The organism is Stackebrandtia soli (assembly GCF_965137155.1).
Lineage (GTDB): Bacteria > Actinomycetota > Actinomycetes > Mycobacteriales > Micromonosporaceae > Stackebrandtia > Stackebrandtia soli.
In genome coordinates, this window is record NZ_CBCRZX010000005.1 from 9,403 (window position 1) to 67,073 (window position 57,671).

49 protein-coding genes and 3 pseudogenes (1 of these 52 running past the window's edge) are annotated in these 57,671 nt (G+C 67.7%); 24 read left to right on the plus strand and 28 right to left on the minus strand.

Annotated elements, in window-relative coordinates:
* Positions 1-331: 331 nt before the first annotated feature.
* Together ACM9NP_RS04635 and ACM9NP_RS04640 are read left to right on the plus strand one after the other, a co-directional pair.
* Positions 332-2,583 (plus strand): annotated as a pseudogene (locus ACM9NP_RS04635) (RelA/SpoT family protein); the annotation flags it as partial.
* A 107-nt stretch (positions 2,584-2,690) separates the two neighbouring features.
* Positions 2,691-2,975, plus strand: coding sequence for an antitoxin (locus tag ACM9NP_RS04640; protein WP_415645322.1), 285 nt, complete (start codon positions 2,691-2,693; stop codon positions 2,973-2,975).
* A gap of 67 nt (positions 2,976-3,042) precedes the next feature.
* On the opposite strand, the gene secF is transcribed toward ACM9NP_RS04640, so the two are convergent.
* From secF to ruvC, 6 genes are all read right to left on the minus strand, one after another.
* The gene (secF, locus tag ACM9NP_RS04645; RefSeq protein WP_415645323.1) at positions 3,043-4,218 is read right to left on the minus strand and encodes a protein translocase subunit SecF; all 1,176 of its coding nucleotides are present in this window, start codon (positions 4,216-4,218) and stop codon (positions 3,043-3,045) included.
* A 4-nt stretch (positions 4,219-4,222) separates the two neighbouring features.
* Positions 4,223-6,394, minus strand: coding sequence for a protein translocase subunit SecD (gene secD, locus ACM9NP_RS04650; protein ID WP_415645324.1), 2,172 nt, complete (start codon positions 6,392-6,394; stop codon positions 4,223-4,225).
* A gap of 88 nt (positions 6,395-6,482) precedes the next feature.
* Entirely contained in the window at positions 6,483-6,896 is a 414-nt protein-coding gene (yajC, locus tag ACM9NP_RS04655) for a preprotein translocase subunit YajC (RefSeq protein ID WP_415645325.1), read from the minus strand.
* A gap of 112 nt (positions 6,897-7,008) precedes the next feature.
* On the minus strand, positions 7,009-8,115 hold the full coding sequence (ruvB, locus tag ACM9NP_RS04660) for a Holliday junction branch migration DNA helicase RuvB (RefSeq protein WP_415645326.1): 1,107 nt from the start codon (positions 8,113-8,115) through the stop codon (positions 7,009-7,011).
* Positions 8,112-8,723 carry a Holliday junction branch migration protein RuvA gene (gene ruvA, locus ACM9NP_RS04665; protein WP_415645327.1) on the minus strand — a complete coding sequence of 204 codons (612 nt, stop codon included), beginning with the start codon at positions 8,721-8,723 and terminating at the stop codon, positions 8,112-8,114. Before ruvA ends, ruvB begins: the two co-directional genes overlap by 4 nt.
* Entirely contained in the window at positions 8,720-9,250 is a 531-nt protein-coding gene (ruvC, locus tag ACM9NP_RS04670) for a crossover junction endodeoxyribonuclease RuvC (RefSeq protein ID WP_415645328.1), read from the minus strand. The genes ruvA and ruvC overlap by 4 nt, the downstream gene beginning before the upstream one ends.
* Before the next feature lie 185 nt (positions 9,251-9,435).
* Between ruvC and ACM9NP_RS04675 the strand changes: the two genes are divergently transcribed.
* From ACM9NP_RS04675 to ACM9NP_RS04695, 5 genes are all read left to right on the plus strand, one after another.
* A complete protein-coding gene (locus ACM9NP_RS04675) occupies positions 9,436-10,188 on the plus strand; it encodes a GNAT family N-acetyltransferase (protein WP_415645329.1) in 753 nt (250 codons plus the stop codon).
* Positions 10,189-10,406: 218 nt separating this feature from the next.
* Positions 10,407-11,267, plus strand: a complete 861-nt coding sequence (locus ACM9NP_RS04680; RefSeq protein WP_415645330.1) for an endonuclease/exonuclease/phosphatase family protein — start codon at positions 10,407-10,409, stop codon at positions 11,265-11,267.
* 514 nt (positions 11,268-11,781) lie between these two features.
* Positions 11,782-13,014 (plus strand): multidrug effflux MFS transporter, encoded by a 1,233-nt coding sequence (locus ACM9NP_RS04685; RefSeq protein ID WP_415645331.1) that lies wholly within the window; start codon positions 11,782-11,784, stop codon positions 13,012-13,014.
* Positions 13,015-13,138: 124 nt separating this feature from the next.
* Positions 13,139-13,708 (plus strand): HdeD family acid-resistance protein, encoded by a 570-nt coding sequence (locus ACM9NP_RS04690; protein ID WP_415645332.1) that lies wholly within the window; start codon positions 13,139-13,141, stop codon positions 13,706-13,708.
* Positions 13,709-13,923: 215 nt separating this feature from the next.
* Positions 13,924-16,407 carry an ATP-dependent Clp protease ATP-binding subunit gene (locus ACM9NP_RS04695; RefSeq protein WP_415645333.1) on the plus strand — a complete coding sequence of 828 codons (2,484 nt, stop codon included), beginning with the start codon at positions 13,924-13,926 and terminating at the stop codon, positions 16,405-16,407.
* Positions 16,408-16,722: 315 nt separating this feature from the next.
* Here the strand turns inward: ACM9NP_RS04695 and ACM9NP_RS04700 are convergent, their stop codons facing one another.
* The 6 genes from ACM9NP_RS04700 to ACM9NP_RS04725 all read right to left on the minus strand — a co-directional run bounded on the left by ACM9NP_RS04700 (position 16,723) and on the right by ACM9NP_RS04725 (position 22,202).
* A complete protein-coding gene (locus ACM9NP_RS04700) occupies positions 16,723-17,130 on the minus strand; it encodes a DUF6292 family protein (RefSeq protein WP_415645334.1) in 408 nt (135 codons plus the stop codon).
* Between the two features lie 381 nt (positions 17,131-17,511).
* Entirely contained in the window at positions 17,512-18,489 is a 978-nt protein-coding gene (locus tag ACM9NP_RS04705) for a magnesium and cobalt transport protein CorA (protein WP_415645335.1), read from the minus strand.
* Positions 18,490-18,575: 86 nt separating this feature from the next.
* Positions 18,576-19,802, minus strand: coding sequence for a DUF1173 family protein (locus tag ACM9NP_RS04710; RefSeq protein ID WP_415645336.1), 1,227 nt, complete (start codon positions 19,800-19,802; stop codon positions 18,576-18,578).
* 104 nt (positions 19,803-19,906) lie between these two features.
* Complete coding sequence (locus tag ACM9NP_RS04715) at positions 19,907-20,476, minus strand: hypothetical protein (protein WP_415645337.1); 570 nt, start codon at positions 20,474-20,476, stop codon at positions 19,907-19,909.
* Positions 20,477-20,531: 55 nt separating this feature from the next.
* Positions 20,532-21,746, minus strand: a complete 1,215-nt coding sequence (locus tag ACM9NP_RS04720; RefSeq protein ID WP_415645338.1) for a hypothetical protein — start codon at positions 21,744-21,746, stop codon at positions 20,532-20,534.
* Positions 21,747-21,818: 72 nt separating this feature from the next.
* Positions 21,819-22,202: a DnaJ family domain-containing protein gene (locus tag ACM9NP_RS04725; protein WP_415645339.1), complete on the minus strand. Its 384-nt coding sequence runs from the start codon at positions 22,200-22,202 to the stop codon at positions 21,819-21,821.
* A gap of 401 nt (positions 22,203-22,603) precedes the next feature.
* On the opposite strand from ACM9NP_RS04725, the gene ACM9NP_RS04730 reads away from it, so the two are divergent.
* Entirely contained in the window at positions 22,604-23,188 is a 585-nt protein-coding gene (locus ACM9NP_RS04730; RefSeq protein ID WP_415645340.1) for a dihydrofolate reductase family protein, read from the plus strand.
* A 25-nt stretch (positions 23,189-23,213) separates the two neighbouring features.
* Here the strand turns inward: ACM9NP_RS04730 and ACM9NP_RS04735 are convergent, their stop codons facing one another.
* Positions 23,214-23,672 carry a MarR family winged helix-turn-helix transcriptional regulator gene (locus ACM9NP_RS04735; protein ID WP_415645341.1) on the minus strand — a complete coding sequence of 153 codons (459 nt, stop codon included), beginning with the start codon at positions 23,670-23,672 and terminating at the stop codon, positions 23,214-23,216.
* Positions 23,673-23,747: 75 nt separating this feature from the next.
* Between ACM9NP_RS04735 and ACM9NP_RS04740 the strand changes: the two genes are divergently transcribed.
* On the plus strand, positions 23,748-24,350 hold the full coding sequence (locus ACM9NP_RS04740; protein WP_415645342.1) for an NADPH-dependent FMN reductase: 603 nt from the start codon (positions 23,748-23,750) through the stop codon (positions 24,348-24,350).
* A gap of 329 nt (positions 24,351-24,679) precedes the next feature.
* Here the strand turns inward: ACM9NP_RS04740 and ACM9NP_RS04745 are convergent, their stop codons facing one another.
* The gene (locus tag ACM9NP_RS04745; protein WP_415645343.1) at positions 24,680-25,585 is read right to left on the minus strand and encodes a hypothetical protein; all 906 of its coding nucleotides are present in this window, start codon (positions 25,583-25,585) and stop codon (positions 24,680-24,682) included.
* Between the two features lie 333 nt (positions 25,586-25,918).
* On the opposite strand from ACM9NP_RS04745, the gene ACM9NP_RS04750 reads away from it, so the two are divergent.
* Complete coding sequence (locus ACM9NP_RS04750) at positions 25,919-28,900, plus strand: hypothetical protein (protein ID WP_415645344.1); 2,982 nt, start codon at positions 25,919-25,921, stop codon at positions 28,898-28,900.
* Positions 28,901-29,044: 144 nt separating this feature from the next.
* On the opposite strand, the gene ACM9NP_RS04755 is transcribed toward ACM9NP_RS04750, so the two are convergent.
* The 8 genes from ACM9NP_RS04755 to ACM9NP_RS04790 all read right to left on the minus strand — a co-directional run bounded on the left by ACM9NP_RS04755 (position 29,045) and on the right by ACM9NP_RS04790 (position 38,629).
* Positions 29,045-29,533, minus strand: a complete 489-nt coding sequence (locus ACM9NP_RS04755; RefSeq protein ID WP_415645345.1) for a MarR family transcriptional regulator — start codon at positions 29,531-29,533, stop codon at positions 29,045-29,047.
* Positions 29,534-29,616: 83 nt separating this feature from the next.
* The gene (gene dgt / locus ACM9NP_RS04760; RefSeq protein WP_415645346.1) at positions 29,617-30,936 is read right to left on the minus strand and encodes a dGTP triphosphohydrolase; all 1,320 of its coding nucleotides are present in this window, start codon (positions 30,934-30,936) and stop codon (positions 29,617-29,619) included.
* A 153-nt stretch (positions 30,937-31,089) separates the two neighbouring features.
* Positions 31,090-31,737 (minus strand): response regulator, encoded by a 648-nt coding sequence (locus ACM9NP_RS04765; protein WP_415645347.1) that lies wholly within the window; start codon positions 31,735-31,737, stop codon positions 31,090-31,092.
* Positions 31,734-32,708, minus strand: coding sequence for a sensor histidine kinase (locus tag ACM9NP_RS04770; RefSeq protein WP_415645348.1), 975 nt, complete (start codon positions 32,706-32,708; stop codon positions 31,734-31,736). The genes ACM9NP_RS04765 and ACM9NP_RS04770 overlap by 4 nt, the downstream gene beginning before the upstream one ends.
* On the minus strand, positions 32,705-34,153 hold the full coding sequence (locus ACM9NP_RS04775) for a serine hydrolase domain-containing protein (protein ID WP_415645349.1): 1,449 nt from the start codon (positions 34,151-34,153) through the stop codon (positions 32,705-32,707). The genes ACM9NP_RS04770 and ACM9NP_RS04775 overlap by 4 nt, the downstream gene beginning before the upstream one ends.
* 70 nt (positions 34,154-34,223) lie before the next feature.
* Complete coding sequence (locus tag ACM9NP_RS04780) at positions 34,224-35,090, minus strand: phosphotransferase family protein (protein ID WP_415645350.1); 867 nt, start codon at positions 35,088-35,090, stop codon at positions 34,224-34,226.
* A gap of 51 nt (positions 35,091-35,141) precedes the next feature.
* Positions 35,142-36,830: a SulP family inorganic anion transporter gene (locus tag ACM9NP_RS04785; RefSeq protein ID WP_415645351.1), complete on the minus strand. Its 1,689-nt coding sequence runs from the start codon at positions 36,828-36,830 to the stop codon at positions 35,142-35,144.
* Positions 36,827-38,629, minus strand: a complete 1,803-nt coding sequence (locus ACM9NP_RS04790) for an alkyl/aryl-sulfatase (protein ID WP_415645352.1) — start codon at positions 38,627-38,629, stop codon at positions 36,827-36,829. Before ACM9NP_RS04790 ends, ACM9NP_RS04785 begins: the two co-directional genes overlap by 4 nt.
* Before the next feature lie 174 nt (positions 38,630-38,803).
* On the opposite strand from ACM9NP_RS04790, the pseudogene ACM9NP_RS04795 reads away from it, so the two are divergent.
* The 4 genes and pseudogenes from ACM9NP_RS04795 to ACM9NP_RS04810 form a co-directional block, all read left to right on the plus strand.
* Positions 38,804-39,199 (plus strand): annotated as a pseudogene (locus ACM9NP_RS04795) (TOBE domain-containing protein); the annotation flags it as partial.
* A gap of 2 nt (positions 39,200-39,201) precedes the next feature.
* Complete coding sequence (gene modA / locus ACM9NP_RS04800) at positions 39,202-39,960, plus strand: molybdate ABC transporter substrate-binding protein (protein ID WP_415645353.1); 759 nt, start codon at positions 39,202-39,204, stop codon at positions 39,958-39,960.
* A complete protein-coding gene (gene modB / locus ACM9NP_RS04805) occupies positions 39,957-40,787 on the plus strand; it encodes a molybdate ABC transporter permease subunit (protein ID WP_415645354.1) in 831 nt (276 codons plus the stop codon). The genes modA and modB overlap by 4 nt, the downstream gene beginning before the upstream one ends.
* Positions 40,784-41,836 carry an ABC transporter ATP-binding protein gene (locus ACM9NP_RS04810; RefSeq protein WP_415645355.1) on the plus strand — a complete coding sequence of 351 codons (1,053 nt, stop codon included), beginning with the start codon at positions 40,784-40,786 and terminating at the stop codon, positions 41,834-41,836. Before modB ends, ACM9NP_RS04810 begins: the two co-directional genes overlap by 4 nt.
* Here ACM9NP_RS04810 and ACM9NP_RS04815 read toward each other — a convergent pair.
* Positions 41,833-42,270: an ASCH domain-containing protein gene (locus ACM9NP_RS04815; RefSeq protein WP_415645356.1), complete on the minus strand. Its 438-nt coding sequence runs from the start codon at positions 42,268-42,270 to the stop codon at positions 41,833-41,835. The two genes, ACM9NP_RS04810 and ACM9NP_RS04815, sit on opposite strands and share 4 nt — an antisense overlap.
* Positions 42,271-42,387: 117 nt before the next feature.
* Between ACM9NP_RS04815 and ACM9NP_RS04820 the strand changes: the two genes are divergently transcribed.
* The 3 genes from ACM9NP_RS04820 to ACM9NP_RS04830 all read left to right on the plus strand — a co-directional run bounded on the left by ACM9NP_RS04820 (position 42,388) and on the right by ACM9NP_RS04830 (position 43,967).
* A complete protein-coding gene (locus tag ACM9NP_RS04820) occupies positions 42,388-42,735 on the plus strand; it encodes an ArsR/SmtB family transcription factor (protein WP_415645357.1) in 348 nt (115 codons plus the stop codon).
* Entirely contained in the window at positions 42,728-43,201 is a 474-nt protein-coding gene (locus tag ACM9NP_RS04825; RefSeq protein ID WP_415645358.1) for an SRPBCC family protein, read from the plus strand. The genes ACM9NP_RS04820 and ACM9NP_RS04825 overlap by 8 nt, the downstream gene beginning before the upstream one ends.
* 247 nt (positions 43,202-43,448) lie before the next feature.
* A complete protein-coding gene (locus tag ACM9NP_RS04830) occupies positions 43,449-43,967 on the plus strand; it encodes an SMI1/KNR4 family protein (protein WP_415645359.1) in 519 nt (172 codons plus the stop codon).
* A 104-nt stretch (positions 43,968-44,071) separates the two neighbouring features.
* Here the strand turns inward: ACM9NP_RS04830 and ACM9NP_RS04835 are convergent, their stop codons facing one another.
* Positions 44,072-44,959 (minus strand): bile acid:sodium symporter family protein, encoded by an 888-nt coding sequence (locus ACM9NP_RS04835; RefSeq protein WP_415645360.1) that lies wholly within the window; start codon positions 44,957-44,959, stop codon positions 44,072-44,074.
* 628 nt (positions 44,960-45,587) lie between these two features.
* On the opposite strand from ACM9NP_RS04835, the gene ACM9NP_RS04840 reads away from it, so the two are divergent.
* Both ACM9NP_RS04840 and ACM9NP_RS04845 read left to right on the plus strand, forming a co-directional pair.
* Complete coding sequence (locus ACM9NP_RS04840) at positions 45,588-46,832, plus strand: L,D-transpeptidase (protein ID WP_415645361.1); 1,245 nt, start codon at positions 45,588-45,590, stop codon at positions 46,830-46,832.
* Positions 46,833-46,936: 104 nt separating this feature from the next.
* Positions 46,937-47,377, plus strand: a pseudogene (locus tag ACM9NP_RS04845) (GNAT family N-acetyltransferase); the annotation flags it as partial.
* A 483-nt stretch (positions 47,378-47,860) separates the two neighbouring features.
* Here the strand turns inward: ACM9NP_RS04845 and ACM9NP_RS04850 are convergent.
* Both ACM9NP_RS04850 and ACM9NP_RS04855 read right to left on the minus strand, forming a co-directional pair.
* On the minus strand, positions 47,861-49,951 hold the full coding sequence (locus tag ACM9NP_RS04850; protein ID WP_415645362.1) for an MMPL family transporter: 2,091 nt from the start codon (positions 49,949-49,951) through the stop codon (positions 47,861-47,863).
* A gap of 156 nt (positions 49,952-50,107) precedes the next feature.
* Entirely contained in the window at positions 50,108-50,440 is a 333-nt protein-coding gene (locus ACM9NP_RS04855) for a hypothetical protein (RefSeq protein WP_415645363.1), read from the minus strand.
* A gap of 324 nt (positions 50,441-50,764) precedes the next feature.
* Between ACM9NP_RS04855 and ACM9NP_RS04860 the strand changes: the two genes are divergently transcribed.
* Positions 50,765-51,619 (plus strand): SGNH/GDSL hydrolase family protein, encoded by an 855-nt coding sequence (locus ACM9NP_RS04860; RefSeq protein ID WP_415645364.1) that lies wholly within the window; start codon positions 50,765-50,767, stop codon positions 51,617-51,619.
* A gap of 401 nt (positions 51,620-52,020) precedes the next feature.
* On the opposite strand, the gene ACM9NP_RS04865 is transcribed toward ACM9NP_RS04860, so the two are convergent.
* Positions 52,021-53,193: an erythromycin esterase family protein gene (locus tag ACM9NP_RS04865; RefSeq protein WP_415645365.1), complete on the minus strand. Its 1,173-nt coding sequence runs from the start codon at positions 53,191-53,193 to the stop codon at positions 52,021-52,023.
* A gap of 80 nt (positions 53,194-53,273) precedes the next feature.
* Here ACM9NP_RS04865 and ACM9NP_RS04870 point away from each other — a divergent pair, with 80 nt between their 5' ends.
* Positions 53,274-53,990: a MerR family DNA-binding transcriptional regulator gene (locus ACM9NP_RS04870; protein ID WP_415645366.1), complete on the plus strand. Its 717-nt coding sequence runs from the start codon at positions 53,274-53,276 to the stop codon at positions 53,988-53,990.
* Between the two features lie 62 nt (positions 53,991-54,052).
* Here ACM9NP_RS04870 and ACM9NP_RS04875 read toward each other — a convergent pair whose 3' ends face one another.
* Positions 54,053-54,709, minus strand: coding sequence for a hypothetical protein (locus tag ACM9NP_RS04875; protein ID WP_415645367.1), 657 nt, complete (start codon positions 54,707-54,709; stop codon positions 54,053-54,055).
* Between the two features lie 838 nt (positions 54,710-55,547).
* Between ACM9NP_RS04875 and ACM9NP_RS04880 the strand changes: the two genes are divergently transcribed.
* The 3 genes from ACM9NP_RS04880 to ACM9NP_RS04890 form a co-directional block, all read left to right on the plus strand.
* Positions 55,548-56,705: an adenosylhomocysteinase gene (locus tag ACM9NP_RS04880; protein WP_415645368.1), complete on the plus strand. Its 1,158-nt coding sequence runs from the start codon at positions 55,548-55,550 to the stop codon at positions 56,703-56,705.
* 538 nt (positions 56,706-57,243) lie between these two features.
* Positions 57,244-57,654, plus strand: coding sequence for a YciI family protein (locus ACM9NP_RS04885; protein WP_415645369.1), 411 nt, complete (start codon positions 57,244-57,246; stop codon positions 57,652-57,654).
* Between the two features lie 12 nt (positions 57,655-57,666).
* Positions 57,667-57,671: the start of an RNA polymerase sigma factor gene (locus ACM9NP_RS04890; protein ID WP_415645487.1), read on the plus strand. 1,180 nt of this gene lie beyond the right edge of the window; the window shows 5 of its 1,185 coding nt (coding positions 1-5); its start codon is at positions 57,667-57,669; its stop codon lies off the right edge, out of view.

Genomic DNA, 57,671 nt, shown 5'->3' on the forward strand with positions numbered 1-57,671 from the left:
CCCACCGCGTTCGTCCAGGCATCGACGCCACGCCCGATCACGACGCGACGAGACTCTCACCACAACCCGTCCACACGGCACACGCCCCGCGAGCGAGCACACACCACAACGGCCCCACGCTGTCGTCGTCGGCTTCGCCGCCGCACTACGATGGCAATGCGACATCCCAACCACGCCACGAACAGGAGCCCGCAGGTGGCAGGACAGAATCAGGCGCCGAGCGGTGACGGTGACGGCGACGGGGCCAAAACCCCCGCACCGCCCCGGAACCTGCCCGCCCCCGCGGCGAACGGCACTGGAGGCCGCGGGCTCGCGTCCGCGCCGACCGGTNGCCGGGTCCGCGCGCGGCTCGCCCGGTTCAACACGCCCTGGCAGGCACCGCAGTTGCGCGAGGAGTTGGAACCACTCGTCGCCACGCACCGCGCCGCCCACCCCCGCGCGGACATCCGGCTACTGCAGCGCGCCTACGACACCGCCGAAAAGCTGCACCGGGGGCAGTTTCGGAAGTCGGGCGACCCGTACATCACCCACCCGCTCGCGGTCGCGTCGATCCTCGCCGAACTCGGCATGGACACCACGACGCTCGTCGCCGCGCTGCTCCACGACACCGTCGAGGACACCGACACCACCGTCGAGGACATCTCCAAGGCCTTCGGCGGTGAGGTCGCGCTCCTGGTCGACGGTGTGACCAAATTGGACAAGGTGAAGCTCGGCGACGCCGCCAAGGCCGAGACGATCCGCAAGATGGTCGTCGCGATGGCGAAGGACCCGCGCGTCCTCGTCATCAAACTCGCCGACCGCCTGCACAACATGCGGACGCTGGCGTTCCTGCCGCCCGCCAAGCAGGAGCAGAAGGCCCGCGAGACGCTCGAGATCCTCGCGCCGCTGGCGCACCGGCTCGGCATGAACACGATCAAGTGGGAGCTGGAGGACCTGTCCTTCGCGACGCTGTATCCCAAGCGCTTCGCCGAGATCAGCCGCCTCGTCGCCGACCACTCCCCGCAGCGGGAGATGCTGCTGGCGGAGGTGACCGACCGGGTGAACTCCGAGCTGCGCGAGTCCCGGATCAAGGCGACCGTCTCCGGCCGACCGAAGCACATGTACTCGATCTACCAGAAGATGATCGTGCGCGGTCGGGACTTCTCCGACATCTACGACCTCGTCGGCATCCGCATCCTCGTCCAAAGTGAACGCGACTGCTACGCCGCTCTCGGCGTCATCCACGCGCACTGGCAACCGGTCCCCGGCCGGTTCAAGGACTTCATCGCGATGCCGAAGTTCAACATGTACCAGTCGCTGCACACGACCGTCATCGGCCCGAACGGGAAGCCGGTCGAGATGCAGATCCGGACGTGGGCGATGCACCGTACCGCCGAATACGGCATCGCCGCGCACTGGAAGTACAAGGAGACGAAGGGCGCCATCACCGGCCCACCCGCGCACATCGACGAGATGGCGTGGCTGCGACAACTCCTCGACTGGCAGCGCGAAGCCGCCGACCCGAGCGAGTTCCTCGACGCCCTCCGGTTCGACCTCGCCAGCTCCGAGGCCTACGTCTTCACACCGAAGGGCGACGTCATCGCGCTGCCGGCCGGGGCGACCCCCGTCGACTTCGCGTACGCCGTCCACACCGACATCGGGCACCGCACCATCGGAGCGAAGGTCAACGACCGCCTCGTCGCCCTCGACCAAGCACTGTCCAATGGTGACGTCGTCGAGATCTTCACCTCCAACAGCGACACCCCGAACCCCAGCCAGGACTGGCTCGGTTACGTCAAGAGCCCCCGGGCCCGCACCAAGATCCGGCAGCACTTCAACAAGGAACGCCGCGACGAGTCCATCGAGAACGGCAAGAACCTCATCACGAAGGCCATGCGTAAACAAGGCCTTCCGTTGCAGCGCATGCTCACCACGGACGCCCTCACCGCGATCGCGCGCGAGCAGCACCTCACCGACGTCTCAGCGCTGTACGCTGCCGTCGGCGAGAACCAGGTGTCGGCACAGCACGTCATCCAGCAACTCATCACCGGCTACGGCGGCGCCGAGGGCGCCATCGAGGACATCGCCGAAACGCGTGTCCCCGAACAGGAGAAGCCGAAGCCGAAGCGCATGCAGGACGCCGACGTCATCGTCGCCGGGCTCGAGGCCGGGGACGCGAACGTCAAACTCGCCGGCTGCTGCAACCCCGTCCCGCACCAGGACATCATCGGCTTCGTCACCCGCTACAACGTCATCAGCATCCACCGCAGCGACTGCCCCAACCTCATCCGTGCCGAGGACGAACCCGAGCGGCTCGTCGACGTCTCATGGCGGCCAACGTCGGAATCGGCCTTCCTCATGGTGATGCAGGTCGAGGCACTCGACCGGCACCGGCTCCTCGCCGACGTGACCAAGGCGCTGTCCGAGGAACGCGTCAGCATCCTGTCAGCGACCGTGACGACGACCCGCGACCGGGTCGCCCTGTCGCGGTTCACCTTCGAGATGGCCGACCCGAAGCACCTCGACCATGTGCTGCGTGTCGTCCGCCGTGTCGAGGGCGTTTACGACGCCTACAGGATCACGTCCGGCGAGGACGGCGAATAGGCGGCCAGTTTCCTGCACGGACTTGTCGATTGCGAATGACAGCACCACCATTCGGTTCTACGGTGGGGGACAGTGTTTCACTCGCAACACGAAGGAGGCATCATCAGATGGGCATCTCCGACAAGTTCGACGAGATGAAGAACAAGGCCAAGGGCAAGGCTGAAGAGCTCGCCGGGCATGTCAAGGGGAAGAGCGCCGAGGCCAAGGGCGAAGCCAAGGGCAAGGCCGCCGAGGCCAAGGGCAAGGCCAAGGGCGGCTCATCCTCCGGTGGCATGAGCGAGAAGATCGACAAGGCGGCGGACTTCGTCAACGAGAAGACCGGCGGCAAGTACGCCGATAAGGTCGACAAGGCCGCCGACAAGGCGAAGGGCGCCACCGACCGCAACCGGTGACGCCACTGTGAACAAGACTCGGCCCCCGAACCGCTTGGTTNNGGGGCNCCGAGTCTTGTTCAGCTTGTCAGCGTTTCTTCTTGCGCACCGGTCGCGCGCCCGGACGGGGCGCTCCGGAGCCGACCGAGACGGTGACCCGCTCCTCGGAGGCGTCGGCGGCGACGGTCTCCTTCTTCGCGGACTTCCGCTCGGCGGTCTTGCGCTCGCCCACCTTCCGGGCCTGAGCCCGGACTCCGGGCTCGCGGTACTTCAGGTCGACGACCGCGGGCACCGCCAGGAACAGCGACGAGTAGGTGCCGGCGAGCATACCGACGAACAGGACCAACGCCAGGTCGTTCAGGGTGCCGACACCAAGGACTCCGGCACCGACGAACAACAGACCCGCCACCGGCAACAGACCGATGATCGAGGTGTTGATCGACCGCATCAGGGTCTGGTTGATCGCGGAGTTCGCGGCCGACGAGAACGTCGTCCGGACACCGGCCATCGCCTCGCGGGTGTTCTCGTGGACCTTGTCGTACACGACGACCGTGTCGTACAGGGAGTAACCCAGAATGGTCAGAATTCCGACGACCGTGCCCGGCGTGACCTCGAAACCGACCAGCGAGTAGACGCCCGCGGTCAGGATGAGGTCGTGCACGAGGGCGACGAGGGCGCCGGCGGCGTACTTGCGGTCGTAGCGCCACCACAGGTACGCGGTGACCAGGACCAGGAACACGCCAAGCGCGGACAGGGCCTTCTCACTGACGGCGGAGCCCCACGAGGAGCTCACCTCCGAGACGGCGATCTCGTCCACATTGACCAGTTCCGGGTCGACGTCGCCCGGCTCCAGCCCGTTCTCCTGGGCGTAGAACATGATCGCGATGGCTTCGCGGATCTCGTTCGACTGCTGGGTCGGAAGGCCTTCGGTGCGGACGATGTAACGGGCGCTGTCGCCCGAGCCGGCGGTCTGCGAAGACGCGACCTCGACTCCGTACTCCTCGACGGTCTCTCGGACCTCGACGAGGTCGACACCGTCCACGACGGAGGCCTCGAACTGGTTACCGCCGGCGAACTCGATGCCGAAGTTGAAGCCTTTGGCGACGCCGAGGCCGATCGAGGCGATCACGACCAGAACGGAGACGCCGTACCAGATCTTGCGTCGGCCGACGAAGTCGATGTCGGTGTCGCCGTTGTAGAGACGCCGGAGTAGACCCGGTCCCTTCGGCGGCTTGGCCACGGCCTTGGGTTCGGTAGAAGCCATCGGGTCAGGACTCCTTCGGACGCGCCACAGCCGACGAGCTGGGCGAGGGGGACGTGGTGGCGGCGACCTTACGGGTGTGCAGGCCCGACAACGCACGCGAGTCGAGGATGCGACCGCGAGACAACCACGCCACCAGTGGATGGGTGAACAGGAAGACGATCAGCACGTCGACCAGGGTGGAAAGGCCGAGCGTGAACGCGAACCCGCGAACGGCACCGATGGCGAGGAAGTACAGCACGACGGCGGCGAGGAAGGACACCGTGTTGGCCGACAGGATCGTGTGTCGGGCACGCGCCCACGCTCGAGGCACCGCGCTGCCGGACGATCGACCACTCTTCATCTCGTCCTTCAATCGTTCGAAGAAGACGACGAAGGAGTCGGCCGTGATACCGATCGCGACGATGAAACCGGCGATACCCGCCAGAGTCAGGGTGAACCCGATCTGCGAGCCGAGCATCGCGACCAGCGGGTACAGGATCGCGCCGGAGGCCACGAGGCTGACGATGACGACGAAACCGAGCATTCGGTAGTACGCCATGCAGTACAGGATGACGAGGAGGACGCCGATGGCACCGGCGAGGAGGCCGGCCTTCATCTGGTCAATACCGAGAGTCGGCGACACCTCGTCGATCGTCTCGACCTTGAACGCGACCGGCAGCGAACCGTAGTTCAGCTGCTCGGCGAGAACGCGAGCCTGTTCGGATGTGAACTGGCCGGTGATCTCGACGGAGCTGCCACTGGCGGCGCCGTCCTGAATGGTCGGAGCGGAGACGACGAGGTTGTCGAGGACGATCGCGACGGAGCGACCGACGGTCGCCTTCGCCAACTCGGCCCATTTGTCGGCGCCCGCGTTCGTGAAGGTGATGCCGACGGCCCAGTAGCCCGGGTTCGCCTGGTCGACCTGGACGACCGCGCTGGAAACGTCGTCACCGAGGACTTCAGCCGGAGCGAGCAGGTACTTCGCGTAGGCGGAGGTCTTCTGCTCCGCGGCGGCCTGTTCTTCGGCGGCGGTCGGCTTGTTGCACGCGACGACCGGGGCCGCCTCGTCGGAGATCGAACCCGGGGTGCGGGCGTTCAGCTGTCCGCAGCCGATGTTCGGGATGAGGAACTGCATCATCGGCGGGAGTACGGCGACCTCTTCCGCGGTGAGTTCACCGAACGGCGTGAAGAACTGCATCGCGGCCTGGATGCTCTCGGCCGGGATCGGCTGGCCACCGGCGACGAGCGCCTCGGCCTGCTGCATCATCTCGTCGCCGAGTTTGGCGTAGACCTCGTCCTGGAGCTTCTTGGTGGCCTCGTCGAGTTCCGGCTCCTCGGTCTCCGGCGATTCCTCGTCCGAAGGGGACTCGGAGGCGTCGGGGTCGGGGGACTCGGAGGCGTCGGGGTCCGGCGACTCGGAAGCGTCCGGGTCGGGCGATTCGCTGCCGTCGACCTCTTCGTCGCCATCGGCCTTCTCGTCGTCCTCGGCGTCTTCCGACGGCGTGGTCTCGAAGTCCTCCGGGTCCTGCATCGTGTAGTCCGGGATCGGACTCTGCTGGACCTCGCGGAACCGCATGACGGCGGGCGCGCCGATCTCGCGGAGCGCCTCCGTGTCGGTTTCCTTGCCCGCGACGTTGACGACGATGTTGTTGCTGCCTTCGACGTAAACCTCGGGCTCGGCGACACCGGTGCCGTTGACGCGGTTCTCGATGATCTGGCGTGCCTGTTCCATGCTCTCGGCGTTGGGCGTGGCACCACCGGGCAGAGACGCGGTGAGCGTCATGCTCAGTCCGCCCTGGAGGTCGAGGCCGAGCTTCGGAAGCGGGAAGCCGGAGAAGCCGGTGCCCGCGAAAGCCGAGAGCCACACGAGGGCGGTCACGACGAGCAGCGACACGAAGTACGGAAGCACCCGCAGTTGCTTGCGGGCGATCTTCTTACGGCGGCGGGGACCGCTGGAACCGCGGTTGGGCTTGCCGCGGGCGGTTCGAGCCTTCTTCGACGTGGCGGACGTGGACTTCTCGTCCTCGTCGTCATCCTCGTCATCGGCCGGTGGATCGGCCTCACCGTCGTCGTCGACATCGATCGGGGAGGCGAGGGCGTCATCGCGATCGTCGCGTTCGGCCTCGCTTAGCTCCTGGTCGTTGTTCGACTCGTCGGGCTGATCAGCTGACGCCGACTCATTGCGCTTCTGAGCCACAGCCGTCTACTCTCCTCACTTGGGTGCCGGGGGAATCGGGGGTGGCCCGACAACCGTCAATGGAACGCGGAAAAATCGCGCCTTCGGATCAGTTCTGCGTGCCGTCTTTGAGGTCCTTGCTGGCCTTCGACGAGTCGGTGGAGGTCTCTTCGATCTCGGGCTTGTCCTCAGTGGTGGCCGCGCTCGGTTCGTCCTCAACGGTGGCGGTCTCGATCTCGTCATCGATGACGCGGGCGATGGCTCCGCGCTCGTACACGCACATCACGCCGGGGCTGACCTCGATCGTGACGGTCGTGTCGTCGGTGTCGATGATCGTGCCGTGCAATCCGCCGATGGTCACAATGGACATACCCGGTCCGGCCTGGCGCTGCTTCTCCATCATTTCGCGGCGACGCTTGTTCTGCGGCCGGATCATGAGGAAGTACATCGCGGCGAGCATCAAGATGATGATGAGGGGCATGAGAAGCCCGCCGGCGGCGGTCTCTTCCTGGGCGAACAGCACGATGACGCGCCTTTCCTATGTTGAGAACTACGAACGTCTGCGGAGTTTAGCCTGCCGACTGTGCTGGGTGAACGCCACCACATGTGCGGTGTGATCAACCGGTACGATTTCGTTACGATCCGTTGCCCAGGACATCGTCACCCGTTTCGACCAGCGGATCGCCCATCGCGGCGGCGAAACTGCCGGGAGTGGGCACCCGGCCGATGTGCCGCCAACCGTGCGCGGTCGCGATGCGGCCGCGCGGCGTCCGGGCGAGGAGCCCGGCGCGGACCAGGAACGGCTCGCAGACCTCCTCGACGGTGTCGGGCTGCTCCCCCACGGCGACCGCGAGCGTCGACAGGCCGACCGGGCCACCACCGAATGACTCCACGAGCGCCCGCAGGACAGCCCGGTCGAGGCGGTCCAGACCGATCGCGTCGACGTCGTACAGGGACAGGGCGTGCGCGGCGACCTCGCGATGGACGACGCCGTCGGCTCGCACTTGGGCGAAGTCGCGGACCCGCCTGAGCAGGCGGTTGGCGATACGGGGTGTGCCTCGGGAGCGCCCGGCGATCTCGGCGGCGCCGTCGTCGGTCATCTCGACGCCGAGGATGCGGGCGCTGCGGTGCACGATCGCCTCCAGGTCGGTCTTCGAATAGAAGTCGAGTTGACCGACGAAGCCGAAGCGGTCCCGCAGTGGGCCGGTGAGCAGGCCGGAGCGTGTCGTCGCGCCGACGAGGGTGAACGGTTCCAGGTCGAGGGGAATCGCGGTCGCGCCGGGGCCCTTGCCGACCATGACGTCAACGCGGAAGTCCTCCATCGCGGTGTACAGGAGTTCCTCGGCGGGTCTGGCCATCCGGTGGATCTCGTCGATGAACAGGACCTCGCCCGGTCCGAGGGAGGTGAGGACGGCCGCGAGGTCCCCCGAGCGTTCGATGGCGGGGCCGGAGGTCTGGCGCAGCGCGACGCCGAGTTCTGTCGCGACGATCATCGCCAGGGTCGTCTTGCCGAGACCGGGAGGGCCCGACAGCAGTATGTGGTCGGGCGGGCTCGAACGGTGTCGGGACCCGGCCAGGAGCAACTCGAGTTGTTCGCGAACCCTGGACTGGCCGATGAGTTCGTCCAGTTTGGCTGGACGGACTCCGGCCTCGGCGGTGGCCTCCGCTTCGTCGGCGTGGGCCGAGACGAGGGTGGCCTCGTACAGCTCGTCCGCCTCGTACAGCTCATCGTCGTCGATCATTTCGTCCGCCCCAGCAGCCGGATCGCCTGTTTGAGCAGGCTCGGCACGTCGACGGGAGTGGTGTCGTCGGTGTCGGCGTCGATAGCCGTCAGCGCGCGGGACGCGTCCTTGGCCGACCAACCGAGCGCCATCAGACCCTGCTGTACCTGGTCGCGCCAGGCGGGCGGGCGGGCGAGGGCGCCCTTGGTGTCCTGGTGCGGCAGGACCACCGAACCGACCCGGTCCTTCAGTTCGAGGACGAGGCGGTCCGCACCTTTCTTACCCACGCCGGGAATCCGGGTGAGTGTCGCGGTGTCGCCCGTGGCGATGGCGTGCTGGATCACGGCGGGCGGGTGGACGGCGAGCGCGGCCTGGGCGAGTCGGGGTCCGACGCCGCTGGCGGTCTGCAGCAGCTCGAAGAGGTCCCGCTGGTCGGCACCGTCGAAACCATAGAGCGTCAACGATTCCTCGCGCACGATGAGCGTCGTGTGCAGGCTGACCTGTGAGCCGACGCGCAGGTTCGCGAGCGTCCCGGGCGTGGCCTTGACGGACAACCCGACGCCGCCGACCTCGATGACGGCGCGTTCGGCGCTGATGGTGAGGACGGTCCCGTTGATGCTGGCGATCACGTTCGTGTTCCCTTCTCTTCGACGCGGGTGCGAGCGGCCGCGATGCGCGCTTGGGTGCCACCACGCCAGACGTGGCAGATCGCCAGGGCGAGCGCGTCGGCCGCGTCCGCCGGTTTGGGGGCGACCTCCAGCCGCAACAGCCGGGTGACCATTGAGGTCATCTGCTTTTTGTCGGCTGTGCCCGAACCGGTGATGGCCGCCTTCACTTCCGACGGAGTGTAGGTGTGGACTGCGACATCCGCCCTCGCTCCGGCGAGGATCGCGACGCCCGAGGCCTGGGCGGTTCCGATGACGCTCGCGACGTTGTGCTGGCTGAAGACGCGCTCGACGGCGACGGCGTCGGGTGCGAACCGCGCGATGTACTCCGTGAGTTTGGTGTCGAGGCGCAGCAGTCGATCCGGCAGCGGGGCGTCAGGGTCCGTTCGGATGACTCCGACGGCGACGAGTGTGCACGGACGGCCGGGCGTGCCTTCGACGACTCCGACGCCGCACCTGGTCAATCCGGGGTCGACTCCGAGCACCCGCACTGTTTCGGACCGCCTTCCCAAGCGCGTCGGCCCGACCGGACCGCGAACGTTCGTTCGACCACTGTAGTGCCCGCGCGGATCGGGACCGACGGCGACACGCGTCGGCACCGTGACCTGGGGCTGCGTGCCGAGGTGCTGCGGATTACATTGCGTGGGGATGACGCGCGGTGTCAGCATTGCGCTTTGTGAACGCCCCTTACCTTCGCCTCTCCGGACGGGATGAGATCGTCGCCGCCGCCGACGGGCACCCCTTCGTCTCATGTTTCGTCGCCCCGGAAGCGGTCGGCTTCCAGCGCGACGAGACGCTCGTGTGGAACTGGATCTGGGGCGACGATTCGTCCCTGATGGCGTTCGGGGAGCCCGAGCGGGCCGCGCGGCTGTTGCAGGACGTGATGGCGGAGACGCACCCGAGTCGCCTCACGATCCCCGTCGAGGTGTACGACCTGTTGCCGGAGGACGCCCGCCCACCGACGCCGAATCGCTGGCGGTGGTTCTACACCCGCGCGGTGCCCGAGCTGCCCGGCGTGAAACCGCGCGGTGAATGGTTGGACGGCTCCGCGGAGGACGAGATCACGGAGCTGCTCACCGCCGGTTTCCCCGGCGCGTCCAACTGGCCCGGCCCGGCGCGGGGTTCGGGACGACGTCGATGGTTCGGTGTTCGCGATGACGACGGATCGCTCGCCGCGTGCGGCCTCGCGTCCACCAACGGCGGCGAAGTTCCGAATCTGGCGTCGATCTGCGTCCACCCCGACGCGCGCGGCAGGGGCCTCGCGTCCGACATGACGACCTGGGTGACCGCGCGGCTGCTCGACGAGGGGGCACCGCTCGTCGCGCTCGGGTCCTATGTGAGCGAGGAGGCGACGCATCGGCTGTATCGCAGGCTCGGTTACCGGGACGTCTACGTGCTCGCTTCGGGGCGGCTCCGGCCCGAGGAATGATCCACTGCGGATGCCGGCGGGGCGACGGCTCGCGTGATTCGTCGCCTTCTGCTGGGTCAACGGGCTTTCAGCGATCGGGATCACTCGCTCGGGTAATAGATCCATTATGGCTTAACTCTTGACGATGGTCGTGCGAGGCGTCTCCCGATGCGGCAGGATGTGGCTCCTGAGCCACCCGCTCACCCGCCATCGAACGCTTATCCCGTTTGGAGAGTCACGTGCCTGCTCCCTCGTCCCGCACGTTCACCCGGCGATCCCTTCTCGGCGTCATCGGCGTCGGCGCCACCTTGGCCACGGTCGGCCTGCCCGGCACCGCTTCCGCCGAAGACCACACCACGACGGACCAGGACGTCCGTCCCCGCTGCGCGACCTTCAACATCCACCACGGCGCCGGGGTCGACGGCGTCCTTGACCTGGAGCGCGTCGCCCGCGTCATCGAGGCACAGAACCTCGACGTGGTCGGGCTTCAGGAGGTCGATCGGTTCTGGGCCCGATCGGGCTTCGTCGACCAACCACAGTGGCTCGCCCAGCGCCTCGGCATGTACTGCGTCTTCGGAGCGAATCTCGACCTCGATCCCGACGGGGACGGTCAACCACGCCGCCAGTACGGAACGGTCATCCTGTCCAGGACCCGCATCCTGACCTGGTCGAACACTCCCCTTCCGCGTTCCGAGGGGCGCGAACAACGCGGCCTGCTGAGCGCCCTCGTCCACAGCGGACGCGCCCCGTTCGAGTTCCTCAACACGCACCTCGACCACACTGGGCCAGCCGAGCGGCTCCCGCAATGCGAGGCCATTCTGGACATTCTGGGTCCTCGGCCACGGCGGACGATCATCGTCGGAGACCTCAACTGCAAACCGGGCACGGAGGAATACGGGCTGCTGACGAGCGAGCTCGACGACGCGTGGACTGAGGCCGGTCACGGCGACGGCTTCACCTATCCCGCACCGATTCCCGACGGACGCCTCGACTACGTCTTGTCGTCGCGCGACGCCAGACCGTCTGATGTGGAAGTGCTGTACGCCGAACCGATGGCGTCCGACCACCTGCCGGTGAGAGCCACCTACCGCTTCCGCTGACGACACCGCCGTGCCGTCGCTCCGACCGGCCCGGCAACCACGATCCTCTCTCGCGTCGGCCCGGCCGTTCGGTCGGGCCGACGTCGTGTCCGACGGCGTTCGGGCGGGGTGATCCGGACGGCGACACCGGGTCGACAGAACCGAACTCCTTCACTATGGACGATTCGGGCTCGACGTCGACTCGCCACTGTTGCCTCGCTCTCAAAGCGTCGCCGAAGGCCCCTCACGAGACGTATCGTCGATGAGTCGGTCCCACTCGTCTGTCGCCCCGCGTCACCACACGCGCCGCGACGGCCCCTCTCTCCCCGGACAGCCCGAACGGCTCCGCGAGACGTGGTTCCGGCCCGGCGGACACCCGTCCCTCCCTGTTCGCGGCACGCACGACGTGCGCCACCACACGCGCGAACGGATCGGCGGCGTCCACCACGCGACCGGTACCACTGGTGCTGCCGTTATCGCGCGCCCCGATCGACCCACCGCTTGCGAGGACACCATGCCGCCACAGAGCTCAACAATGGACAGACCTGCCGTCGGTACCGCGCGCCCACAACGTTCGATGGTCATGCTCGTACTGGTGCTCGGCACCCTCACCGCCGTCGGGCCGCTCGCGACCGACCTCTATCTTCCGGCGTTCCCCGCGATCGCCGGCGACCTCGGTGCCACCGAGTCCCAGATCTCCCTCACCCTGACCGCCGCGATGGTCGGGCTCGCCGTCGGCCAGCTCGTCATCGGTCCGATGAGTGACGCCTGGGGACGTCGCACACCCCTGCTCATCGGCGTCATCGCCTTCACCGTGTCGTCGGTGCTGTGCATGTTCGTACCGGACGCGACCAGCTTCATCGCGCTGCGATTCGTCCAAGGCATCGCCGGAGCCGCCGGAGCCGTCATCTCGCGCGCGATCGCGCGCGACCACTTCGACGGCGACAGCATCGCCCGGTTCTTCTCCCGACTCGTGCTGGTCAGCATGCTCGCCCCGCTGCTCGGTCCCGTCATCGGCGCGCAGCTGCTGCTCGTCGGCCCGTGGCAGCTCGGCTTCGCGGTCCTGGCGGCCGTCTCCGCGCTCAGCCTCGTGCTGATCTACTTCTTCCTCCCCGAGAGCCTCCCCGCACACGAACGTCGACCGATGAACGGCCGCCAACTGTTCACCACCATCGGAGGTCTCCTGCGCGACGCCCGATTCATCGGACCGACGCTGACGCTCGGGCTCGGCTTCGGAATGATGTTCACCTACATCGCGAACTTCTCGTTCGTCTCACAGAACCAGTTCGGCGCCTCCGCCCAGGAGTTCAGCGCGATGTTCGCGATCAACACGGTCGGGCTGCTCCTCGGCACCCAGATCAACGCGTTCCTCATCGGCAAGGTGTCGACCAGCCGCCGACTCGCGGGCGGACTGATCGGGGCAATCGCCGCCGTCGCCGCGCTCGCGGTCCTCGACGTCACCGGCACGGCCAGTCTCGTGTCGATGACGGCCGCGTTCTTCATCATGATGCTTTCGAACGGCTTCATCTTCCCGAACGCGTCGACGATGTCGCTGGCCAGCCAGCCACCGGCCGTCGCGGGCACCGCCTCCGCGCTCATGGGAACGCTCCAGTTCGCGCTCGGCGGAGGCCTGTCTGCCGCCGCGACCTTGACGAAGAGCGGCCAGGTCAGTCTCGACAGCATGGTCGTCGTCATGCTGGCCGTGGCCGTCGCGGCGGGCGCCGTGTTCGTCTACTCGCAGCGCCGCGCCGCCCGCTACGCCATCTAGCGAACCCTCGAATCGATGACGGTCGGCGCGTGAAGCGCCGGCCGTCATACCGCCAAACCCCACCTTCGGGCCCCATCGCGGCCATACATTGAGTGCTCAGTCGTCACATCGCCAGGGGGGCGCCGTGAGGGAGCTACTCGCACGCAATTGGGGACTCATCGTCTTTCGGGGGGTCCTGGGAGTCATCTTCGGCATCATCGCCGTGTTCTGGCCGGGCATCACCGTGATCGCGCTGGCCATCCTATGGGGCGCGTACGTCCTGGTCGACGGTCTGACCGCGCTCGCGTTCGGCATCGGGGGCGGGGGCGGCGTCTCCGGATCGGGACGCTGGATCATGGTCCTCACCGGCATCGCGGGAGTCGCCGCCGGCATCATCGCCTTCGTGTGGCCGGGGCTCACCGCGCTCGTGCTCCTCTTCGTCATCGCGATCTGGGCGGTGGTCGTCGGAATCTTCCAGCTCATCGCCGCTTGGCGCCTGCGCAAGGAGATCCAAGGCGAGTGGTTGCTGGCGTTCACGGGTCTCGTCTCGATCCTGTTGGGGGTGCTGCTGTTCCTCCAACCCGGCTCCGGCGCGGTCGCCCTGGTGTTCACCATCGGCATCTTCGCGATCGTCTGGGGCATCACCGCGATCGTCCTCGGCGTCCGACTGCGCGGTATCACCAAGTCCGATCCCGGTCCGATCGGAACCACCTAAGAGGTTGTGTCGTCGTCTCAGACCGTGCGAGGCGAGGAATCGGCTCGCTCGGCGACGGACGGGTTCCACGAACCGTGCTCGACGCCTCCGGCGTGTCGGGCACAGTGCCGGAGTTCGCCAACGCCGCCGCAGCCGAACCGTCCGAGTAACGGGACAACCGCCAAAACCGACGACGCCGGGCGTCAGCCGGACGTCGTCCTCGACGAGGAGAGGGCATGTCACTCGATTCCTTCGGCGCATCGACGTCATTCAATGATTTGATCGAACGGTTCTTCGGCGGCGATCCGTTCGCCGCCAGGTCGGTGCAACGCGTCGACCTCAACCGGCTCCTGTCCGATCAGGCGCGCCAACTCCTGACCGACGCGGTCGAGCACGCGACCGAACGCGGCGAGACCGACGTCGACGTGACGCACCTGCTGTGGGCCGCCGCCCAATCCGACCCGACCCGGGCCCTGCTCACCCAGAGCGGCGCCGACCCCGACGAACTCGCCGAGCGGATGGACGCCGCGCACGCCGACAGTCACGGCGACGGCTCCGCACGGCTCACGCCCGCCGCGAAACGAGCGCTCCGCGACGCTCACAACCAGTCCCGTCTGGCCGGGTCCAGCTACATCGGTCCCGAGCACGTCCTGCTCGGAATCGCCGCGAACCCGCAGACCGAGGCCGGGCGCGCGCTCCGCGCGCTGGTGACGACCACCGAGGGAACTCCGAGCACGGCGATGCCCGCGAAGAAACCGCCCTCCTCGACGCCGACGATCGACGAGTACGGCCGAGACCTGACCGAGGAGGCGCGCTCCGACCTCCTCGACCCGGTGGTCGGCCGGGAGGCGGAAATCCAGGACACCGTCGAGATCCTCGCGCGCCGCACGAAGAACAATCCGGTGCTCATCGGTGAACCCGGCGTCGGGAAGACCGCCATCGTCGAAGGACTCGCGCAGCGGATCGTGAACCAGGACGTCCCGGAGATCCTGCGCGGCCGACGCGTCGTCGTCCTCGACCTCGCGGGCATGGTCGCCGGGAGCAAGTACCGCGGTGAGTTCGAGGAGCGCATGAAGAAGGTCATCGCGGAGGCGCAGGAATCGGAGGACGGCCTGATCCTGTTCCTCGACGAACTGCACACCGTCGTGGGCGCGGGCAGTTCGGAGGGCGCGATGGACGCGTCCAACATGCTCAAACCGGCGCTGGCGCGCGGCGAGCTCCACGTCGTAGGTGCGACCACACTGGACGAATACCGAAAGCACATCGAGAAGGACTCGGCTCTCGAACGCCGATTCCAGCCGGTCCTCATACCGGAGCCCACCGTCGACGAGACCATCGAGATCCTGCGCGGGCTACGCGACCGATACGAGGCGCACCACCAGGTCAGGTTCACTGACGAGGCGTTGGACGCGGCGGCGAGCCTCTCCGCGCGGTACATCACCAACCGCTTCCTGCCGGACAAGGCGATCGACCTCATCGACCAGGCGGGCGCGCGAGTGCGGATGCGGGCGTTGACGCCCGCCCCCGACGCTCGCCAGCTCGAGGACGAGATCGCACGGCTCACCGCGGACAAGGACGCGGCCGTCGACGCCGAGGACTACGAGCGCGCCTCCGAGATCAAAGAGGACATCACGGCGGCCCAGGCGCGACTGGCGGAGTCCTCCTCTGAACCGACGAGCGTTCCGACCGTCGACGTCGCCGACATTGCCGAGGTGATCAGCCGCCGCACCGGGGTGCCCGTGTCGCGTCTCACCGAGGCGGAGAAGGACCGGTACACGCGTCTCGAACAGAGCCTGCACGACCGGGTCGTCGGACAGGACGAAGCCGTCACCGCCATCGCGGACGCGGTGCGACGTGCCCGCGCCGGGCTGTCCGACCCGCAGCGCCCCGACGGGTCGTTCATGTTCCTCGGGCCGACGGGCGTCGGGAAGACCGAGCTCGCGCGCACGCTCGCGGACACCCTCTTCGGCGATGAGGCGAGCCTCGTCCGCTTCGACATGAGCGAGTTCCAGGAGAAGCACACCGTGTCGCGGCTCGTCGGGGCGCCGCCCGGTTACGTCGGATACGACGAGGCGGGGCAGCTGACCGAAGCGGTGCGGCGGCGTCCGTACCGGGTGCTCCTGTTCGACGAGGTCGAGAAGGCCCACCCGGACGTCTTCTCGACGCTGTTGCAGGTCCTCGACGACGGTCGCCTCACCGACGCGCAGGGGCGCACCGTCGACTTCAGCAACACCATCGTGATCATGACGAGCAACCTCGGCGCGGACAAGATCCTCGCCGCTCAGTCGGCCGGGCGTCCCGTCGAAGAACTGCGTGACGAGCTCATGGACGCGCTCGCGGCTCGGTTCCGGCCGGAGTTCGTCAACCGGATCGACGAGATCATCCTGTTCAGCGGGCTCGACCCCACGCAGCTTCGGCAGATCACGGCGTTGTTCGTGGACAAGACCCGGCGACGGTTGGCCGCTCAGAAGGTCGGGTTGATCGTGCGGGACGCGGCCATCGACTGGCTGGCCGAGCGGGGGTATCAGCCCGAGTTCGGCGCGCGGCCGTTGCGGCGCACGATCCAGCGTCAACTGGAGAATCGCGTGTCGGCGCTGCTGTTGTCCGATGAGGTCGGCGAGGGGGACGCGATCACGGTGGACGTGGACGGCGGCGAGCTGTCGTTCGAGATCGAACACGGCGGAGGCGGCGAAGCCGCCGCCTCCGACATCGCCGACTGAACGCACCAGGGGTGGACGCACGAGCTGGGCGTCCACCTCCGTTCACCCGTCATCGGACGAACGCGGTGCCGGTGCGACGCAACGGATCACCGGACGTACGCTCCGGTCAAAGCAGACGTCGATGGCGGACGCGCGTCGCCGAGCACCGATCACCTCGGACCGGTCGCGACGTACATCCCGGTCTGAATGGTCGCTTCCTTGAAGAGCCACCGCTCCGACCGTCCCAATGTCGACAGGATCGACGACGGTAACCACTGACCAAGAACAGTTGTTCCCCACCTTCCAGGTTGGGCACAGCCGTTTCCCTTGTGTGGTCTACCGCGTGGCTTCGTGGCTCGCCAGCAACGCTTCGACGTCTTCGCCGGTGTTCTCACCATGAAGCTCGCGACTGATGACCACGGCGGGCGTCGTCAACGCCACGTCGACCCACAACGCGACCCGTTCGGGCTCAGGGACACGCCCCAGACCCATGTGGATGGGTGACTCGCCCAGTTTGGTGTGCGGGGCGTAGTGGGGACGGCAGGTCCACCCGTCGGTGGGGTTCCAATGGACATCCACCGACGCCGTTTCGGGGAACGCCTTCTCGGTGTGCTCGGAGATGAGGGCGAAGGTGCCGGTCCGGGTCGGTGAATCCGTGGTCGTGGCCGGTCCGGCGTTGATGCCTCGGCCGATGACGGCGTCACGGACCGCGCGAATGTATCCATAGTGCTGTTGCGTTGACATGGGTGACGGTTGCCCTTCATCAAGTCGGTCATCATTACGCGGGGACCGCTGCGGCCGTTCGGCTGGCGCGGTGGTACGAAATGGGCCCCGCTATGTTGACGCGTGAGGTACCGAGGGAGGACTGCCTCGGAAACGCGAAAAAACAGCCTGATCGAGAACAATCCACCATCGTCTTCGACGATGTTGGTCGACGGTCTCGATCGCGCGGCTGGTGGGGTGACCGGGGGTCAGGCTCGGACTAGTTCGCGGAGCTGGTTCCCCAAGGCCGCCGCGTTGTTCGTGGCCCGTCTGGGCATCGCGCCATTGACGAACGCGGGTCGGGAGCCGGAGCCGATGGGCGCCAAAGGACTCGGTTGGAACATGGGCTCGACGGTTCGTCGTTCACAACCAGCCGTTGCGGCGGAAACCGCGGTACAACAGGAAGCACACGAGGGCCATGAGCGCCAATGCGAGTGGATATCCGATGGCCCACTTCAGTTCCGGCATGTGGCGGAAGTTCATACCGTAGATCCCGCCGATCATCGTGGGTGCCGCGATGATCGCGGCCCACGCCGAGATCTTGCGCATGTCCTCGTTCTGCCACATGCCGATCTGCCCCAAGTGAGCATCCAATATGGACTGTAGGAGCTGGAGGGTGCCGTCGATCCCGGACGCGACGCGCTTCGCGTCATGCGTGACCGAACGGAAGTACGGCCCGACCTTGGTATTGCCGTCGAGTCGCCCGTCGAGGACATCCTCGGTGACCGGCATGAGGGGCAAGACCGCCTCCCTGAATTCGAGGGCCTCCCGGTACAGCGAGTAGATGCGGCCGACCATGTCGACCCGATCCTCACTGAGGACGAAACGCTCCACTTCGGAGATCGCCTCCTCGAGCTCGGCGGCGACACGGTTGTATTGACGCACGACCGTGTCCACGATCGCGTAGACGATTCCGACCAGGCCGTACGACAGGACGTGCCGATCATCGGCGTCGCGCAGCGCCGCGATCGCCTCCTCGGCGGGGTCTCGATCGCCGTGCCGGATGATGATCAGGGCCCCGTCCGTGATGATCAGCACGACGTCTCCCGTCTCCACGTCGGACGTCTCCGCCAAGAACCACAGGGTCTTGATGACGATCACCGTCGCGCGCTCGTAACGATCGAATTTGGACCTGTGATGGGCGGAGAGTGCGTCGCCCCGCGCGAAGTGGTTGAGCCGCAGCGCGTCCGCGACCGGCGCGAATGCCTCGGCGCTCGGGTCGGAGATGAGAAGCAGATGGAACGAGCCCTTCGGCACGTCGACGGCGAAACGTTCCGGATCCGCGTCGGGGGCCTCCTCGATGTCCTCAGCGAGCTTCCAACAGGTCCAGTCGTGAGCCATCCGGTCACTCCTTGTCCGCCGTCCGCCAGCCGCAGCTTGCCACGAGCCTCCCCGCCGGGGTGCGAACGACACACCGGCGAGAGACGTCATTCCCCGCGTCGGGGAACGCGTAGCTCGGGCGAGACGGTCGGGTCCCACTCGAACAGCGCCTGACCGGTCGCGGCGTAGTGGGCGCGCTTGGCGCGAGTCCGGGCGTCGTACGCCGCGTTGCCCGTCATGCCGTAGACCTCGACGACGCGGGGCGGATCCTCGTCGGTGAGCACGAAATCGGGAAGAACGAGGTCGCGGGACGCGTCGAAGCGCAGGGGCTTCAGGAAGCGACGACCCGCCGCCGTCAAGGCTGCGGCCATCGTGAGCTCGTGCCGGGAGTCGATCGGGACGTAGTCGCCGGTGCACGCCATCAGCGCCGCGTCGTGCAGGGTCAGGTGGTCACCTCGGGCCTTCGGATTGCGGGTGACGGCGTAGACCCCGACGGCCCGGACGCGCTCGCCCGGCGGGGCGTCGAGACGGGGGACGGCGACTGGATAGGACCGTCCGATTCGGTCGGACAGCTCGCCGGTCGCGTAGACGACGAGATCACGCAGCTGCCGGATCCGCCACTGGGTGCTGTAACGGCGTGGAACCAGGCCGTCGAGTTCGCCGATGATCAGGCCGAGGCGATGCCGCGGGCCACCGAGCCGAGTCGCGAACTCCCGATACTGTCCGAGGTGGACGTCGTGTCGGGTTCGATCGAACGGCGGCACGACGAAAGTGTGCTTCGCCAGCGGATCGCCGTCGACTACGACGTCGCCGATCTCGTCGACGAGCCGTCCCGCGCAGGCGGACCACGTGCGGGGCCGCCCCGGACGCCAGGTGTTCAGCCCCGCCGATTCCCACAGGTAGTGCAGAAGACCGAGGAGCGTCATCGTTCCGCGAGCGCGCGAACCCGCCGTCCTGGGCACCGCCGCACGCGCCGGTGACGCCGACACCGAGACGGCCGTCAGCGCCAGTGACAGGCGAACGAGCACGCCGCGTTCGGTGTCCGCCAAGGCATCGGCGGAGTACTGGCCACGCCCGGACAACGCCGAGACGGGGCGAGAGAAAACGCAGTCGGGATGATGACGGTCGGCGTCGCCCGGCCATCGGGCGACGTGGAAACGCTCGTTGCGGGCGCGGAGGACGAGTCGCGGCCACGGATCGACGCACTGGCAGTACCCGTGGCCGACCTCCGCGCGGGCTCGGCGACACAACGCCACGTACCGTCCGGGATCGCCGCGCAGCGCGCCGAGCTCCACAACGGAACCCGCGAGTTCGATCCGACCCAGACCCGTCACCGTCTTCTCCCTCCGCTGCGCCGATGCTATATCGGTGCCCCGCCCCACGAGCCGACGCGCGACGACGTCCGCGGATCTCCTATGGATACTCGACGACGGACGGGCTATTGGCCGCTCTTGGTCCAGTAGATGATCTGGTCGCCGCCGTTCGCGGTCGCGGACAGGCGAACTCGACCGTCCTCGACGGAGTCGGCGGGAACGTCGAAGACGACGGCGCCGGTGATCGTCTCCCCCATCTCGACGACGCCCTCGAGCTGTTCGCCGACGTCGCTGGGGATCTGGTGATACTCGGTCCCATCCGCACCGACCAGGCAGAACAGATACTCCGTGTTGTCGTGCCCCACGGGGTGGGAGCCCATGAACACCTCGACGGTGACCTCGGCGATGACGAGGGTGCCGTTCTCGCTGTCCGCGTCCTCCTGCGAGCGCACGGCTGTGACCGCGTAGGTCGCTTCGAACGGGTCACCATCGATCGTGCCCGACAGCGAGACGGGCCCTCCGAATCCGACCGTGAACTCACCTCCGGCGGGACCGTCGTCCGAGGGGTCGCCGTGATCGTGGTGGTGATCGTCGGCCGTTGGGCTCCGCGCCGCGTCGGGCGACTCGGAGGAGCAACCGGAGAGCGCCCCGACCAGGGCGATGAGGGTGGCCACGACAGCGATCGGCGATCTCATACCGCCACGGTACGCAATCTGTAAAGTATCTGTCAAGTTTTACATACGTCGATGTCTAGATCGCCTGGACGCCCGCCGACAGTCCACCCACGACGATCCCGACCGAGGCGATCAGCGCCAACGTCGGCCAGATCCCACCGGATACGACGGCGGTCTCCCCCGCCACCAGAACGGCACGGCCGCCGGCGGTGACCGCCCGCAGGGAACGCCACGCCGCGAGGACGACGACCGGCGCCCCGACCAGCGCGACGGCGACTCCGCCCACTACGGCGCCGACGATGATCCACAGTAGCCACATGACGTTCAACGCGGTCCCGACGATCAACACGGCGGCAAGACGAGGGGCCCGAGAACGCAACGGCGGCATGGTGTCGAAACGGGTCGATCCGACGATCGACTCCGCCCGCGCGGCGACCCAGGACAGCGCGAAGGCGGCGGCGACGACGGCCATCGGAACGACGAGCGCGCCCAACTCGTGGAACGCCGCCCGCTCCCCCAGCCCGGACAGGCCGACCGCCAGCGTCGGCCATCCGGCGGCGGTCGTCGCCGCACCGGGTGCGAGCAGCAACTGGGCGGTTCCGACGGCGACCACCAGGACGGCGATCCACATCGGCATCATCGGCGTCGTGGAGAGGCCCGACCACGCGAGAACGGTCAGCGGCGGAACGGCGACCAGCAGCAGCGCCATGATCGGCGCGGCGTAGCGGTGCACGGCGTCGACGCCGAACGGGGCGATGAGACACGACGTGCACAGCAGACCCATCCAGGTGAGCGCCCCGAGAACGGAGCCGTCGTCGCCGAACAGCGTCGCGCACGACCACACCAGGCCGCCGGTCAAGCCCGACGCCACGAGCGTCAACGCGGTGCGACGGGCGGCGCGGGTGCGTCCCGCCGCGACCAGGACGGCGGCCAGGAGCGGCTGCGCGAGGACGACCACCCAACCGGCGCGCCCGAATTTCTCCGGCGCACCGACGGCCGTGACGGCGACGCCGATCCACAGCGACGCGGCGGCGACGATGACCCGGGCGGTCTTGTCACCGAATCGGTGTCGGCGAACGGCCTCCGGAACGTCGGCGATCGCGCCCGCGAGCGCCAGCGAGCCGAGGCCGCACAGGACGATCAGCGGTGCGGCGCCGTAGACGCCCGACGTCGAGGCGACGAACCCGGCCGCGATGAGGGAGGCAAGTGCCGCCAGTCCGCCGGTGATCCGGTTCCATCCGAAGGCGGCCACCAGCACCGCGACAGTCGCGAACGGCGCCATGAACAACATTGACAATCCCTCGAATCCACACCGACGCCCGGAGACCGGCCGACCGTCGTCCGAGCCGGGGATCGGTGGACGTCAGCCGGAACGACGGCCGCGCCACGCGGCGACGGCCTGGTCCTCGTCCACTGTATGCAACGGGACGGGCGGCCCGTCCACGGGACCGATCAGGGCGGCGCGCAGGCGCTTGTTCAGTCCTTCGAGATGCCGACGAACGGCCTCCTCCTCACGGAGCGCGTCGAGCGTCGTCTCGAGATCCTCGAGTTCTTTGCGCAGTGCGAGCGTCGTGGGCAGAACGCCGGTGATCTTCTCTCGCGCGAGCCACTCCTTCAACCACCAGTCCTCGGCGAGCGGCTGACCGGCGTCGCGAAGCGGTTTACCGGCGCCCGGCAGATTGTCGAAGGCTCCGCGTTCGGCGGCCTCGCGGATCTGTCGATCGATGGCCGACTCCCAGTGATGCATCTGATTCACCATCCGTTCGGTGGCGGGGCTTACGAGCCTAGTTGACGTATTCACGATTCCGGTGGTGCGCCCAGCAGCGGCCAAAAGACACCATGCCCGCTCATCGGGCTCATCGGCACCGCTCCGCCTGACGCAAGAGCGCTTCGTTGGACGCGCGGCGACGCGGACACCGAACACACACTTGGCACGTCCCATCTCCCGGTCGTCCTGCATCGGGCCACCTCGAGCGAGGGGCGACTGGCGCCCTTGGCTCCCTTATGGATGCTCCTCTCGATCTGGACGCGATGCACGGGAGTGGGTCACGCGACGATCAAGGGCCGCCCGTACGCCTGCCGTCCCGGCATGTCGTAGCGTCGCCGCGACGCCTGAGCACCAGCTCACGCGCGTATGGAAGGGACGTTATGCGCAAGCTCACATACTTCGTCGCGTCGACGATCGACGGTTTCATCGCCACTCCCGAACGTGATGACCCGACCGGCCACTCGGCGGGGTTCTTTCTCATGGAGGGCGACCACTTCCCGGGAATGTTCGCCGACTATCCCGATCTGTTGCCGACCGTCGCGCAGGAGATGTTCGGAGTCGCGGGTCCCAACCGCGCCTTCGACACGGTGGTCGAGGGTCGCGTGTCCTATGAGGGCGGGCTGAAGGCCGGCATCACGAACGCGTACACGCATCTACGTCACATCGTGTTCTCCACGACCTTGACCTCGCCGGACGCGACCGTTGAGGTCGTCGGCACGGACCCGGCCGCGAAGATCCGCGAGCTCAAGGCGGAGGACGGCCTGGGCATCTGGCTCGTCGGCGGCGGGACCCTCGCGTACTCGCTGCGGGACGAGATCGACGAGTTGATCGTGAAGTTGCACCCCTCGGCGCTCGGTAGCGGGGCTCCCATGTTCGACGGTCCATTCTCGCCGCAGGCGTTCACCCTTGTGGATCTTGTTCGTTACGAGTCCGGTGTCGTCATTCTGAAGTACGCCAAGCGCTGAACGGGTCGCGGCGGCTTCCGCCGACTCACCGGGTGAGCGGCGGAAGCACCACCTCGGCGATGTCGCCGAGCACACGGACCTGCTCGGGCGTCAACAGATCGATCAGGTGACGCCGCACCGAGGCCACGTGCCCGGGCGCGGCGGCCACGAGCGACGCCCGTCCCGCGTCGGTGAGTGCGATCCAGGCTCCCCGGCCGTCCTCCGGATCGTCTTCCCTACGAACGAGACCACGAGTCTCCATTCTGGTCAGATGGTGCGAAAGTCGGCTGCGGGACCAGCGCAACGCGGCGCTGAGATCGCCGACGCGCACCCGACTGTCAGGATCGTCGCCGAGCTGCGACATGACGTCGTAATCGCGGCCCGAGAGCCTCGCCTCATCGGCGAGATCCTTGTCAATGCGCGCGTCGAGGAGCTGGCGCATTCGCCGGTACCCGAGCCAGGCCCGCATTTCGTCGTCGTCCAGCCAGCGCGGTGCGTCATTCATGAGGTGACGTTAGCAGCTTGTTGACACGTCATGTACCCTGCAGATAGTTGACACATCAACCACGTGAGGCTTCCCATGACATCACCCCTTGAACTGCGCTTCCTCGTCCTGTCCGCGTCGACGCGCTCCGGCTCCCTCAACACTCGACTCGCCCAGGTCGTCGCCGACCGACTCGCCGGTCACAACGTCGGGACCGTGACGGCGAATCTGCGAGACTTCCCGCTGCCACTATACGAAGTGGACGTTCAGGAACGTGAGGGGATCCCCGAGGCGGCGCACCGTCTCGGCGACCTACTGCGAGAGACCGACGGTTTCGTCATCGCGTCACCCGAGTACAACTTCTCGATGCCCGCGATCCTGAAGAACGCCATCGACTGGGTGTCCCGCATCAAACCCTGGCCGTTCACCGGCCGCAATGGACTCCTGGTCTCCGCTTCGCCCGGGGCGCTGGGCGGATATCGCTGCCTGGCGGCGCTCCGAACACCGTTGGAGGGCCTGGGGGCACGGCTCAGCTCCGGCATGTACACCCTCCCCAAAGCGGACTCGGCCTTCGCCCCCGACGGGTCGCTCGCCGACGAGTCCAACCGCGATCGCCTGGCCGCGTTGGTGTCGACCTTCGTCCAGGAGACCGAGGCGAACGCCCACTACCACAAGCTTCGCCAGAAGGTGACGACGTGAACCTGGGCTCGCGCGACCCATCGACGAGCCACAGCGCGCGGCGGATCGTCGATCACTCCAACGTCGAGGATCACCGGGGCGTCGGTTCCAATGCCGGGTCGCCGCCGACCGCCCCCACCAGGAACCGTTGCGGCGCAATGGCCATCGAGGCTCAGAGTGGCCGAGGCGGGCCCCCGCCGCGATCGATCACCCTCAATCGGGAACGCTCCCGACGATTGGACGGTGCGAAGCGACACGTGAATCGGCCCATGACCGAACGCGCTCGATCGGCCTTCGACGGGGCCGTGCGAATCGTCCGATCGCTCCACAACGAGGTGGCAACGCGTCGCTCAGCGACCGTTGCGCCGCAGCACGCTAATGGCGTTGACGGTCACGACCCCCCGCCATTCCGCTGTGGCGGCGCCCGCGGGTGGTTCCCAGGTCAGTCGCCAACCTCCGTCATCGGACTGACCGGCGGCGAGCGCGTCGAGATGCGCGGCTATCGCGTCGGAGGGGAAGAGCTCCCGCGTCGGGTCGTCCGGATCGGGCGCGATGTCGAGTGGGGACACTCCGTAGTCGGCGGACGGGTACAGGTTGAAGAACCGCAGATCCTGAATCCGGGCCGCGATCGTGGCACGGTGGGCGTCCGCCCACTTTCGGTCGCGGGCGGCGCCGAGGAACCTCAGCAGATTCTCCAGCGCATGCCCATCGAAGTCTCCAGTGGATACCAGTCGGTCGATCTCTTTGACGCAGAACGCCTCCGCGCGATCGAGCCAGTCACCGTGTACACCGAGGGCACGTAGCCGAACGACGATGTTGGCGGTCGGGTTGAGCCCGGCCGGGAAACGGCAGTCACCCCAATGCGCGGCGCGCGGGTGGTCCGCTGCCGCGGGCGTGACGATCGGAACGCCGCCTTCCTCGCTGGTGACGGAGGCCAGGAAGGGAACGAAGCCGGCGGTGAACCGAGCAATCCGGCCGGAGACGGCGGCGTCGTCCGCGTGTCGTTGAAGGCGCTCGGCAACCGCCAGACCGAAGTCGATGGCCAGTGGTTGGCTCTCGGGCGCGCGAACATCGGGTTCGAGTGCCTGCCCCAGAGCGCCGTCCGCGTTGCGATACGCCTCGAGAGCTTCCAGGGCGGCCAGGGCGGCCCTGGCTCCCGATTTACGTCCAAATTCGAGCTCGGCGACACGGCGTTCGAGCAGCCGCGCGTGGGTGTACACGAAGGTCGTCGCACGTTCGAGCATGTTGGCGGTCATGATGTCGACCCTATCGCCGCCTTCTGCCGGGCCGTGTTGGACGGCCGAACGCCTCACCGATCGAGCGGAAGCGAACCGGAACGTGGGCACCTCCGTGGTCCGGTGGAAATGCTGATGGCGGCATGGCACCGGCAGTCCGGTGGCTGACACGTGACCGCCGCCTCGTCGAGCGCCGAGTCCACGAGCGAACGTACCGACCACCCCGGCTCTCGGCAGCCCCGATCAGTGTCGCCCGATCGGGTCGGCTTCGACGAGAGCACTTGCGCCACAACGATAATCTGGCGATAGTGACGCGTAAAAGTTCGCACCCCCATCGATCCGGAATGTCCACAGATGCCGCGCACACCGCAACGTTCGCCTCTGTCCGCGCAGACCACGCTCGCCCGAGTCATCGTCCCCGCGCTCGTCGAACGGTCGCCCCGGGACCGCCCCTTTCTCATCATCGACGGGCCGCCCGGTTGCGGACGCAGCCGCGCCCTCTCCGAGGTCCGGGAAACCTTCGCGGCGATACCGACGGCCATGTTGACGACGACGCACCCCGTGCCCGACGACGAGTCGCTGCCACAACCGTCGGGCACCACGTTCCATCTGGCCCGGATCGCCGGCTGGTTGGCGCTGCATCCCGACGCCAGGCGCTACGGGCTCACTCAACTCGACACATTCCTGTTCTTTCTGTCCGTGTCGATCGACCATCATGGCGCCGTCCTGACCTCCGCCGACCTCGACCAGATCATTCGCGGCGCGAACCGGAATCGCGCGACCTCGTCACATGATCGTTTCGCCACACCGGTCGATCTACTGGCATTGGTGGCGCAGGCTGCGGGTGTGGACGTCGATCCGGCGATCATGCACGGGATCATCGATCGTTACCGCGCGAGCGCACGCGTCCGATCGCGTGTCGCCCAACGATTGTCCGCGATGACGACGATTCCGGGAGGCACTCCCAAGGAGAAGCTGCGCGCGTTCCTCGACGCCGACGGGCGAACCCGGGAGAAGGCCTTCTGCGAGGCTTTCCTCCTCGATGTCGCGGAGTTCGGCGCGAGGCGTCGTCGACGACTCGACCGGCGGCGGATTCCGGCACCCCTGATCCTCATCGACGACGTCCGATTGGACGACCCGGTGCCCGCCGCGACCGCGACGGAGCTCGCGGCCCACGCCCGAGGTCGTCTGCTTCGGCATCTCGCGGAGCTCCTCGCCGCTCACCATGATCCCGGAGAACCGGCGTGGGCACCGATCGCCGTCGTCGCGAATCTCCATCGCGGCGGACCTGCCGAAACGGCCGCCGGGGACGCCCCCGATTTCGGCACCGACCCGGTGGACGTCGTGCCGAAGGCCGTGACGTCCCTGGCCGCCAACGGTTCCGCCACGCGATCGTGGTTCCACGTACTGCGCTACCCGGAACCGTCCAGAAACGACATCGAGCGGTTGCAGCCGGTGAACGACGGCATCGATCGGTATCCGGCGACGTTGATCCACTGGATTCGCCTCGTGAGCGGCGGTGGCATCGCCGAGATCGTCGCCCTGCACGAACGGCTGCTGGAGACCGGCGTCGCCTACGGTGCCCCCGCCGAGTCCTTCGTGGCGGACTCCACCGCCCGGGTCGACTGGCTTGAGTCCGGCTTCGCCTCCGAGGACGGCGACGAGGCGCCCTCGTCCCGCTTCATAGACCCGGGCGACGCCGCGCTGATGTCACGACCGCAAGAGAAGCGTCCGACCCCGGAGGACCCGACGATCGGCGCCGACGGGAGACGGCTGGCCCCGTCGAGCACGCCGGCGCGGCGCCTGTGGTCGTCATATCGTCGGCAATCCGCACCCCGTCGATGGACCATCGCCACAGCGCTTGCTCTGCTGATCGCGTCCATTCCGGTCTACGCGATCGTCAACGACGACAGCTGCGCCGGGGAGCCGGACGTGTTCAAAGCGGGCGAGTACGACGAGTGTGTCGGCGTCACCGACGGGGCCTACGTCTACGATCCTCGATTCAGGACGATCTTCGCGCTCATCAAAAAGGAGAACGACCGCGTCGCCGCGGCTGGGGATCACGTCACGATCGCGTTCGCGGCGCCGATGACCCGGTTCGACGCCAATCCGAACACCGACAACGCGAACTGGACGATCCACCAGCTGGAGGGGGCCTACCTGGCGCAGCTCGCCGCGAACCACTCGACCGTCAACCGGCCGACAAAACTCGTCAAGCTCGACATCGTCAACCTCGGTTCGGGCGCGTCGTCATGGGAGGTGGTGGCGCGGCGACTGATCGAGAGGAAGGACTCCGGGGTCGATCGGCTCGCGGGCGTCGTGGGCCTCGGGTCGAGTTACGCGACGACCAAGTCGTTCATGCGACGGCTGTCGGAGAACCACATTCCCATGGTCACCGCCGTAACGACCGCCGACAACTTCGTCGACGACATGGACTACGCGTTTCGCGTGGCGCCCAGCAATTCGGACGAGGTGAAGGTCCACTCCGCCTATCTGATGGCCGACCCGACGGTCTCGACCGCGATGCTCGTCGCCGACGCCAACCCCGACGACGACTACTCCTCGTCGCTGGCCGCGGCCTTCCGCACACACTTCCAAGGGAACGGTGGGAACATCAGCCGCGAGAAGACGTACAACTCGGCCAATCCGGGAGTGGTCACGAACCTGCGCGCGATCGTCAGCGACGTGTGCGCGGAGCGACCCGATGTGGTGTTCTTCGCCGGACGTGCCCGAGGTGACCTGCCCGATTTCATCACTAAACTGGGCGATCGGACGTGCCTCGACTTTCCGGTCCGCATCGTGACAGGCTCGGACGCGTCGCATTTCCCGACCGAGGCCGATGGCGAACGCGACCTGGAACTGTTCCGGCTCATGGGGGACGCCTCGATCTCGGTCGAGTTCCCGAACCTCGCGCACCCGAACCAATGGAAGCAGACGGTCCCCAACGACGGGTTGGACGAAGGTCACCGCGAGCGTTTCGACGCCAACATGCGCGAGTTCGTCAAGGATTACATCACGTACTTCGACGAGGAGCCCGAATCCCTCGTGGACGGTCAGGCGATCATGAGCTTCGACGCCACGATGTCGATGATCACCGCCATCCACGAGGCCGATCCCAGGGACCTGACGACCGGCTCGGTCAACAACGCCCTGTTGAACCTCAACGGATGCAGCGCACCGACCGGAACGTTGAGCGGCCTCGTCGAATTCGACCGCAACGGCGACGTCATCAACAAGACGATGGTGATCCAACGCGTCGACGGGGAGGCCGTGCCCCAACCAATCCGGCTCGTCTGGCCCGACGGGGACCCGACGGTCCTCGGCCAAGACTGCTGACCCGACCCGTCGGGCCGGGAAGCGACGACGACGCAGAGAACGTCGGCGCACCAGTCGAACCGGGACACCGGGACGGGCTATGACAGCCGAGGCCGCTTCGACACGACTTCGCGGCCCTCAGCGCCCGTCGGGTCGACGATCGGTTCAGGACCTGTCGGCCTCGACGTTGGCGACCATCCGACGCAGGACCTTGAGCGCCGCCACGTACTCGACGTCGCTGATACCGGCGTGGACGGTCGCGCGCAGGTCCGTCGCCAGCGCGCGCAATCGTGCCCTGGCGGCCTGACCCGAGTCGGAGAGACGCAGGCGCTCCTCCGCGTCCACCGTCAACCATCCCCGATGGAGCAGCTGGTCGACGACCCGGGAGATCTCGTGCGGACCGTCCGCCAGCGGCGTCAACTGGGCGACGACCTCGTGGCGCGTCGGCGGGACGTCTCCGGCGTTGACACGGTTGAGCACCCAGTACTGCGGCTGGGTCACGTCGATCCTCGCCATCGCGTCGCGCAGGTACGCGGTGACGACTGAATGCGCGAGACCGCTCCAGTAGCCGACCGGTTGGCTCGCCAACGCGTCGTCGGCGACTGCGGGGTCGGCCGGGGCCTGATCGGTGATGGTCTTCGTCGACGGGTCCATGAGCGCGACCCTAGCTCGCGACACCGGATGCCCACCGCGACACACGGCCGTGGCCGCCACCTGACACGCCGGGAACCGTCGGTTCAGATCCACACGTTGTCGTTGACGGAGCCGAGGCTCGCACCCGAGAGTCGACGGTGCAAGGCGATCGCCTGCGCCTCGGTCAGCGACGAGACGTGATCGGCGGCCGCCCGCAGCGCGTCACCGTGGTCGTCCAGTTCCTCCGCGCGGTCCGGCGGCAGCAGGTCGACCGATTCGTACGTCCACACCAGGAGGTCGGAGACGATCCGCTCCTTGCCGTGTCGTTGCGTCGCCAAAGCGGGCCGTTCGATGACATAGCACCACAGCAGTTCCTTCAACAGTTCGCACAACTGGCGATGCTCCTCCGGGACGACCAGCCGCGCGCCGTAACGAATGGCGTCCTTGCCTCCGACGTCAAGGCTGATGCCGCCGGTCAGGTAGTCGATCAGCTTCGCGGTCCTCGTGTTCACCTCGACGCCGTCGGCGTGCCTACCGCCGAAGGGGGCGGGGACGATCCACCAGCGGCCGAACTCGGCGAGCAGTTCGGCCGCGGCACCGCGATCGAACGGTCGACCGAGTCGGGAACGCTTCGCCTCCACATAATCCAGGAACCGACCCAGTTCGCGTTCGGACTCGGCTCCGGCCCCACCCGGCGGCGGGAACAACGCCGCCAACGGAATCAGGCCGGTCCGGTAGAAGTCCTCGGTGTCGTGGCAGACGTAGGTGATGTCGTCGGCCCAGTCCATGACCTCCTCCTCGACGGGCCGGACGTCGCCCGTGCGACCGTCCCGTACCCAGTCGAAGGCCGCGCGGTCCGCCGCGTAGACCCCCCACTTCGTGTGCCGCTCGGGATCACCGTCGGCGGGGCCACGCTGCCACGGGTACTTGGTCGACGCGTCCAGGCACGCACGGGTCAGGTGCAGGCCGCGCAGTTTCGCCGTCTTGTGCGCGGCGAGATAGGTCAACACCCGCAGGTTCTGGGCATTGCCCTCGAAACTGTCCACAGGGTCCGGTCCGCCTCGGATCACGTCCATCGCCTTGCGCAGAGCCCGCTCCCCCGTGTGCCCGAACGGCGGATGCCCGATGTCGTGGGCCAGGCACGCGGCCTCGACGAGCGCGGGGCTCGGACCGCCGTACTCCCGGACGAAGCGTTCGGCCATTCGACGACCCAACTGGGCGACCTTGACCGAGTGCGTCAGTCGAGTGTGGTAGATACCGAGCTCGGCGCTCGCCACGACCTGGCTCTTGCCCGCTAGCGCTCGCCACTGCGTCGAGTACAGGATTCGGTCGACGTCGTGCTCGAAACCCGATCGTTCATCCTCAGTGGCGTATCCGAGGGCGTGCTGTTCTCGGTCGTGGCGGCTGTACTCGGCGGGGCGCATGCGCGTCATGCTACGCGCGCGACGCACCGCCACCCCCTCTTCGGACACACCGAGACCGCCGCGTCACGACGCGAGTCGCCTTCCGCCCCGGCAGAACGAACGGTCGGTCGACCGCGAACGATCGTCACGGTTCGACCAATGTGCCGTCGGCGATCAGTCGATCAACCCCGCCTGATAGGCGAAGATGGCGGCCTGAACTCGGTTTCGCGCGGACAGCCGCAGCAGGATCGCGCTGACATGGGCCTTCACGGTGCCCTCGGCGAGATGCAATCGCCGCGCGATGTCACTGTTGGACAGTCCATGGGCGAGCAGCGTCAACACTTCGGTCTCGCGTCGGCTGAGGGTCGAGACGGCCCGCTCGGCGGAGACGCGTCGGGCACGCCGGTCCGGCAGCCCCGCGATGATCCGCTGCGCGATGCGCGGGGACAGGTAGGCGGCGCCGTCGACGACCGCGCGAACTCCGATCAGCAGTTCTCGGGGATCGGATGCCTTCAACAGGAACCCGGATACGCCGATCCGCAATGCCCGGTCCACATAGTCATCCTCGTCGAAGGTGGTGAGCATGACGATCCTCGTCCCTGGCACGGCGCGACGGATCTCCTCGGCAGCGGTGAGGCCGTCCACGACGGGCATGCGGATGTCGAGCACCGCCACATCGGGACGACACGACTTCGCGGCCTCGATCGCCTCCGCCCCATCGGAAGTCTCCGACACCACCTCGATACCGGCCCCGGACGTCAGAATGGCGGCGATCCCGGCACGGATCATCACCTCGTCGTCGGCGAGCGACACCCGGATCATCCGCATCCCTCCTCCGGAATCCGCGCCGCGACCCGGAACCCGTCGCCCGTCGGCCCCGCTTCGAACTCCCCGCCCAGTACTCGCAGCCGTTCCCTCAGAGCGATGATCCCGCTGCGCGTTCCCGGCGAGGACGGGCTACCGGTGGCCGGGCCGTTGACGATCGTCAGCTCCACGGACCCTCCACTACGGACGAGACTTACGGTGACGGGCGCGCCTGGCGCGTAGCGAGCGGCGTTCGTCAACGCCTCCTGAACGACGCGACGCAGGGCGTGTTCGACGAGGGGTGTCACCGGTCCCGCCTCGTCGGCCAGGCGCACCTCCATACCGGCGTCCCGTACTCGGTGGACGATCTCGGCCAACGGTTCGTGGGCCGGAGTAAGCGGCGCGGCGTTCCCGGGATCGCGCAGGACACTGATCGCCTGACGGAGCCGGTCGGTCGCGTCGACGGCGCAACGCCGCAGCTCGGCGACGTCCTCACGGTGTTCGTCACTGAGTCCCTTCGCCACCTCCAAGGCTCCGGCGCGGACCGCGATCAACGCCAGTCCATGACCGATCGAATCGTGCATGTCGGTGGCGATGCGGGCGCGTTCGGCGGCGCGAGCGCGCTCGGCGACCTGCGCGCGCTCGCCGATCAGCCGCTCGACGTCGCGTCGGCCCGCCTCGACCAGAAGAGCCTGTTGACGCCGGAACCCGCCAGCCAGCCACGGCAGGACACCTGACAGGCACAGGGATATCAAGGCGCTCACGGACTCCCATGGATCGATCGGTGCCGTCGCGACGGCACCGACGATCGCGACCGCCGCGAACAACCGTCCACCATGGCACGTCACGAGGTGGCGGCCGTGCAGATACGCGATTACGGCGAGCAGCGGATAGGCGGCGACCCGCCAGACGCTGACGCCGTGGTCGGTGTCGACACCGTTGAGCAGCGCCAGGACCGCCAGCGCCAGGAGGGTCGCCGCCGACTTCATCCCGTGGCCCGACCAGTCCACAATGCCCAGGACCGGGCGGACAGGACGAGCGCGCCCGCGAGCGCCCAGGCCGCCACCATGTACGTCAGGGAAGCCGCGAAGTACGTCATGTGATCCCACAACGCGGTCCGGCGGATCAACAGCGAGATGAGATCCGGGAAGGCGGCGAAGAACGCGAGCGCCCCGATCGAGGGCAGGAACCGAAGCCCGACCCGCCACCACGCGAGTCCGGCGCGCCGTGTCGCCCACCTTCGGGAGCGGACGGCGCCGAGCACGCCCAGGATGAGCGCGCCGACGGCGAGTGCGGCCAGGATCAGGTCGTAGAGGAGACGGTCGGAGCTCAGTGGTTCCGGGGTCTCGCCCCGGGTGAGCTCGGCCAGCGCCATCCCGATGGCGTAGGTGTCGTCGACGATGGGCGCCCCGTTGGACATGACGGCGATGCCGTAACCCGTGTCGGGGAGGAGGATCGCGACGGCGTTGTAGGTGTACAGGTTTCCGGAGTGGACGAGTTCGCGTCCGTGGTCGGTGTCGTAGACGCCCCAGCCCATGCCGTACTTGTGGACGTCGGACGACGACTGCATGGTGCTGCGGCTCTCGTCGCTGATGAGGGGGTCGTCGTGGCCGCCCTGGCTGATGAGCCAACGTCCGAGGTCGTTGGCCGTCGTGATGACGCTGCCCGATCCGGTGGAGTTGAGCGAGACGGCGCGCTCCGCGCGAGACACCCAGACCCCGAACACGGAGTTGTGGCCGTCGGCGACGGGAACGTCCTCGTCGGAGTTGGCACTGCCGTTCATTCCGAGCGGCCCGAACAGATACCGCTCCATGTATTCATCAAAGGACAGTCCAGTGACGACCTCGACCAGGCGGGCGGCGAGGTCGTAGTTGACGTTGCAGTACGCCCAGTCCGAGCCGGGATCGGTGCTCAGGCGGTCGTCACCCAGGCGTTCCACCATCTCGGCCAGGGAGGTCGCGTCCTCAAGATCGACGATGTCGACACTGTCGGGGTTCTCGGTCAGACCGGAGGTCTGGTTGAGCAGGTGCCGGACCGTGATGTCGCGGTATCGCTTGTCCGCCATGCGAAATTCGGGGAGCTGGTCGGTGACGGGTTCGTCGAGCGCGATCGCGCCCTCGTCGACCAGCCGCATGACGGCGGTCGCGGTGAACGCCTTCGACAGTGAGGCGGTCCGCATCGGGGTGTCCGCGGTGACGGCGTCGCCGTTGGAATCGTGCCCGTATCCCGCCGCTCGGACGATCGTGTCCTCATAGGTGACGACGATCGACACACCGGGGAGGCCGGACGCGTCCACGGCGTCCTGAACGTAGGCGTCGATCTCGTCGGGGGTCGGGGGCGCGTCGGGGTTGGCGCTCGCGGGCGCCACGGACGACAACGCGGCGATGAAGCCGACGGCGCCCGCCGCGAGAATGGTTCTCCATGTGCTGTTCACGCGGTGAAACCTATGGCGCCAAAGGTCAAGAGCGCATGGGGCGAAAGACCGTGATCACCCCTGACGAAAGTCAGGAGTCGGCGCGCGGACCGGCGTCGGCCAGCGTGATTCGCGCGCGCAGGCCGTCAATGCCGTCGGCGACGATCGCGGCGTCGCCCGATTCGACGCCGTACCGGATCGCGTGGACGGAACCCATCCAGGAGTAGAAGCGCAGCCGCCGCCAGGACACGGATGATCCATAGTGACTGATGAGACGGGAGGTGGCGGCGTCGCCGAGTGTCGCGAGCAGCCCCACGAAGTCGATGGTCGCGTCGCCGACGGTGGCGGTCTCGAAGTCGATCATCCCGGTCGCGAATCCGGTGTCGGGGTCGACGAGGAGATGCTCCGTGCCGAGGTCACGGTGGACGAGCACGGGTTCGACGATGGACAGCGACGGAAGGATCGCGTCGAAGCGATCGAGGACCTCACGCGCCAGGGCGGCGTCGAGTCGGGGCACCACGAGGTCGGTGATCCAACGGCGATCGGCTTCGTAGCCCGTCCGCCACGCGGCGGGGTCGACGTCGGCGTCCACGAGTTTCGCGGCGCGGCGCACGGGGAAGGAGTGCAGGTCGCGCAGCATCGCGGCGACCGGCGGGAGCGGGTCTCCGGGGGCGAACGGCCTCCCCGTGACCTTCCGGTAGACCATGAACGTCAAGCCGTCGTGCTCGTCGACGATGGACGGTACGGGCACCGCGAAGTCGACGACGGCCGCAAGCTCGGGTAGCAACCGCGCTTCCCGGCGATGGGAGGCCGCGATCTCCTCGGTTCGCGCGACGCGCAGGATGTGCGTCCCGTTCACGTCGAAGGTCCATGAGGCCCAACCGCCGTGAATCGGGGTCGCCCGCGCTCCGGGCAGGCCGGCCGCCGCCAGCATCGTCGTGATCTGCTCGGGTGTCATGGGTACGAGGGTAGGCGCGTCCGCGCGGCCTGCCCGCAGCCGCTGGCGCGATCAGGTCGCGTCAGTCCGTTCGGGGCCGCCGTCGGCGCGGGCGGCGACGATCGCGGCCTCCACCGTGCGGTGGACCGTGATGTCCGCGTCGGCTTGGCCGGTATTCAAGACGTCGCGAACCTGGCCGATCTCGCGAGCGAGGTACAAACCGGTCCCGTTGTCGCGCAGCTGTTTCGCCAACTCCGTCAGCATCGCCGCACCGGTGACGTCGATGAACGGCATCGCGCGCCCGTCGAGAACGAGCGCGGTCGTGTCGTCGCGCACGAGCGCGCGGAGACCCTGCCGGGTGTGCTCGGCGTTGGCGAAGAACAGTCCACTCTCCAGACGGGCGACGACGATGCCCGGTTCGGTCGTCGCGTCGGGATGCTCGGCGACGTCGACCCAGACGCCGCCGACGCGCCCGAGTGTCGCCACGTGCGGCCGGGACGCGCGGTACAGCAACAACAGGAGCGAGACGGCGATCCCCAGGAACAGTCCGGGCAGCGTCCCGAGGACGAGGACGCCGAGCAGCGCCACGATGGCGGCGGCGAAGTCGGTACGCGCCGCCGGTCCGTAGATGCGCCCGAGCCGGGCCGTGTAGGTGCGGTACAGGCCACGAAGCGCCGCGACGTCGACGAGTTCGATGACGGCGGCGATGACGATCGCCGCGAGCGCGGCGTCGGGAAGCCTCTCGAACAGTCCGGTGAGGAACAGCAGGGTGATGACGGTGAGGGCGGCGACGATCAGGCCGGACAGCTGGCTCTTCGCTCCGGCGCCTCCGTTGACGGCGGTCTTCGAGAGGCTGCCGTTGACGACCATCCCGGACGCGAGACCGGAGCCGAGATTGGCGGCGCCGAGCCCCAACAGTTCGCGATCGGCGCTGACCTCGTACCCCTCCTTGACGGCGTAGGTCTTGGCCGCGCCGAGGCCTTCGGCGAAGCCGACGAGCAGTACGCCGACGGCGGGTCCCGCGAGTCCGAGGTAGTCCCCCAAGTCCACACCGGACGGCATTCCGAGTTGCGGCAGGCCGCTGTCGATGTGCCCGACGATGTCGACGGTGTGCTCCAGTCCGATGACCGCCACGGCCGTGATGCCGAGGACTGCGGCGACGAGCGAGCCGGGAACGACGGGCAGCCACCGTTTCAGGCCGAGCACCACGGCGAGGCAGGTCGCGCCGATCGCGACCGCCCAACCGTTGACGTCGCCGAGACTCGCGACGACGCCGCCGACCTGCGCGAAGAAGCCGCCTTCGGACTTGTCGACACCGAGCAGCGCCGGGAGTTGGCCCGCGATGATGGTCAACGCGAGCCCGATGATGAAACCCTTGAGGACCGGCGCGGAGATCAGGTTGGCGATGAAACCGAAGCGCAGCAGCCCCGCCAGCATCCCGACGACCCCGGTCGCGAGGGCGAGCGCGACCGTCAACGCGACGTACCGGTCCCCACTGGAGGCCGCGAGCCCGCCGATCGTCGCGGCCGACAGGGCTGCCGTCGCCGACATCGGGCCGACCACGAGTTGCCGGGAACTGCCGACGAGCGCGTAGAGCACGAGCGCCGGGACCGCCGCGTACAGGCCGACGACGGGCGGGACGCCGGCGATCGTCGCGTAGGCGAGGGCCTCGGGAACGAGTACGGCCCAGACGGTGAGCCCGGCAACGAGGTCGGTCCGAGACCAGCCGAATCGCCGGGATCTGTCGCGCGTCGAGGTCACGGGGTGACGATGGCGAAGTTCGGGTCCGGGTCCTCCAACAGGCTGAACAGTCGAGTGAGGACGCTCGCGTCGCCTCGGTGCTCGATGTCCCCGAGGCGGCCGTCCGCGAGGATCGTGAGGAGCTGCGGCTTCGTCAGACTGACGTCGAGATCGGTCGGGTCGCCCTCGCCGTTGCGGGGACCGTGGATGAGGGCCCCGTTGGACAGGGTCATCCGGTAGTCCTCCTTCAGATCGGTGAAGTGCCAGTCGATCGTGAAGGACTCGTTCCAGGCGCGCGGCCCGTCGACGCGAATGCCGATCGAGTCGAAGACCTGTGTCACGGACAGGGCCGGGGTGAGGCTCGATGCGAGCGCGATGTTCGTCTCGGGAACACCGTGGCGCAGTTCCTGGGCTCCCGTCAGGAAGAAGTGACGCCAGGTCGCGCACTCGGCGCCGTAGCCGAGTCGCGTGAGCACGTCCGCCAGGGTGTCCCGCGCCGACCTGTCGTCGGGGTCGGCGAAGACGGCGTGGCCGGCGAGTTCGGCCGCGAAGCGCAGGTCGCCGGCGGCGGCGTATTCGGCGGCCTTGGCCACGACGGCCGCCGTTCCGCCTAGGCAGTCGACGTAGCGCTTGCCCTGTTCCACGGGCGGATGCTGCCACAGGTGCGCGGGATTGCCGTCGTACCAGCCCATGTAGCGCTGGTAGATGGCCTTGACTCCGTGGCTGACGGAACCGTAGTAGCCCTGGACGTGCGCGCGATCGCGGAGGCCCGGCGGAAGTTCGAAGTCCTCGGCGATCTCGATGCCGGTCTCGCCCTTGTTCATCATCCGCAGCGTCTGATCGTGCAGGTACGCGTACGCGTCCCGCTGCTCCGCCAGGAACGCGACGATGTTCTGACGGCCCCAGATCGGCCAATGGTGGGACGCGCACACGACGTCGGTCTGGGCGCCGAACATGCGGATGGCCTCATTGAGGTAGCGAGACCACATGCGGGCGTCGCGGACCTGCGCCCCGCGCAGCGTCAGAAGATTGTGGAGCGTGTGGGTGGCGTTCTCCGCCATGCACAGGACGCCCAGGTCGGGGAGCATGAAGTTCATCTCGGCGGGCGCCTCGGTGCCTGGCGTCAGCTGGAAGACGAATTGAACACCGTCGATCGTCTCGGTCTGGCCGGTGCGCGTGATCTCGACGGTCGGGGGTATCAGGCCGACGGTGCCCGGCGACGTCTCGATGCCGAGGCCGAGGCCGACCCTGCCGGTCGGTGAGCGGTCGAGCATCGCCCCGCCGAAGTACATCCCGCGACGCATCATCGCCGTGCCCGCGTACACGTTCTCGGAGACGGCGTGCTCCATGAAGTGCTGGGGGGCGAGAATCAGGACGTCGTCGTCGATCGAGATGACGCCCTCGACGCCGCCGAAGTGGTCGATGTGAGGGTGGGTGTAGATGACCGCGACGACCGACCGGTCACCGCGCTCGCGCCGATAGAGGGCGAGCGACGCGGCGGCGGTCTCCTTGGACACCAGAGGATCGACGACGATGACGCCGGAATCGCCCTCGATGATGGTCATATTGGACAGATCCATGCCCCGGACCTGGTAGACGCACCCGGCGACCTCGTACAGCCCGTGTTTGGCGGTGAGTTTGCCCTGGCGCCATAGCAGCGGCCGGACGGTGTCGGGCGCGTCTCCGTCGATGAAGCCGTACTCGTCGACGTCCCAGACCACTCGGCCGTCGTCGGCCGTCACCGTCGCCGGTTCCAGTCTCGCGACGAAGCCGCGATCGGCGTTGTCGAAATCCACAGCGTCCTTCTCGGACAGTCTCATGCCGCTCCCCCGTGTTCTCCGACGGTTCGCGGCGCGCGACCGTCACCGCGTCGACCATACGGCCCCCGACAGTCCATTACAGGCGATCCCGGCGCGGCGTGTCACACCGGAACGACCGCGAAATCGGCGAATCGGCATCGATGGAACCGTGGAAGCGGAGGTATCATGATGCCCATGCCGAAACTGCGGATCAGCGAATGCGCGAGCCTGCTCGGGGTCTCCGATGACACCGTGCGCCGCTGGATCGACCAGGATCGGCTCTCCGCCTCCCGAGACGAGGCCGGCCGCATGGCCGTCGACGGCGCCGAACTCGCTGCGCTCGCGGTGGCCCTGGCCGACACCCCCGATCCGGGTATCACGGTGGCCGCCTCCGCTCGCAACCGATTCCGCGGCATCGTCACCCGTGTCATCGCCGACGGAGTGATGGCACAGGTCGACATGCAGGTCGGCCCGTTCCGCGTCGTATCGCTGATGAGCCGAGACTCCGCCGAGGAGCTCGGTTTGGAGGTCGGCAGCGTCGCCGTGGCGTCCATCAAGTCCACCCAGGTAGTCGTCGAGATCCCGGAGTCCTTATGCGCACCTTGCGAACGCTCGCGGCAGCGGTGCTCGCCCTGTCCATCGTCGGCGGCTGTTCGGGTACACCGACGGACGAACCGGGCGGCGGCATCACCGTCTTCGCCGCCGCGTCACTCACCGAGTCGTTCACCCAGATCGGAGAAGGGTTCGAGGACGCGAATCCAGGCACGACCGTCAAATTCAACTTCGCGGGCAGTTCGGCCCTGGCCCAGCAAATCAATGACGGTGCCCCCGCGGACGTCTTCGCCTCGGCGTCACCGACCAACATGGACCAGGTTGCCGCGACGGACGCCGTCACGGAGACCCCCGCCGTCTTCGTCCGCAACCGACTCCAGATCGCCGTTCCGGCGGGCAATCCGGCGGGCATCACCGGTCTCGACGACTTCTCCGACCCCGACCTGAAGATCGGCCTGTGCGCCGAGGCGGTCCCGTGCGGCGCCGCCGCGATGACGGCGTTCGCCGCCGCGGGCGTCACTCCCGCGCCGGACACCCTCGAAAAGGATGTCAAGGCCGTCCTCACGAAGGTCCGGCTCGGCGAACTCGACGCGGCCCTGGTCTACCGGACCGACGTCATCGCCGCCGACGACGAAGTGGACGGCATCGACTTCACCGAGGCGGACAAAGCGGTCAACGACTACCCGATCGCCGTGTGCGCGAACGCCCCGAACCCGGACGCCGCCGCCGATTTCGTCGCGTTCGTCGGATCCGACGAGGCGCAGGCCATTCTCACGAAGGCCGGTTTCGAGCTTCCATGACGCCGCCGGCTCGCCAGGCGAAACGCGGACGACGAGGGGAACCGGTGCGGCCGTCGGCACCGCTGATCCTCGTGGTGCCCGCGATCGCGGGCCTGGCGTTCCTGCTCATCCCCGTCGCCGGGCTGCTCGTCAATACACCATGGACAGAGCTGGCGGACCGACTCTCCTCACCCGCCGTCGCGCGGGCGCTGCTGCTGTCACTGCAATGCGCGACGATGGCGACCCTCGTCTGCGTCGTCCTCGGCGCGCCGCTCGGCTGGCTGCTCGCGCGCGGCATTCCGGGTGGCCGACTCATTCGGGCACTCGTGACCGTGCCGATGGTGCTGCCACCCGTCGTCGGCGGTGTCGCGCTGCTACTCGTGCTCGGTCGACGCGGCCTCATCGGCCAGTACCTCGACGCGTGGTTCGGGGTGTCACTGCCGTTCACGACGGCGGGTGTCGTCGTCGCCGAGGCGTTCGTCGCGATGCCGTTCCTCGTGATCGCCGTCGAAGGGGCGCTGCGCTCCGCCGACCCCCGCCACGCCGAGGCGGCCGCCACCCTCGGCGCGTCCGGGTGGACGGCGTTCCGCCGCGTCACGCTCCCGACGATCCTCCCCAGCCTCGTCTCCGGCATCGTCCTGTGCTGGTCACGGGCGCTCGGCGAGTTCGGGGCGACGATCACCTTCGCCGGTAACTTCCCCGGCGAGACCACGACGATGCCGCTGGCCGTGTACGTCGCGTTGGAGTCCGACCCGGAAGCCGCGATCGTCCTCAGTGTCGTGTTGCTGCTCGTGTCGGTCGTCGTCCTCGCGAGCCTGAGGGAACGCTGGATCCGAGGACCGATATGACCCTGCACGCCGACATCGAGCTCAGTCGCGTCTCCGGTTTCACGCTGCGGCTGCCGCTGACCGTCGAGACCGGCGAGGTCGTCGCGCTCCTCGGCCCCAACGGCGCGGGGAAGACGACGGCCCTGCGCGCCGTCGCCGGGCTCCTCCGACTCACGGGGGGACGGATAGCCGTCGACGGGACGACTTGGGACGCGCCACCGGATCACTTCACGCCGCCCGCCAAGCGCACCTGCGGTGTGGTGTTCCAGGACTACCTCCTGTTCGAGCACATGTCCGCGCTGGACAATGTGGCCTTCGGCCCGAGAGCGCGCGGCGCGGACCGGCGCACCGCCGATCGTCGCGCGCGGGAGCTCCTGGCCGAGGTCGGCCTCGCCGACCGGGCCGACGCCTCGCCGCGTGCGCTGTCCGGTGGCCAGGCACAGCGCGTCGCGCTCGCGCGAGCGCTCGCCACCACGCCGGACGTGCTGCTCCTCGACGAGCCGCTCGCCGCTCTCGACGCGGGCACGAGGGCCTCGGTGCGATCGCGCCTGCGGCACCACCTGAACGCCTATGGCGGCCGGACCCTGCTCGTGACCCACGATCCGCTCGACGCGATGGTGCTGGCGGATCGTTTGATCATCGTCGAAGACGGCGGAATCGTCCAAGAGGGATCACCGGGAGACGTCGCGGCCCGTCCGCGCACGGATTACGTGGCCCGACTGGTCGGGTTGAACCTCCTGCGCGGCGACGCCGACGGCGATCGGATCCGACTCGACGGCGGCGGCGAACTGATCTCGGCTGAGCCGACGACGGGCCCGGTCCACATCGTGTTCCCTCCGTCGGCCGTAGCCCTGCACCGCGAACATCCACAGGGGAGCCCTCGGAACGTGTGGCCGGTGACGGTCGCGGGGCTCGAGCAACACGCGGCCGTCATACGGGTGCACGCCGAAGGGCGACCGTCGGTCGTCGTCGACGTGACCGCGGTGGCGGTCGCCGAATTGGACCTCGTTCCGGGAGCGCGGCTGTGGGCGTCGCTCAAGGCCACCGAGCTCACGATCTCGGCGCGTTAGCGAAGGTCGGCGACGAGCCGGAACCGTTGGGCAACAATGAGCGTGTCGTCGTCCACGGTGAAGTCGGGGTCGCCGAGCTCGGCGCGAACGTCGTCTCCGTGCCAGAAGCGCTCGTGATCGGCGCGCCATTCCTCGACCGTGTCGTGGCCCTCGCCCTCGTCGACGGCGTGCCGAATATCCACATCGGCCATTCTGATCACGCGAACCTCGATCAGTTCGATCACCGCCACGGGCCTGTTCGCGGAGTCGACGACGGCGTACCTCTCGCCCGCTCGCGGCAACGGTTCCCCGGCCAGCTCCCATCCGACGAGCAGGGCGGAGGTCGTGGTCTTGGTTCCACCGAGGATCGCCGCGACCAGTCGGTCCCGCAGCGGACCAGGGAAGGCGAATTCGCTGATCGGCAGCGCGGCGGCCTCTTCGGGTGTCATCGTCATGCCGGAAACGATAGGCAAGACCAGATCGATTCGAGCGAGATGGCGACCCACCGTTGACAGCGGCGCAAGCGTGGTACATACTCAACCATATAGTTGAACAACTGAAGGGTTGAATACGTGCCGGAAGACCAGCTCAGCCTGACGTTCCACGCGTTGGCCGACCCGACCCGCCGGGCGATCCTGGCGCGGCTGGCCGACGGCGAGGCGACCGTCAACGAGTTGGCCGAACCGTTCCCGGTGAGCGTCCAGGCGATTTCGAAGCACCTGAAGGTGCTCGAACGGGCGGGCCTCATCACGCGGGGGCGAGCGGCTCAGTGGCGACCATGCCGGTTGCGCACCGAGCCGCTGGAGAACGCCTCGGAATGGATCGAGCGCTACCGCCAGGTGTGGAGCGACCGATTCGATCGACTCGACGCCGAGATTCAAGCGATACAAAGAGGAAAGAAGGACGACGACAATGGGTAAAGCGGAGTTCATCATCGAGCCGGGCCGCCCCGACATCGTGACGCGCCGGACCTTCGACGCGACGCCCGACGTCGTGTACAGGGCGTTCACCGAGTCCGACATGATCAAACGGTGGTGGGGGCGCGACACCGACGAGACGATCATCGATGTCAACGAGCTGAAGCACGGTGGCCGCTGGCGTTTCATCAGCAAGGGCAGCGACGGCAGCAAACACGCGTTCCGAGGCGTCTACCACGACCTGACACCCGCCAAGCGGATCGCTCAGACCTTCGAATGGGAGGGCGCCCCCGGACACGTCTCCCTGGAGACCGCCTCGTTCACCGAGGTCGACGGCAAGACCGAGTTCATCGGGGTGTCGGTGTTCCAGTCCGTCGAGGATCGCGACGCGATGGCCGCGACCGGCATGGAGGAAGGCGCCAACGAGGGCTACGACCGCATCGACGAGATCCTCGCCGAACGGCCCTGAATCGACCTCGGTGGGGCCTTTCGATCGCGCGGGAAAGGCCCCACGAACGTCGTCGAATGGAGCCCTGGCGCGAGAGCGGATGGCGCCAGCGGCCCGCGAAGCGGCGCCCTCGGCTTCGGCGCAAGCCTTGCGGAACGACGCATTCGCCGAGGCGGCCCGCCTGCGACCTTCTCTGCGATCGGTATCGGCCCTTCGCCGGGTTCCCCGAGGGTTCCGATTGTCGGACCTCCGTGACATCCTCTGGTCCGTGAACGATCCCCTCGACAACGTCCGCGAGTACATCGCCGACGAGGACCAGACCCCGCAGCCTCCGGTGGACGAGGAACTGCTCACGGCGGTGACGGGAGCGCTGGGTTTTCCACTCCCCGAGCTGCTCGTCCGGCTCTACACCGAGATCGGGGACGGCGGCTTCGGCCCCGGCTACGAGTTGTTGCCGCTGCACGCGGAGGAGGGCGAATCGCTCCTCGGCGTCTACGAGACGATGGTCGATCCGGGCACGACCTGGCCACGCGGCGTCGTTCCGATCATCGACTGGGGCTGCGGCATGTACGCGGCCGTCGACTGCCTCGACGACCGGGGCGCCGTCCTCCTGTTCGAGCCCAACGTCTTCTCGGGCGACTGGGCCGAGGTGTGGTTCCTCGACAATGACGACTTGGCCGACTGGTTGCGATCGTGGACGTCGCCGACGGCGTGGTTCAGCGAGACGGGCGAGGCCGAGGGCGGCCCGACTCCGTGGGCGGACGCGGCCGCGCGGCTGGTGACCTGACGACCGGCCTCGTCGGTTGACCGTGGCCTGATCGGACGGACCCGGGATCGGGCGGGTTCCCGAACGCGCGCCCAACCAGACCACAATGGATCAGTGGCCCGACGTCAGGCGTCCACGACCTCCGGCGCGGCCTCCTTCGTCGTGTACTTGAAGATGAAGCCGGCGGCCGCGGCGGTGAAGAACATGACGACGCCGTACATGGCGGCCGGGATCGCCATCTCGCTGCTGTTGAGCAATGCCGGGCTGACGGCGATCGCGATCGCCAAGGTCCCGTTGTGAATACCGATCTCCATACTGGAGGCGATGGCCTGACCGCGCTCCACTTTCATCAGTCGCGGCGCCCAGTAACCCAGGGCGAGGCTGATGGCGCTGAAGAGAACCGTGACGAGACCGACCGAGCGAACATAGTCGTCCATGTTGCTCCATTCGGCGGAGACGGCCCCGACGATGACGGCGACGAGGATCAGCGCGGACGCGATCTTCACCGGCGTGTGCATGCGGTCGGCGAAGGCCCCCCGGTAACGCTTGATCAGCATGCCGAGGAGTACCGGCAGCAGCACGATCGCGAAGATCTGAACCGTCTTGTCGAACTGGAGCCCGACGCCGTCGCCGTCACCGACGAAGTACGACAGGGCGAAGTTCGTGATCACCGGCAGCGAGACGACCGCCAGGACCGAGTTGATCGCGGTGAGGCTGATGTTCAACGCGACATCACCACCGAACAGGTGGCTGTACAGGTTCGCGGTGGTGCCGCCGGGCGAGGCGGCCAACAGCATCATGCCGACGGCGAGCGGCGCGGGCAGGTCGAACAGCATGATCAGACCGAAGCACGCGGCCGGCAGGATGAGGATCTGACAGACCAACGCGATCACGACGGCCTTCGGATACCGCGCGACGCGGGTGAAGTCGGCGGCAGTGAGGCCGAGCCCCAATCCGAACATGATGATGCCGAGCGCGATCGGTAGGAACACCGTCGTCAATACCGAATCCATGGATAGTCCTCAAGGGAGAGTGGGGGCACAGGTGCGCTCAGTCAACCACCCACCTCACGGAAACACAATCATCGGGACGTATCGATATCCGGGGGCGGTTCGACGGGATACGGCGCCTCGGCCGGTCGTTCGCGTCCACCACGACGTCACCGCCTCGTCGCGTGTCGGCGGTCCCGCGCACGATGAGCGACGAGGCGAGCGAGCGGGCGCGACGGGACGGGGTCGAACCCGCCGAGAGGTGGGGTTCTCGAAACCACCCGATCGCGAGACGACCATCCGCCCGGAGGAGGGCGACGCGGTCGACGACGCGCGAGGCGATCACGGTTCGCCTCCGTTGCCGGGCTCCCCCGCACGTCGACGACCTTTCCCCCGGTTCAGCCCGGCCGCAGGGAACACCCCCGGCACCGTCCCACCTGCCTTCCATGAGGATGTTCCCACCGGCGGAAGCCGACACCGTATCGCGATGGGGACGACGCACCGTCCATCTCGTCTCCTCGGCTCACCGCCGCGGCCCGACGATGGTACTGACGGGACGCCGGATGGCCGCCGGGGAGACAGCGCCCGACGGTGTCCGTGAGGTCCACCTTTTTCAGGGACGAGCGGCGCGGCGATCCCTAAGCTGACGGCCATGAACACTCGGGGGAAACGTGTACTCGTCGGGGTCGGTGCCATGTCGCTCGTCGCGGCGAGCCTGGCCGCATGTGGGAGCGATGACGCCCGGATCGTCCCCGCCGAGAAGTCACTCGCGACGGTGACGCTCACCCCCGAGGCCGGGCACGAGAAGGCGCCGTTGAGCACCGAGGTCGGCATCACGGTCGAGGGTGGAGAGATCACCGAGATCGTCATGCGGGACGAGGGCGGCGGTGACGTGGCGGGGCGGCTGCGCGACGACGCGAGCAGCTGGGTTCCCGACAAGCCGTTGAAACCCGCGATGACGTACACGGTGAACGTGACCGCGGTTGACGAGCGGCGGATCCCCAACAAGGTCGAGACCTCGTTCACCACGATGGCGGCGCCGAAGAAGACCGTGGAGCCGCGCATCTGGAACGAGGCCGGATACGCCTACGGGCAGGCGATGCCGGTCATGCTCGACTTCCCCGAGGACTACGAGGTACCGGAGAAGTACCGCGATGACGTCGAGCGGCGGCTGTTCGTGACGACGGAACCCGCGCAGGCCGGATCCTGGCACTGGTTCAACGGGCGGCACCTCGAGTACCGGGCGGAGGAGTTCTGGGTTCCGGGCACGACCATCGACGTCCACGCGGCGTTGAAGGGGGTGCCTCTCGGGCGCGGGGAGTACGGCGCAAAGGACATGAAACGGACGATCAGCATCGACAAGACCGAGCGCGTGATCGAAGTGTCCAACAAGGACAAGGAAATGGTCGCGAAGAAGAACGGCGAGGTCGTCAAGAAGATGCCGATCAGCCTCGGAAAGTCGAGCACGCCGTCCTACTCGGGGACGATGACGATCATGGAGCAGCTGCAGTCGACGGTCTTCGACACGACGGCGCAGTGCGGCGGCCGGGTCATGGGCGACAACTGTTACCGCACTCCGGTCGACTGGGCGATGCGGTTGACGTGGAGCGGCCAGTTCATCCACTCGGCGCCGTGGTCGGTCGGGGATCAGGGACACCGCAACGTCTCGCATGGTTGCGTCAACGCCTCGGCGGAGAGCGCGAAATGGGTCTTCAACTTCTCCCGTGTGGGCGACCCGGTCGTCATCACCGGCACGGAGGAGGATCTGCCCTACGGGGACGGTTACGCCTCGTACGACCTCGACTGGGACGAGTTCCGACAGGGCAGCTACCTGCCCGACACCGCGAAGCAGGCGGACGCGGACACCGACACGGACACGCCCGACACCGAGGACTGAGTTGACGGGGCCCCATCGGTCACGAACCCGGTGGGGTCTCCGGTTGCGGGAGCAGCCATTCGGATTCACCGGCCCGAAACAGACGCCGACTACAGTTCGCTGACGTGAGGATCGAACAGACCGGCTGGTCGGCACGCGATGCGGTGGCCCTGCGAGCCGCCCAACGCGCGGAGATCGCGGACCGATACGGCACCCCCGACAGCGAACCCGGCGTGACCCCGTCCGCTGCCGACATCGTGGTCTTCCTCGTTGCCTACGCGCCCGACGGCACCCCGACCGGCTGTGGCGGCCTCCGCGAACTCGACGACGGACTGGGCGAGATCAAGCGGATGTACGTGGCTCCGTCGTGGCGGGGAACGGGTACCGCCACCGACATTCTCCGCGCGCTCGAGGAATGCGCTCGCGACCGGAATTGGGTCGGGCTCCGGCTGGAGACCGGCGATGGCCAGCCGGATGCGGTCCGCTTCTACACGCGGTCCGGGTACACGCGAATCCCGAACTTCGGCGGTTATGTCGGGGAGGAGCGCTCCTGGTGCTTCGAACGCAGATTCCCGATCGACGCACAGACCACCGGTCCGTTACCAAGCGAGGCGGAACCATACCCGCCCGTCTCGCCCAGGCTCGCCCGAGCCACGGCGATCGAACCGCCTCCCCCGCGATGTCCACGACGGGGAGGTGTCCTGTCCGACGTCGCGATCCTCCGACGCCGTGAGTGGTCCCACGTTCCGCTTGGTTGGGCAAAAGTTCCGCTTGGTTGGGCAAATTGCGAAAACACGCCTAATTCGAACATTTGCCCAACCAAGCGGAGATTTCAACCAACCAAGCCAAAGTGGATGAATTGAGTGAGGTGACCCCTCGGGAATGGTTCGGTGTCCCGGTCGCCCTCCGACTTTCGAGCAGGTGTCGCACCAACGACGGTATCGACTCTCCGACGTCCACTATGGCTCATGGATGTCCATCATGTGTCGAAGACGCCATCGCCCGCCGGAGAAGGCATCCGCGGCGGGCGATGAATCGGCGTGAAGGGCTCAGTCCTCGGTGCGGCGGGCCAGTCGGGACGGCCACCAGATCGGGGAACCGATGTCGTACAACAGACCGGGCACCAGAATCGACCGGACGACGATCGTGTCGATGAGGACGCCGACGGCCACGATGAACGCCAGCTGCACGAGGAACAACAGCGGGATGACCGCGAGCGCGGCGAAGGTCGCCGCGAGGACGACACCCGCCGAGGTGATGACGCCGCCGGTCAGAGTCAGTCCTCTCAGGATGCCGGGCCGGGTGCCGTGCGCCAGCGCCTCCTCGCGGATTCGCGATGTCAGGAAGATGTTGTAGTCGATGCCGAGCGCCACGAGGAAGACGAAGCCGAACAGCGGAACGACGGGGTCTGCCCCTGGAAAACCGAAGGCGTGGTTGAACACCAGGGCCGACAGGCCGAGTGTGGACAGGTAGGACACGGCCGTCGTCGCGATCAGGATCAGCGGCGCGACGACGCTGCGTAGGAGAAGCATCAGGATCACCAGGATGACGGCGAGGACGATCGGCACGATCGTCACCAAGTCCCGATTCGCGGTGTCGCGGGTGTCGACGGTCGTCGCGGTGTCGCCGCCGACCAGCACGCGGTCGTCGAGTTCGGGAAGCCGCTCGCGGAGGTCACGTACGGCGGCGAGTGCTTCCTCGCTGTCGGCCGGGACGTTCAGGGTGGCCTGCAGTTCGACCGTGGGACGGCCGTCGATGTCAACGACGACGGGCGGTTCATCGGCGCCTGGACGTCCCTGTTCTTGGGCCGTGCGCGGAGCGACCGAGTCCACGACGGGGGAATCCTCGATCGCGGCGGCAACGTCCTCGTAGCCGTCGGCGGCCGTCAGCACGATCACGGGCGTGCCGGAACCGGCCGGGAAGTAGTCGGCGAGAATCTCCTGGCCCGTCACCGATTCGGTCTCGCCGAGGAGCAGATCGGTCTCCGGCACTCCCTGGGCCTTGAACGTCGGCGTCAACGCCGCGAGGCCGATGAGGACGATCGACGTCACGATCCACAGCAGACGCGGACGGCGCTTGACGACGCCGGCGACACGCTCCCACAGTCCGGTCCGTTCGGCGTCGGTCTCGCGCGGCGCGAACGGGAAGAACGCGACCCGGCCGAACAGCAGCAACAGTGCCGGTAGGAACGTGAGCGACGCGACGAGCGCGAACAGGATGCCCGCCGACGCGACGGGTCCGAGGGCGCTGTTGGAGTTCAGGTCGGAGAACAGGAGACACAGCAGGCCCGCGACGACGGTGCCGGCGCTGGCGACGATCGGTTCGAGGGATCCGCGCCAGGCGGTCAGCAACGCGCGTGGGGCGCTTCTCTCGTGCCGCAACGCTTCGCGGTATCGCGCGACGAGCAGCAGGGCGTAGTCGGTCGCGGCACCGATGACGAGGATGAACAGGATGCCCTGCGTCTGTCCGTTCAGATTGATCCAGTCGGCCGCGGCCATCCCGTACACGGCGAGCACGGCGGCCGACAGCGCCGCGACGGAACTCAACAGGACCAGGATCGGCAGGATCGGGCTGCGGTAGACCAGAAGCAGGATGAGGAACACGGCCCCGATGGCGACCAGCAGCAGTATCCCGTCGATGCCTCCGAACGCGGAGACGAGGTCGGCGCTGAATCCGGCGGGACCGGTCACGTAGTGCTCGACGCCCTCGGGAGTGTCGGCGAGCAGGTCACGGATCGCGTCGACCGTCTCGGGGCCGTCGCCGTCGATCAGGACGACCGCCTCGACCGCCTCCGGGAGCCCGTCGGTGGTGGTGCGTTCCGATGGGATGGGCGGGGACGCGTCCAATACGCCGTCGAGGGCGGCCACGTCCTCGATCTGAGCGCCGAGCTCGATGAGTGCCTCGCGGTCGAAGCCCTCGGATGAGCGGAAGAGCAGGATCGCGGGTATGGCGTCCTCGTCGTCGAAGGCGGCGCGCAGCTCCGCGACCCGGGTGGATTCGGCGCTGGCGGGCAGGAAGTCGGTGTTGCTGCTGGACTGGACGTCGGACAGTTTCCCGAAGTAGGGGCCGCCGATGCCGGACACCGTCAACCACGCGATCACGATCAGCAGCGGAACGAGCCACCTCTTCACAACGCGCACGCCACACTCCCCTGCCATCGGCAACAACTGCGGCGTTGATCATGCACCATCGCCGTCGGGCACGTGTCGGCGGAGCGGAAATGGACGGTCACGAACGTCGACCGGTCACACGAGGGAGGTCCACAAGTCACCGTCTCGTCGTCGGGCGGCTCTACGTCACGGGTTCGAATAGACGAGAGACAGGACGTCGACCTGGATGCGCAGGGTCTCGGTGACGTCGCCCGTCAGCGCGAACATCACGACGACGGCGTCCTCGTCCTCACCGAGCACCAGTCGGAAGTTGGACGTGTCGGTCCACATCGGGTACTCGTAGCGCCGTTCGGTGTCATCCCAGTTGGTGTCGCGGACGCCGAGTGCGATCGTCTCCTCGTCCGCCAGCCCGAAGTCGTGGCCGAGGATCTGCGCCAGGTTGCGGCAGAACGGCATCAGATGGTCGAGGAAGATCCAGCCGCGGATCGGGGTGGACGCTTCAAGGGACGTTGGAGACACGCGGGTTTCCTTCGACGGCGAACGGGAGGGGTCGTTGGAAGCGTAGTTTCCCTCCGTCGCCGATCCCATTCGGGTTGCGATGCAAGCACGCCAAGGGTTCCAACGTGGGCGTCCACCATGGCCCAGCGGCGATGATCCGCAGACTCGACCGCATCGTCACCGCGACCCGACGATTACAGCTATCGAAGCATTGACATTCGACAGTGTTGTGAAGAGAATCTACGCCAGGTGAACTCCTCGGTAGGTTTCGCTCAGCAGTGCCCCACCCTCCTACCTGGAGCTTCATCGAGCCGTGGTTCACCCCGCCTATCGAAAGTCCACTTCATGAAACGTGCCCGGAAACTCTGCGTCGCCCTGGCCATCGGAGCCATCGCCGTCGCGACAGCCCCGTCGGCCGCGTGGGCCGGTGACGCCCAGCCTGAGGCGATCAACTACGTCGCCATGGGCGACTCCTTCGCCTCCGGCGCCGGAGCCGGAAACTACGCCGACGTCGCCGAGGTGGCGCCCACCAGCTGGAAGGGCGGCGACTGCCTCCAGTCCGCCAACGGCTACTCGCCGTTGCTGGCCGCCGAGCTCGGCGCGACGCTCGACTTCCAGTCCTGCAGTGGCGCCCAGACCGCCGACATCCACGCCGACCAGCTCGGCACGATCTCTGCGGCGACGGACCTCATCACGCTGTCCGTGGGCGGCAACGACGTCGGATTCGCCGACGTCATCCAGACCTGCACCTTCAACGGAACCGCCACCTGCACCAGCAAGGTGACCGAGGCCGAGAACAAGGCGCGCTCCGTCCTTCCCGGACGCCTCGGCACGCTGTACTCCGCGATCAAGCAGAAGGCCCCCAACGCCCAGGTGATCGTCCTCGGTTACCCGCAGCTGTTCATCGGGAAGACCTGCTTCGGGAACACCGGTGTCAACCTCGACGAGCAGGCCCGCATCAACCAGGCCAACTACGTTCTCAACGGCATCATCAAGACCGCCGCCACGAGCGCCGGCTTCACCTATGTGGACACCATGCCGCCGTTCGTCGGCAAGGGCGTCTGCGCCAGCGGCGCGTGGATCAACGGCCTGAAGTTCAACCTGGCCGAGGCCTACCACCCCAACGGCAACGGCCACCGGCTCGGATACCTCCCGCTGATCCTGGCGAAGGTGAACCAGTTGAGCCTCACCACCGCCTAGTGCCTCTGGGCTCGCCACCTGGCGTCCCACCCCGGTACAACGCCCCTCGACGGAACCGTCGGGGGGCGTTCTCGCTTCCGGCGAAAAGGGGGGGCGCGGACTCGGGCGGGGACCGACGAGGAGGCGGCCCGTCGAAGGCGTCGACTGGCCGCCCCCGCCGAAGCGCCCCCCACCGTCGAGCGCCTGCGGCGATGGACATCCGGCAATCCGACGCCCGTGGCCCGGAGCTCTCACGGCTCCCGGTGGGGCGGGAGTCTTACGAGGTCCCCCCGCGCGATCCCGGTCGCCAGTGTGATTTCGGGTGGTCACGGCGACGAACATGGAAGGCGATCGCGCGGGTCCATATCGGAGTCAGCGGTCGGCTGAGGCGAGGAGTCGCGAAGAGGCCGTAACTCCCGGTGCTATTCGTCGGAACCGCCGGCACCCGGCGTGGACGCGGTGGTCGCCGTCCCCCCGCTGACGTGCAGAACGGCGTCGGCCCCGTCGAGAATCGCTCGGTCGAGAGGGAAGTAGCCCTGTTCGGGGGTGGCGTCTGTGCGCGCGACGGCCGTATCGACGGCGTCGGGCGCCGTCAGCCCCCAGGTTCGGAACCGCTGCTGAAGAACGCCCTCATAGGTGTCGGGCTCGGCGTCGTGAAGCCCGATACCCTCGCCGCACCCCAGACTGCCGACGACGAAGGCGTACCGCCCTCCTAGGAGCGACCCGACGATCGCGCCGGTGCCGAACCAGCTGAGGTCCATACCGGCCATGTTCATATGGCTGGGGCTCAGTTGCAGGTGGATGTTGTGAGCGAAGACCACGGTCGGACCCCGACGGGTCTCGATGTCGCGGATGTCGAGAAGGTTCTGGGCCATGAGCGCGTCCCGGGTCCCGGACAGACGGCTCCACCGCTGACTGTTCTCGATGCGGTTCGCGGCCTGCCGGTGATAGCGCAGCAGACCGAGGCCAGACATCAGATAGGTCTTTGCCCGGTGCCATTCGGCGCGTGACGTCGCCGCGATCAGCCCAGGCGCACGGGCGTGGAGCGAGGTGAACATGTCATCGGCGATCGCCCGCAGCCGTTCGGCTTCGGGAGAATCGCCGGGTGACTCGGCCGGGTCCATGACCGCCTCGGTGCGGCTCCACCGTTCGTCGTCACCGACGAGACCGGCCAGGTCGAGGTCGAGTCCCAGGTAGTCCCGAACGTATTCGAGGTGGCCCCGAGGACTGTCCGCGGTGAACTCCAACGGAGCGTCCATGCCGTGGAAGGACAGTCGTTCCCGAGGTGGCCGGACCTCGTTGTACTCACGCATCCAGGCCACCAGCCACCGATTGGCCTCGATGGCACCGAACCCGTGGGTGAAGCCGTCGTTCAGCACCGAGTCGAGGCTGCCCACTCCATGTTGGACGAAATCGTTGACGGTGAGCGCGGCCACCCGGTCCGTCTCGAGCGCGATCGACCGGAAGCCGCGGTCGACCAATTGGACGAACACCTCGTTGCGGACCTGCCCGAAGGCCGGTTCCCGATGTGTCGGCTCACCAAGCCCCACGATGTCATGCGAGTCATTGACGAAGTCACGAATGTCTTGAGTCATGGCCTCAAACGTATCGTTGAAAGAACGGTTGACACTTTGCCTAAGGGCGACCTAGTGATCATGCGTTAAAGTCTCAATCGATGGTGAACTTGAGGCCTTCGGATCTCGCGCGGGAGCACGGCCTGTCGACTCAGGCGGTCCGCAACTACGAGCGCGACGGTTTCATCCCGCCCGCTGAGCGCGGCCCCAGCGGCTACCGGATCTACACGAAGACGCACGCGGTGGCGCTGCGCGCCTTCCTCGCTCTCGCTCGGGCCTACGGCCATTCCGTGGCCGGCGAGATCATGCACGCGGTCCAGGAAGACGAGCTCGACGACGTCTTGATGATCATCGATCGCGGTCACGAACAGTTGCTCCGTGACCGGGGCACACTCGACGCGGTCGCGGCGGCGGTCGACCGCCTGACGGCCGAACCCGCGCTGGACCGGACAGCGGATCCGACCCCCTACGGCATCGGCGAACTCGCGCGGCGGCTACACGTCACGCCCGCGACCCTGCGCAATTGGGAGGAAGCCGAGATCCTTGCCCCCGAACGGGATCCGGCCACCGGATACCGCCGTTACAACACCGGCGACGTCCGCGACGCCGAACTCGCCCACCTGCTCAGGCGCGGCGGTTACCCCCTGAACCACATAGCCACCGTCGTCCGGCAGATCCGGACGGCGGGCGGAACCGACGCGCTGGCCCGGGCCCTGGAGGACTGGCAGCTCAGACTGACCCGACAGGGCCGCGCCATGCTCGCCGCGGCCGCCCGGCTCAGCGGCTACCTGGACCTGCTCGACTCCCCCGCCCCCTGAACGTTCGTCGCTGTTGAGGCGGCACCGTCGGCGACGACACCGGGTCGACTCGGCCGCCAGGTTCAGGCGTATTCGATGATCAGCGCGGAACCCGCGTCGACGGCGGCACCGGCGGCGGTCGCCAAGGTACGGATTCCCGACGCGAGAGTGTCCTCGTCGGTGGCTTCGAGGACTTCGCCGAGGTGATCCAACTCGGCGACGAGCCTCGGCGCGGAGAGGACGACGCCACCGACCGCCGCGTTCGCGCAGATCACCGGATCGAAGTCCAGTGGGGAGTACACGACGGGCTCACCGGAATGGTGCAGGAAATGGTCGAAGGCGGCCAGCCTCGCCTCACCGCTGATCGTTGGCGAAACGCCGTTGCCCCTCACCGTCACGCGGTGCTCCGGGCCGCGCTCCCAGGCTGCGACGAGAACCGGATCGGAGAACAGGCCCTCGTCGGTCATCGGGAGATCGGTCAGGGCCCGATCCGTCGCCAATCGAGCCGCCGCGCACCGCAGGCGTGTGACGACCGAGCTCGGCAGTCGGTCGGCGCGGGCGTCGACGGTGTCCGGCTCCGTCCACGCCGCGAACGGGAAGCTCTCCGCCACCAGCCGGGATCCGTCCACAAGATCCATGAAGTAGCCGGTCGCGGCCTCCGAGAAGAGGAACGCCTCGTCGGAGCTCGACGGCGTCGCGTGTCTCAGGCGGGCGGCGCCGCTGACCAAACGAACATGCATGCGTCGACCCTATCGACGCGATCCGGCCACACGGTGGGCCAACGCGCCGTTCGGCGAGTCGGACACAGTAGATCGCCGGTGCGCGGCGGGGTGCCGGGACGGCCTCCCCGGCCGGTTCGTCACCGCCTTCCGTGAAGGCCGTCGTCACCACGGCGCGGCGAACCGACACCGCCTATGATTTGATCTATTTAGGACTGAAACGATACAATGGGCGCGCACAACCGTTGCTGTGATTCGATTCTGGCGAACGATGATACATAAGGGATCTTGATTCGAGAGCGCCGGTGGAGGGGGACCGCGAATTGCATACCGGTTAAGCTTCGACGTCCGTCCGCCGGGCGACACGAGTCGCCTCAGGTTCCGCGGACCGACTTCATCGAACACACTCGCTTGTGGATACGCATGCGGGTGAGTTCGCCGTGGGGATCGACGATCCGCGCGACCAACGTCAGCGACCGAAGGCACCTTGTGAAGACCGTTGCGCCGATCCCGACCGGGATGTCGACGACCACACCTCCGCCACGGCACTCGACCGGTGCCCCGGATCGGATGATCACCGTGCCGTCCGACCGTCTGGCCGCGCGTCCCACGTCAGTCGCCTCGAGAACGGCGCACGCCGAAACTCCGGCGGCGGCGAAGGAACGGCTCGTCGAGCGATCGCACCGCCTACGCGCACGCGCCGCACCGTCCGATCCCGATGACGGCCAACCCAACACGCGGGTACTCGCTCTCCCGTCGTGACGCCCCGGCGATCCCGTCCATGAACGCTCAACCGGTCACCGTCGGCCTCGACACCGCGTGACCGGACACCCCCACCCCAACGAATCGAGGAACGACCATGCCCGCGACCGCCGAACTCATCACCTCCCACCCCGGGTTGGACTGGGCGCTCAAGCACATGCCGCTGACGGCCCGCGCCGTCGACGAACTCGCCCCCGCCTTGGCCGGCAAGCGTCTCGCGATGTGCCTGCACGTCGAACCCAAGACGGCCGCGCTGGCGGCACTCCTCGCCCGCGCGGGCATGAACGTCCACCTCACCGGCTCTCCGGGCACCACGCACGACGACATCGTCACTGCTTTGCGCGACCTCGGCATAACCGTCCACACCAAACAATCCGACGACGAGCGGGATCACGTCCGCAACATCGACAGGATCCTGGAATGCGAACCCGACATCACACTGGACAACGGTGGCGATGTCACGCTGGCACTCCTGAAACGTGGTGCCCCCGGCGGATACCTGGGCGGCACCGAGGAGACCACCACCGGTGGGATTCGACTCCGGGACGACGCCGTCGGCGTCGACAAACCCGTCGTGGTGATCAACGATTCGCAGCTGAAGTTGTTGGTGGAGAACGAGTTCGGTGTCGGGCAGACCGTGGTGCAGGGCCTGATGAACGCCACCAACCTGATGATTCCCGGCATGCGCGCCGTCGTCGTCGGGTATGGACCATGCGGGAAGGGCGTCGCCGACACTCTCACCCGGCTCGGCGCACGCGTCGCCGTCTGCGAGACGGACCCGTTGCGCTCGCTGCACGCGATCCTCAACGGACATCGGGTCGGCGACACCCTCGAGGTCCTGCCCGACGCCCAGGTCGTGTTCACGGCCACCGGGCATCCCAATGTCCTTGGCGCGGCGGAGATCTCCGTTCTCCCCGATGGCGCCGTCCTCGTCGGGGTCGGGCACTTCCCGTGGGAGGTCGACATGGACGCGCTCGGCGCCGTCACCGCCCGCACCGTCGAATACGGGGAGGGCTCGCGGCGACGGGCCCACGTGCTAAAGGACGGCCGACAGCTGGTGCTGTTGGACCACGGCCGCATGATCAATCTGACCGCGGCCAGCGGAAATCCGATCCAGGCGATGGATCTCGGTCTCACCCTGCAAGCTCGCAGCCTCGCCGCCGTGTGCGCCGGCGGCCTCGCGCCCGAGGTTCAGCCCGTCCCCGCCACAGTGGAACACCGCATCGCGACCGACCTCGTCGAACTCCTGAGCTGACGCGATCCAGCGAGCGGGTCCGGATCGGGTCGCCGCGAGGTCGCACCGATGGCCCGGCACACGGTCAGCGACCCCGGCGCAGGTCATCGATCGGCGCCGCGGCCACACTGCCCCTTCGACCCGCCACCTCGGTCCACCGCACGCGGAACACCGGGGCTTTCGTCGGCACCACCACGGTGCCGGATCTGACGGAAGCCCCGGTACTGGACGATGAACTCCCTCGTACCGGTGGGCGCGTTCTCGAACGGTCGCGCGTCGATTGTCGAGAAGAACTGAGTCCGCACCGCCGACCCGGTGCGGTGCGTCGGCCTCAACCCGGCTCGGCCAAGCGACGAGCACCGTCGGCCGTACGGCGGTGAACCAACCCGGGGCAGGAAGAACCGAACGGCCACCCCCCTCGAATGCCAGGTGAACGGCGTTCTGAAAATCCCTCCAAAATACTTTCGCTGAACGCGACGCGCGATGTCGAGAACCGCGGTCCGGCTCCGTCTCAGGGTGTCGGCGGCGAATGAACCGCCCAGAAATAGAGGATGGAACCATGGCCAAATACCTGTTGCTCAAGCACTACCGCGGCGGCCCGAAGCCACACCCGAACGCCGAGGCGCTAATGGACCAGTGGACGCCCGAGGAGATCTCGGCGCACATCGCCTTCATGGACAAGGTCGCCGACGACCTGCGCGAACGCGGAGAATTCGTCAGCGGTCAGGCGCTCGCCCCCGAGGGTGAGTTCGTGCGGTACGGCGGCGAGGGCAAACCTCCCGTCACTGACGGCCCGTTCGCCGAGACCAAAGACCTCATCGCCGGGTGGATGATCATCGACGTCGAGTCGAAGGAGCGCGCCTACGAGGCGGCCGCGTATCTGTCGTCGGCGCCCGGGCAGGGCGGGCAGCCGCTGCACGAGTGGATCGAGGTCCGACCGTTCCTGGGTGAGCCGCCCGTCGTCGAATAGTCTTCCCCGATGATCGA

What these genes read in the sequence shown, in the direction of transcription:
- ACM9NP_RS04840 (WP_415645361.1), top strand. Translation starts at nt 45,588, where the DNA reads ATGAACACTCGGGGGAAACGTGTACTCGTCGGGGTCGGTGCCATGTCG.
- ACM9NP_RS04745 (WP_415645343.1), bottom strand. Translation starts at nt 25,585, where the DNA reads ATGACCGCCAACATGCTCGAACGTGCGACGACCTTCGTGTACACCCAC.
- ACM9NP_RS04790 (WP_415645352.1), bottom strand. Translation starts at nt 38,629, where the DNA reads ATGAGACTGTCCGAGAAGGACGCTGTGGATTTCGACAACGCCGATCGC.
- ACM9NP_RS04740 (WP_415645342.1), top strand. Translation starts at nt 23,748, where the DNA reads ATGACATCACCCCTTGAACTGCGCTTCCTCGTCCTGTCCGCGTCGACG.
- ACM9NP_RS04695 (WP_415645333.1), top strand. Translation starts at nt 13,924, where the DNA reads ATGTCACTCGATTCCTTCGGCGCATCGACGTCATTCAATGATTTGATC.
- ACM9NP_RS04640 (WP_415645322.1), top strand. Translation starts at nt 2,691, where the DNA reads ATGGGCATCTCCGACAAGTTCGACGAGATGAAGAACAAGGCCAAGGGC.
- ACM9NP_RS04725 (WP_415645339.1), bottom strand. Translation starts at nt 22,202, where the DNA reads ATGCATCACTGGGAGTCGGCCATCGATCGACAGATCCGCGAGGCCGCC.
- ACM9NP_RS04765 (WP_415645347.1), bottom strand. Translation starts at nt 31,737, where the DNA reads ATGATCCGGGTGTCGCTCGCCGACGACGAGGTGATGATCCGTGCCGGG.
- ACM9NP_RS04700 (WP_415645334.1), bottom strand. Translation starts at nt 17,130, where the DNA reads ATGTCAACGCAACAGCACTATGGATACATTCGCGCGGTCCGTGACGCC.
- ACM9NP_RS04860 (WP_415645364.1), top strand. Translation starts at nt 50,765, where the DNA reads ATGAAACGTGCCCGGAAACTCTGCGTCGCCCTGGCCATCGGAGCCATC.
- ACM9NP_RS04810 (WP_415645355.1), top strand. Translation starts at nt 40,784, where the DNA reads ATGACCCTGCACGCCGACATCGAGCTCAGTCGCGTCTCCGGTTTCACG.
- ACM9NP_RS04750 (WP_415645344.1), top strand. Translation starts at nt 25,919, where the DNA reads ATGCCGCGCACACCGCAACGTTCGCCTCTGTCCGCGCAGACCACGCTC.
- ACM9NP_RS04685 (WP_415645331.1), top strand. Translation starts at nt 11,782, where the DNA reads ATGGACAGACCTGCCGTCGGTACCGCGCGCCCACAACGTTCGATGGTC.
- ACM9NP_RS04870 (WP_415645366.1), top strand. Translation starts at nt 53,274, where the DNA reads ATGGTGAACTTGAGGCCTTCGGATCTCGCGCGGGAGCACGGCCTGTCG.
- ACM9NP_RS04865 (WP_415645365.1), bottom strand. Translation starts at nt 53,193, where the DNA reads ATGACTCAAGACATTCGTGACTTCGTCAATGACTCGCATGACATCGTG.
- ACM9NP_RS04770 (WP_415645348.1), bottom strand. Translation starts at nt 32,708, where the DNA reads ATGAAGTCGGCGGCGACCCTCCTGGCGCTGGCGGTCCTGGCGCTGCTC.
- ACM9NP_RS04730 (WP_415645340.1), top strand. Translation starts at nt 22,604, where the DNA reads ATGCGCAAGCTCACATACTTCGTCGCGTCGACGATCGACGGTTTCATC.
- ACM9NP_RS04825 (WP_415645358.1), top strand. Translation starts at nt 42,728, where the DNA reads ATGGGTAAAGCGGAGTTCATCATCGAGCCGGGCCGCCCCGACATCGTG.
- ACM9NP_RS04735 (WP_415645341.1), bottom strand. Translation starts at nt 23,672, where the DNA reads ATGAATGACGCACCGCGCTGGCTGGACGACGACGAAATGCGGGCCTGG.
- secF (WP_415645323.1), bottom strand. Translation starts at nt 4,218, where the DNA reads ATGGCTTCTACCGAACCCAAGGCCGTGGCCAAGCCGCCGAAGGGACCG.
- ACM9NP_RS04715 (WP_415645337.1), bottom strand. Translation starts at nt 20,476, where the DNA reads ATGAGATCGCCGATCGCTGTCGTGGCCACCCTCATCGCCCTGGTCGGG.
- ACM9NP_RS04705 (WP_415645335.1), bottom strand. Translation starts at nt 18,489, where the DNA reads ATGGCTCACGACTGGACCTGTTGGAAGCTCGCTGAGGACATCGAGGAG.
- modB (WP_415645354.1), top strand. Translation starts at nt 39,957, where the DNA reads ATGACGCCGCCGGCTCGCCAGGCGAAACGCGGACGACGAGGGGAACCG.
- ACM9NP_RS04835 (WP_415645360.1), bottom strand. Translation starts at nt 44,959, where the DNA reads ATGGATTCGGTATTGACGACGGTGTTCCTACCGATCGCGCTCGGCATC.
- modA (WP_415645353.1), top strand. Translation starts at nt 39,202, where the DNA reads ATGCGCACCTTGCGAACGCTCGCGGCAGCGGTGCTCGCCCTGTCCATC.
- ruvB (WP_415645326.1), bottom strand. Translation starts at nt 8,115, where the DNA reads ATGATCGACGACGATGAGCTGTACGAGGCGGACGAGCTGTACGAGGCC.
- ACM9NP_RS04780 (WP_415645350.1), bottom strand. Translation starts at nt 35,090, where the DNA reads ATGACACCCGAGCAGATCACGACGATGCTGGCGGCGGCCGGCCTGCCC.
- ACM9NP_RS04720 (WP_415645338.1), bottom strand. Translation starts at nt 21,746, where the DNA reads ATGTTGTTCATGGCGCCGTTCGCGACTGTCGCGGTGCTGGTGGCCGCC.
- ACM9NP_RS04815 (WP_415645356.1), bottom strand. Translation starts at nt 42,270, where the DNA reads ATGACGATGACACCCGAAGAGGCCGCCGCGCTGCCGATCAGCGAATTC.
- ACM9NP_RS04755 (WP_415645345.1), bottom strand. Translation starts at nt 29,533, where the DNA reads ATGGACCCGTCGACGAAGACCATCACCGATCAGGCCCCGGCCGACCCC.
- ACM9NP_RS04875 (WP_415645367.1), bottom strand. Translation starts at nt 54,709, where the DNA reads ATGCATGTTCGTTTGGTCAGCGGCGCCGCCCGCCTGAGACACGCGACG.
- ACM9NP_RS04880 (WP_415645368.1), top strand. Translation starts at nt 55,548, where the DNA reads ATGCCCGCGACCGCCGAACTCATCACCTCCCACCCCGGGTTGGACTGG.
- dgt (WP_415645346.1), bottom strand. Translation starts at nt 30,936, where the DNA reads ATGCGCCCCGCCGAGTACAGCCGCCACGACCGAGAACAGCACGCCCTC.
- ACM9NP_RS04885 (WP_415645369.1), top strand. Translation starts at nt 57,244, where the DNA reads ATGGCCAAATACCTGTTGCTCAAGCACTACCGCGGCGGCCCGAAGCCA.